Raw genomic sequence first — 45,749 nt, forward strand, 5'->3', positions numbered from 1 at the left:
CTCGGGGACGTTTTTTTCTTCCCCCCCCCCCCCCCCCCCCCCCCCCCCAAACCCCTCCCCTCCCCCCCCCCCCCCCCGCGGCCCCCCCCCCCCCCCCCCGCGTTGTATACGTGCGCCGCCGATGGCAAACGGGCAGGTATCGGACGGCGGTGGCGGTTGACGTCCGGGCGACAGGTGACGTTCGAGGGGCCCCGGCTAGCGCTTGACGCGAATCAGCTTCTTGTTGACGAACTCGTCCATGCCGTACCTGCCGAGTTCACGGCCGATCCCGGACCGCTTGATCCCTCCGAAGGGGAGCTCGGCGGCGGTGCCGGGGGCGTCGTTGATGTACACCATCCCGGCTTCCAGGCGGTCGGCGACTCGCAGTACGTGCTCCTCGTCGTCGCCCTGGACGACCGCGCCGAGGCCGTACGGGCTGTTGTTGGCGAGCGCGATCGCCTCTTCCTCGTCGGCCACTCGGTGGATGAGGGCGACGGGGCCGAACAGTTCCTCGTGGAAGGCGCGCATCCGGTCGGTCACCCCGGTGAGGACCGTCGGCTCGTACCAGGCGCCGGGGCGGTCGATGCGGCGGCCTCCGGTGAGGACCGTCGCGCCGTGTGCCACCGCGTCGTCGACCTGGGCGGCGAGCCCCTCGGCGGCGGCGACGGAGGAGAGCGGGCCCAGGAAGGTGGCGGGGTCGGTGGGGTCGCCGGGCTCGACCGCCCGTACCTCGGCGGTGAACTGCTCGACGAACGCGTCGTACTGCTCGTCGAGGACGATGATGCGTTTGGCGGCGTTGCAGGCCTGGCCCGCGTTGCCGAACCGGCCGACGAAGGCCTGCTGGACGGCGCGGGTCAGGTCGGCGCCGCCGAGCACGAGGAAGGGGTCGGAGCCGCCGAGCTCCAGTACGACCTTCTTCAGGTGCCTTCCGGCGATCTCGGCGACCGCGGCCCCCGCCCGCTCGGAGCCGGTCAGCGAGACGCCCTGCACCCGCGGGTCCGCGATGACGTCGGCCACCTGCTCGTCGGAGGCGAAGAGGTTGATGTAGGCGCCCTCGGGCAGGCCCGCGTCACGGAAGATCTGCTCCATGGCGAGCGCGGACGCGGGACACTGGGGGGCGTGCTTGAGCAGGATCGTGTTGCCCAGCATCAGATTGGGCGCCGCGAACCGGGCGACCTGGTAGTAGGGGTAGTTCCACGGCATGATTCCCAGGAGCGGCCCGACCGCCTCCTTGCGGACGACGGCGGTGCCGCCCGCGACGACGGCCAGCTCCTCGTCGGCCAGGAAGGCGGCGCCGTTGTCGGCGTAGTAGCGGTAGATCGACACGACGATGTCGATCTCGATCCCGGCCTGTGTGACGGGCTTGCCCATCTCCTGAGTGATCAGGGCGGCCAGGTCGTCCCTGCGTTCGGCGTGCAGATCGGCGACGCGGTGCAGCAGGGCGGCCCGGTCCTCGACGGGGCGCCCGCGCCAGTCGGTCTGCGCGGCGGCGGAGGCGGCCAGGGCCTGGGCGATCGATACGTCGGTGGCCTGTGGATAGTGCCGGACCGTTGCTCCGGTGGCCGGGTCGACGATGGCGTACTGAGTGGTGGTCATGGCGTGTACTCCCTTACGGCAGGGGGATGTTCTGGTCGACGACGACGTGGATGACGGCGGGCCTGCGCTCGCCCGTCACGGCCTTGAGCGCACGCTCGACGGCCCCGGCCGCCTGGTCGTCGGCGGTGACGGTCTCGCCGTGGGCGCCGAAGGCACGCGCGTAGGCGGCGAAGTCGGGGTTGGCCAGCTGGGTGCCGCTGATCCGGCCCGGATAGTGGCGTTCCTGGTGCTCGCGGATCGTTCCGTACTGCCGGTTGTCCATCAGGATCACGAGAAAGGCCGCACCGTACTGCACTGCCGTGGCGATCTCCTGACCATTCATCAGGAACTCGCCGTCGCCCGCGATGGCGACGGTCAGCCGGCCGGGGCTCTCCAGCGAGGCGGCGAGGGCGGCCGGGACGCTGTAGCCCATGGAGCCGTTGCGCATGCTGAGCTGACTTGGGAAGACCCGGGTCGGCAGATAACGCTGGGCCCAGATGCAGTGGTTGCCGGCGCCGAAGGTGTAGACGGCGTCGCCGGGGAGCCGTTCGACGAGTTCGGCGACGACGCTCGTCATGTGGGCGGTGCCCGGTGCGGTCGCCGGGAGCCCGGCGCCGGTGCGGGCCTCGGCGGGCAGCGCGGCGTGCCGCGCCTGCTCCTCGCGGGCCCCGGCGGTCCACTGCGTCCAGTCGGGGTGACCGGTCAGGTCGAGGCCGGCCAGGGCTTCGGTGAAGGTGTCGGGGGCTGCGAGTATCTGCCGGGTGAGGGCGCCGCTGCGACCGCGCAGGGTGGCGTCGATGTTGGCGACGACGGTGGTGGACGACGGGGACTGGCGCAGCGTGTAGCCGTCGCTGGGCACGTCGGTCAGTACGCCGCCGATACAGAGCAGCAGGTCGGCCTCCTCCACCCGGCGGGCCAGCGAGTCGAGTCGGCCGTATCCCAACTGGCCTGTGTTGACCGGTGAGTCGAAGGGCACCCGGTCGGAGGCCCGCCAGTCCTGGGCGACCGGAATGCGGTGGCGCTCGGCGAAGGCGGTGAGCCGGGCGGCGGCGCGAGGGGTCCAGCGGGGGCCGCCGGTGAGGATGAGCGGACGTTCGGCGCGGACGAACAGCTCACGCAGCGCGTCGAGTTCGGCGGGGGCGACGCCGCCGTCCGTCACCGGGACGACCGGGTGGAGCTCCGGCGGTGCGGGGCGGGTGATGATGTCCTCGGGCAGCCCGACGACGACCGGCCCGGGACGGCCCGAACGGGCGGCGAAGAAGGCCTCGGCGACCAGTTCGGAGGCGCGCTCCGGCTGGTCGAGGAGGAGGACCCGCTTGGCCTGCGTACCGAACCAGGCGCGCGGGTCGAAGTCCTGGAAGGCCTCGCGGTCGCGGTGGTCACTCGGGATCAGGCCGACGAACAGAACGAGCGGTGTGGCGTCCTGCCAGGCGGCGTGGACGGCCACATAGGCGTTGGCGGCGCCGGGGCCGCGGGTGACCATGGCGACGCCGGGCTCACCGGTGAGCTTTCCATGCGCCTCCGCCATGTAGGCGGCGCCGCCCTCGTGGCGGCAGACGACGGTGGTGATGTCGGAGTCGTGCAGTCCGTCGAGGAGGTCGAGGTAGCTCTCGCCGGGGACGGCGAAGACGCGCCGGACCCCGTGCAGGGCAAGGGACTCGACGATGGCGTGACCGGCGGAGCGGGGAGCGGCCGAGCGGCTACGGGGGCGCTCGGCGCCGGGGCGTGCGGAAGCGGGTGACGTGACGGTCACTGACGGGTCCTTCGAGGAGGGGACGGGAGGTGCGGCGCGGCTGCGGATACGGATGCGCTCGGCGGGTCCCGTCAGTATCGGAAGCCATCAACCATGCCGTCCAATACACAAATGGCAGCTTGACCATAACCATCGGGTATGAAGCCGGGAGACCCGTGTCGTGCCCCCGGGCGAGGGAACCTCCCGGGCGTCACGGGACCGGTCCGGGCCTTCGTTGGGACCTGCGGCCTATCTTCGGCCCATGATCAGAAACGGATTCATCGTCTCGGCAGTGGCCTGCGCCTCGATCGCCACGGCGGCCCTCGGGGCCCAAGCGACCGGGCCGTCGGACGGATGGAAGCGGGTCGGGACCGGCATCCAGGGCGGCGTGAGCGGCATGGCGCTGGCCGAGGGCGCACCCGTGGACCCCGACGGGGCCGATGCCGTCATCGTGCGGGACAACAAGGCGGACCGCGAGAGCCGGGTGGCCACCGTGCGGCTGAGGCCCGGCAGGGCACCCATCACCACCGAACTGCCCTGGCTCGGCGTACTGCCGAAGGATCTGGAGGCGCTCGACGCGGTGCCCGGCCTCGTCGGCCACTACATCGCCCTGGCTAGCAACGGCGACGCGTACCACATCGTTGTGGCGAACGGTCGCGCGACCGTTCAGGCCGGTCCCGTCACCGTGCCGGGCAGGCAAGACGGCGACAACTACGAGAGCTTCGCACTGCACCGCGACGAGTCGGGCAAGGTCTTCGCGGTGTGGGCCACCCGGGGCAGCGGCGAACGGAAGGCCGTCGTACGCGCGGCGTCGGCGACCATCGGCGCACGCGGTCTCGGCTTCGGCTCCCCCACCACTCGGCAGGAGTTCGCCGTACCGTATCCGAACGAGGACGAGGTGCGGCACATCAGTGACCTGAAGGTCCTGGCGGACGGGACCGTCCTGGTGTCGTCGGCGTCGGATCCCAATGTGGACGACGGACCGTTCAGCTCCGCGGTCTACGACGCCGGACGGCTCACCGTGAACGGCGCGCACGACGCCGTGCTGCGGCTGAGAACGGCCGACGAGCTCACCCCGCTCCGCCGTTTCACCAAGCAGGACGACCGCAAGATCGAAGCGATCGCGTTCCTGCCCGGTGGGCGGGCCGTCTGGGGCACGGACGACGAGAACCACGGCGGCTGGGTGAAGTTCGACCGCGTCACGCCGTAGCCGTCGCGTATCAGCACGCCTCGGCACGCGTGCGCTGTCGCTGCCGCGGAACCGTCAGGGCCGCGGGGGCGCCGGGATCACCACGTCCCCCTGTCCCACGAGAAAGTCCCGCAGCCGCACCGCCGTCGCGCGAATGGTGTCGGCCGCGAAGTGCCCCGGCAGCCAGGCCACATGGAGCGGTACCTGAAGCACCTCCCTGCGCCCGGCCCCTTCCGCCGTGATCCACAGCGCATGCGCCCCGTACCGCGGCAGATCCGTACTGACCCCGATCCCGTGCCCTGCCACCGCGAGTGCCTCCACGGTCGGGCCGTCCTCGCATTCGGTGAGCCGCTCGGGTGCGAGATGTGCCGCGCCGAGCGCGTTGTCGAGCACGGCGCGACTGACGCTCGAGCGCGAGTGGGCGAACAGCCGGTCGCCGCAGATCTCGGCGAGGCCGATCTCCGTGCGGCCCTCCTCGGCCCAGGGGTGGCCGGGGGCGACATGCGCCTTCAGCCCGGTGCCGCCGAGGTCGACGGTCTCGAAGCCCTCGACCATCGGCGTCGGGGACACGATGAAGTCCGCCTCGTCCAGGAGTTCGTCGTTGAGCGCGAAGTGGCCGGCCTGCCGGGTGATCAGCGGCGGATCGTCCGGGCCCGTCGTGGCGATGAACGGCGCGAGGAAGCCCCGGATGGTTGCCGCAGTCGCGGCGACCGTCAGCTGCGCGACCCGCCCGGAGCGGAGCCCCTCGACCGCGGCCTCCATCTGGCGGGTCTCCGCGATGACCCGACGGGCAAGGGGGACGAAGGCGCGTCCGGAGGCGGTCAGCACCAGCCGGTTGCCGCGCGGCTCGAAGAGCGTCATCCGGACCTCGCGCTCCAGCGTCTTGAGCTGACGGCTCAGTCCCGGCTGGGCGACATGGAGGGTGGCAGCGGCTGAAGTGATGGTCCCGGCCTCGACGACGGCGAGGAAATAGAGGAGGCGCCGGTAGTTCATCGGCCGATGATAGCGACGCCGGAAGATAACGAAACGATGACAGGTCCGGTCCAAATGCTGGGTACGGTTCATGCACTCGTCCCTTACGCGGCGTGATCCGATCACCACCGACGGCGAGCCTCGGACGCATCACCGGACGCCCCCGATGTCCGGTGTCCACTGACAGGTCCGGGAGGATCACGTGTCCCTGTCGCGCTCCGCGCGTACGGTGCTGGCCGCCGCCACCGTCGCCGCCTTCGCACTGCCGCTCGCCACCACGGCCGCCCACGCCCAGGAGTCCGGGGCAGCGGCCGCTGCCCCGTACGCCGGTCTGCCGTCCGGTACCAAGCAGGCCAAGACCCTGGTCATCGGTATCGACGGCGCCACCTTCGACGCCTTCTCGCGCGCCGACGTACCGCACATCGAGCAGCTGATGGCCAAGGGCCTGACCGCACGAGGCAACCTGTACGCCAACCCGATGGCCCCGACCGTCTCCGGTGCCGGCTGGTCGTCCGTCGCCACAGGCGTCTGGCCCGACAAGCACAACGTGAAGGACAACAACTTCACTGCCCCCGACTACGGCCAGTACCCGGACTACGCGACCCGGCTGGAGACCGCCGACCCGGCCACGTCCACCCTGGTCGTCGGCATCTGGAGCCCGATCCCGCAGATGACCGCGCAGGGCAAGCCCGTGAAGGGCGCGAAGGTCACGGCCGAGCTGACGGCCGGCGGCAGGGTGCGCAAGCTGACCGGTACGACGAAGAAGGACGGCTCGGTGCGCTTCAAGGCCACCGTGCCGCGGGATGTCGCCGAGGCCGTGCTGACCGTCACCGATGTGCGCTACCAGCACCTCCCGTACTACGGCGAGCTCGACCCGGTCCGCACCCTGGACCTCACCCGCCCCACCGGCCACCGGGGCTGCGGACGGGCCCCGGTCGGTGACTCCGGGGCCCGGCCGGTGTTCATGGCCTTCGTCATCGAGTCGTGGGAACAGCTCGCCCTCGTCTATGTCTCCGGCGATCTCGGTGACGCGTTCTCCATCGACGCGGGCCGGATCGGCTGGGTTCTCTCCGCCGTCGCGCTCGGCATGATCCCGGGTGCACTGGTCTGGGGTCCGGTCTCGGACCGGATCGGCCGGCGCGCGATGTGTTTGTGGAGCCTGTCCGCGTACGGAGTGATCGCGCTGGCCAGTGCCTTCTCGCCGAACTTCACGGTCCTGCTCGTCACCCGGGTGCTGTCGGGTCTGCTGAGCGGGCTGCGGCTCTGTGTGACCGTCACCCTGGTCGGCTCATCGGCGGCCCTGGCCGAGCAGCTGCCGACGGGTGCGGAGACGGTACGGGCGATGCGCGCCCTGGAACGGCTGCTCGGCGCCCGGGCGGACGCGGTCGTCGCGCTGAACACGGCTGCGGAGAACGCCCTGCTCTCGGTGGCCGCCGCGGCGGACTGCGGGCTTCCGCTGGTCGACGGCGACGGCTGCGGGCGGGTGCTACCGCTGCTGGAACAGTCGACGTTCACCCTGGCCGGGGTGGCCGCGGCACCGCTCGCGCTGGCGACCCCTTCGGGCGATGTGGTCGTGGTGGAGTCCGCGGGCGGACGCGTGGAGGACCTGGTGCGGCCGCTGGTTCCGGCGGCGGGCGGCTGGGCGGTGGCCGTCTGCTACGCGATGCCGGGCGAGGTCCTGGCCGGTTGTGTGGTGCCGGGCACGGTGAGCAGGGCGATCCGCGCGGGCACGGCGGCGCCCCGCGATCTGTTCGCACCCTGGTCGCTGCGGCGGCTGTGCCGGGGCCGGATCACGGCGGTGGAGCACCCGGCGGACGAGTACGGCTACGGGGCGCCGGAACCGTACAGCCGGCTCGCCGGCCCCGAGGCATCCCCGTGGCCCGCGCTGCCGTCGCGCCCGACGAGTGTGCTGGTCGCCGAGACGGAGGGGCTCGGCCGCCACTTCCGTCTGGAGGCGCACAACGAGGTGCTGCTGGCGCTGGCTGACGGGGCGCCGGTCGCCGCGGCCCCGGACCAGATCCTGATCCTGTCCGCCTCCGCCGACCGGCGCGTGCTGGACGTGGAACGGGCGGTGCCGGGCGTGGAGGTCGAAGTGGTGGTCATCCCCGCCGCGCCCGCCTGGCACACACCCGAGGGCCGTCGGCTGGCCCATGCGGGCGCGGTCGATCCGCACGGCGCACAGGAGGACTCATGGTGAACCGACCATCCGGCCGCGTGGTCCGCGAGGGCGCGCTCACCGTCGCGGAACTCGTCCAGCAGGGACGGCTCGCCGAAGTCCGGATGTCCGGGGCGAGCGGCCGGGACACCGAGGTGCGGTCGGTGCGCATCGTGGACCGTACGACGGCGCTCGACACCCTCGAACCGCACACGGCGGTCGTACTGACCGGCCGGGTGGCCGCCGCGGGCTGGACCGTGGAGATGGCGCTGCGCAAGGCGTGGGAGCACGCAGCGGCCTGTGTCGTGGTCACCGAGTCGGCGGGCCGGCCGGGTTCGGTGGGGGCGCTCGCCGACCGGCTCGGGGTGCCGCTGCTGGTGATCGACGAGGACGCGCTGGACGCCGCCGTCCGGATCGCCTCAGCCGTCGCCCGCCCGGACGCCGGGCGGACCGCACTGGTGGCACAGGCGGCCCGGGCGCTCGCCGACGCCGGACCGCACGCCGGGCGGGTACTGTCCGCGCTGCACGCGGTACTGCCGTCCACGGCGGTGGCGCTGACCGGGCCGACCGGTGAGGTGCTGGCGGGCCGACGGGCCGCGCTCTCGGCGGAGGGCGGTGCGCTCACCGTCCGGGTGGAGGTCCCGGACGGCGACGGCGGCTCGTTGGGCGTCCTGCTGGCCCGGTCGGGCTCGCGCGTCGCGGGGTGGGGAGAGACGGTCCGGGATGTGCTCCGCCTCGCGGTCGCTCCGCTCACGGCGTGGTGCGCGGTGCGCCGCCTGGACGACGAACGGACCGGCCACCGCGCGGAGTTGCTGCTGCACCGGCTACTGGAGGCGGATGCCGGGGCTACGGGCGACGACGGGCCCGGGGCGGGGCCGGGTGAGGACGAGCGTGCCGAGGCGGCGGCGCTGGGCTGGCCGGCCCGTGGCCCGCTCGTCGCGTACGCGCTGCGCCCCGTAGCGGGCCGGGCAGGGCCGGACCCCGGCCCTGCGCTGCGCGCGGTGTGGGCGGCGGCGGGTCCGGGAGGGCCGCTGGTCGCGTACAAGGGTTGCTGGGTGGCCTGGCAGTCGGTGACCCCGGCGGACGGCACGGACCCGCTCGACGACGCGGGCCGGCATCTGTCCGACGCCCTCTGTGCCCTGGCCGCCTATGTGCCGGTCGCGGGCGGCGTGGCGGGCACGGCGTCCTCGTTGTCCGCCCTCGGCCCGGTCCTCGCCGACGCGTGCGCGGCGGCCGGGGTCGCGGCCGCCGGGGATCCGGGCAGCGTGGTGCGCGGGGACCGGATGGGCGCGGCCCAGCTCCTGTCCGCCGTACCGACGGACTTGCTGCGCGGCCCTGCGGAGGTGGTGCTCGCCCCACTGATCGAGGCGGACCGGGACGGCACCCTGCTGCGTACGCTGGCGGTCGTCCTCGACGCGGGCGCGGCGCCGACGGCGGCGGCCGAGGTGCTCGGGGTGCACCGCAACACGGTGGCGGCCCGGCTGGAGCGTATCCGCGCACTGGGCTTCGATCCTGACGATGCGTCACAACGACTGGCGCTCCATCTGGCGTGCCGGGTACTGCTGTCCGGGGACGGCGAGCACTGAGCGGCTCACCGGCCGCCGTGCCTGCGGGGTTACCGGCTGCTGCGCAGGATCTCGCGCGCCGGCCGCTCCCGGGCCTCGGCCGGCTCGCCGTCGGTCGTCCGTCGCCTCTCCGCGTCCGCGTCCGCGAGCACGGTGGCGGATACCGGAGGCCGGGCGAGCAGGGCTGCGCGGCGCAGATGAGTCGCCGGGTGGGTCGCGTCGGCGCTGCGGCCCTCGGAACACCGGCGCGCCGCGGCACGCCGGCTCCCCCACCTGGCCCGTGCCGGCCTCGCGCAGCGGCAGGGATGCGGCCGAGACGGAGATCCGTCCGTCAGGCTCCGTAGACGGCCGCCGCATGCCCCGCCGTCAGCAGCCCTTGCCGCACGTCCTCGGCCACCGCCTCGGCGGACCGCTCCCCCACCGGGCCGAATCCGCCGCCGCCACCGCTCTCGCAGCGCAGCACATCACCCTCGCGCACGGTCAGCGCGTTGACCTTCAGCAGTGAACGCTCACCGTCACGACCCGGGTTGAGTGTCACCTGCGGCGGTGCACCGGCCGTACCGCCGAAGACGCCCCAGGCCGGGGTGACCGACCGCTCCCACCACAGGGAGAGCTGCTGGTCGGCGGCGAACCGGTACTGGCGCACCACACCGTTGCCCCCGCGCGTACGGCCCGCACCGGCGGAGTCGGGGCGCAGCGCGTACTCCTCGACGCGCACCGGGAAGAGGGTCTCCAGTACCTCGACCGGCATGTCGCGCAGCGAGCCGTTGACATTGTTGATCAGGCAGGACTCGCCGTCGGAGGCCTCCCAGGCGCCCCAGCCGCCGACCGTCGCCTCCTGGGAGACGAAGAGCTTTCCGCTGCGCGGGTCGGTGCCGGTGAACTGGACGATCATCGAGTCGCCGTAGCTTGCCGCCGCGGCGCGGTCCGGGACGGCCGGGGCGAGCGCCTTGACGACCAGGTCGATGACCAGACCGAGGTGCGAGTAGTAGTACTGGCAGGCGGCCGGTTCGACGGCGGCGAGCATGGTGCCGGGCCGGGTCAGTACGTCGAGCGGCTTGAACGAGCCGCCGTTCAGCGGGACTTCGCCGCTGACGAGCAGCTTGTAGCCGACCCTGCAGGCCGCGACGGTCTGCGCGGCACCGCAGTTGACGGGTCCGGTGGCCTGGTCTGCGCAGTCGGTGACATCCATCGTCATGCGGTCGCCGTCGATGGTGACGCGGACGGTGACATGCAGCGGTGTGCCGAGGTCGATGCCGTCGTTGTCGAGATGCCCCGTGGCCTCGTAGACACCGTCGGGGATCGCGGCGATCTCCTGGCGCTCCAGCCGTTCGGTCTGGGCGAAGATCGCGTCACGGGCGGCGAGCACGGTCTCCATGCCCCACCGTCCCACGATCTCCGCGAGCCGTCGCGCACCGGTGCGGGCGCAGGCGACCTGGGCGCGCATGTCGCCGAGGGTGGGGTGCGGGAAGCGAGATCAGATCATGGACGAGTACGCACGGTTCTCCGTTCTCTTAGATCTTCAACGGGCCCATGCGCAAGCCCTCCTGATGGATCGTCGTGGAGTCCATGGAACCGCCCGGATCCTTGGATCCCATGTCGATCCAGTGCGCTCCGGAGGCAGCGAAGCCGACGAGTTCGGCGTCGACGAAGATCGGCGCGTAGACGGTGACGTCGTTGAGATGCGTGCCGCCGATGTAGGAGTCGTTGAGCACCCGGACGTCGCCGGGCCGCCAGACCCCGGCGCCGTACATCTGCTCCGTGGCGCGGGTGCACTCCTCCAGGTTGCCCAGGAAGATGGGCAGGCCGGAGGACTGGCCGAGGACATGGTGGTCGCGGTCCAGGAGCGCGACGGCGCAGTCCTTGGCCTCGTAGATGGTCGGGGTGTACGAGGACCGGATCAGGGTGGTGTTCATGTCCTCGGCTGCCTGGAGCAGCGCGCAGCGGATGATCTCCGTGGTGATGGGGTCGACGGCGACCGGGGTGGTCGGGTCGATGGCGGCCTGGGCCGTACTGGTCATGCGACGCCTCCGAGCTTGATGACGAGGAATCCGTTGTCGTCCACGGTGACCGTGGCGTCCGGCGGGACGACGGTGGTGGAGGTGGCCTCGACGATGACGGCGGGGCCGGGGATGTGCCGCCCGGGGGCGAGGTGTTCACGGCGCAGCACCGCGGTGTCGTGCGCGGCGCCACCGAAGACGACCGGCTTGACGGGGACTTCGGGGGCTTCGCCCGGTGCTGCGGCGTACGGGACGGCGGCGAGTTCGGGGAGTCCGCCGAGCGCGGTGGTGCGCAGGGTGACGAACTCGACGGGCGCCTCGGGGGTCGCGTGGCCGTAGCGGCGTTCGTGGAGCCGGGCGAAGCGTTCGGCGACCGAGGTGAGGAAACCTTCGGCGGCGGGCTCGGCGGGGCCGGACAGCGGCACGGTCAGGGTGTAGTCCTGTCCTTCGTACCGCATGTCGACGGCGTGCTCGATACGGTGCCCGGCCGCCGGTACGCCCTGTTCGGCGAGGGCCTCGAAGCCCTCGGCCCGCAATCCGGCGAGGGCGTCCGCCATGGCCGCGCCGTCGAGGTCGGCGCCCGGGGTGAAGAACTGGAGCGTGAGGTCGCGGCGGACCTCGGTGCCGAGCATGCCCCAGGCGGAGAAAGCGCCGGGGAAGCGCGGTACGACGACCTCCTCGATGCCGAGTTCGCGGGCGATCTCCACGGCATGCATGGGTCCGGCGCCACCGAAGGCAAGAAGCACGAACTCACGCGGCTCCAGGCCGTGTTCGACGGTGAGGGTACGGATCGCCTGGGCCATCTTGGCGTTGGCGACGTCTCAGATGCCGCCGGCCAGCTCGATGGGGTCGAGGCCGAGGACGCCGGCGAGTTCCGCGACGGCGCGGTGGGCCGCTTCGGTGTCCAGGGTCATGTGCCCGCCGGCGAACCAGTCGGGGTCGACGCGGCCGAGGACGGTGTTGGCGTCGGTGACGGTGGCCTGGGTGCCGCCGCGCCCGTAGCAGGCGGGTCCGGGTACCGCACCCGCCGATTCGGGGCCGACGCGCAGTCCGCCCGCCTCGGCGTAGGCGATGGAGCCGCCGCCCGCACCGATGGTGTGCAGGTCGACGAGCGGCATGAGGACGGGAAAGCCGTCGGCTGTGCCCTCGTTGGAGACATTGGGCCGTTCGCCGAGCACGAGCGACACGTCGAAGGAGGTGCCGCCCATGTCGACGCAGATCGCGTTCGGCCTGCCCAGCAGCGCGGAGGCCGCGACGCCGCCCATGGTGCCGCCGATCGGTCCGGACAGCAGGGTCTGGAGGGGGTGGCGGCGGGCGAAGGAGGCGTTGACGACGCCGCCGGAGGACTGCATGACCTGTACGGGAACGGTCAGCCCGTGTGCGGCGAAGCGGTCCTCGATCCGGCCGAGGTAGCGGCGCACGACCGGACCGGTGTACGCCTCCAGGACGGCGGACGAGGTGCGTTCGTACTCACGCCATTCGCGCGCCACCTGGTGGGAGAGCACGATCATCACGTCGTCGCCGAGCTCCTCGGCGAGGATCTCGCCGGCCCGCAGTTCATGGGCGGGGTTGACGTAGGAGAACAGCAGCGCGACGGCGATGGCGTCGAAGCCCTCGTCGCGGGCGCGGCGGGCCGCGGCCCGTACGGCGTCCTCATCGAGCGGGACCAGCTCGGTGCCGCGCGAGTCGCTACACAGCCGCGTACCGGCCGCCGCCCACACCCCCGTCGCTCATCCGTCGCTTCTCATTCCACCGATCGAAGAGCCTCGGCCAGGATCTCCGCGCCCTCCTCCGCCTCCGGGATAGTCAGCGAGAGCGGCGGTGCGATCCGCAGCACGCTGGTGTTGTGGCCGCCGCCCTTGCCGATGAGCAGGCCGCCCTCCCTGGCTGCTTCGAGTACGGCGGCGGCCGCCTCCGGGTTCGCCTCGTCGGTGCCGGGCTTCACCAGCTCGATGCCGATCATCAGCCCCCGGCCGCGTACCTCCCGTACACACTCCGAGGCCGCGCCGATCGCACGCAGCCGCTCGATCAGCAGTCCGCCGACTCGCCGGGCGTTGCCCTGCAGATCGTGTTCGAGGAGGTAGGAGAGGTTGGCGAGGCCGGCCGCCATGGTGACCGGGGAGCCGCCGAAGGTCGAAATGGAGTTGGCGTCGAGGCAGTTCATGACGTCGGCGCGAGCCACGACACCGCCGATCGACATGCCGTTGCCGATGCCCTTGGCGAAGGTGAGGATGTCCGGCGGTCCGTTCTCGCCGTGCGCCTGCCAGCCCCAGAAGTGTTCGCCGGAGCGGCCCCAGCCGGTCTGCACCTCGTCGGAGATCCACAGGATGCCGTGGTGGTCGAGGACCCGGCGGAAGGCCGCGTACAGGCCGTCCGGCGGTGAGGTGAACCCGCCGACGCCCTGGATGGGTTCGGCGATCAGGGCGGCGGGCTCGCGGGTGTGGCCGAGCAGATCCTCCAGGTCGGCGACGCAGGCCGCGATGAACTCCGCGTCGCCGAGGTGCGCGTACGGCCCCCGGGTGCGCACGCCGCCGTGCACGTACAGCGTCTGCAGCGGCGACAGATTCGTGGGCGACCAGGCGCTGTTACCGGTGATGGAGACCGCGGAGAAGGATCTGCCGTGGTAGCTGTTGCGCATCGCGAGGATCTGGTTCGACCTGCGGTACGTGGTGGCGAGCAGCAGGGCAGTGTCGTTGGCCTCGGTACCGGAGGTGGTGAAGAAGACCCGGGCGTCCGGGATGCCGGAGAGCGTGGCGATGCGTTCGGCCAGCTCGACCATCGGCCGGTTGAGGTAGAGCGTGGAGGAGTGGATGATCCGCCCGGCCTGCTCGCTGACCGCCTTGGTCACCTCGGGCAGTGCGTGCGCGGTCATGGTCGTGAGGATGCCGCCGAAGAAGTCGAGGTAGCGCCTGCCGTCGGCGTCCCAGACATGGCGGCCCTCACCGTGGGTGATCTCCACGGGGTTCTTGTAGTAGAGCGCCAGCCAGTCGGGGGTGACGGCGAGATGGCGTTGGTGCAGGCTGCTCACGGCTCCACCAGTCCTTCGTACGCGTCGGGTCGGCGGTCCCGGTAGAACGCCCATTGCTGGCGGACCTCGTCGATGAGCCCGAAGTCGAGGTCGCGGACGAGGAGTTCCTCCTCCTTGTCGCTGGCGACCTCACCGACGAACTGGCCGCGCGGGTCGACGAAGTAGCTGGTTCCGTAGAAGTCGTTGTCGCCGTACTCCTCCTGGCCGACGCGGTTGATCGCGGCGACGAAGTACTCGTTGGCAACGGCGGACGCGGGCTGTTCCAGCTGCCAGAGATGACTGGAGAGGCCGCGCGAGGTGGCGGACGGGTTGTACACCAACTGAGCCCCGTTGAGGCCGAGTTGACGCCAGCCCTCCGGGAAGTGCCGGTCGTAACAGATATAGACACCGACCTTGCCTACGGCGGTGTCGAAGACGGGCCAGCCGACGTTTCCGGGCTTGAAGTAGTACTTCTCCCAGAACCCCTTGACCTGCGGGATGTGATGTTTGCGGTACTTGCCGAGATAAGAACCGTCGGCGTCGATGACGGCAGCGGTGTTGAAGTAGAAGCCGGACTGCTCGATCTCGAAGACCGGCACGACGATCACCATGCCGGTCTCGCGGGCGAGTTCCTGCATCCGCCGGACGGTCGGCCCGTCCGGGACGGCCTCGGCCCATCGGTAGTGCTCGGGTTCCTGCACCTGACAGAAGTAGGGGGCGTTGAACACCTCCTGGAAGCCGATGATCTTCGCGCCCCGGCGGGCGGCCTCGCGCGCATGCTCCTCATGCTTGGCGATCATGGATTCGGTGTCGCCGGTCCAGGTTGCCTGGACGAGTGCGGCGCGTACGACTTGGGACATGAGCTGCTCCTTCGACGCGGCGTCAGAGAGCCTCTACGCGTTTCTACGCCCGTAGACACGTGCGTAGAAGAGAACGTAAGCCCCGTCACACAGCGGGGCAAGACCATCGCCGTGAACCGGCGGAGTCGATCACGTTTCACACCCGTGCGGTCCACACGTTCATTCGCTTTCCGGCTCGGAGAGCGAATGCCTTGTTGGCAAAACTTGTCGACGAGGGGCCGCTCGCCGCGCCGGTCTGCGCGATTCCGCCGACGTCACTGCTCCCAACCGGGGAGCCGCCAGTCGAAGGGAACCAGATCCATCTGCCACCCCGGCGTTTCGGCCAATGTGCCGGCAGCCTCGGGCACCCGCAGAAGGCAGCGGTGGCACAGTAATTCACGTCGCTCGCCGGGGGTCAGCATCCTCTCCTCCGGGCTGAGGTTCTTGGGGTGATCCGGACTGAGGTCCTCGGAGCCGTCGATGTCGACGCGTCCCGCCGCATTGAGTCGCCGGGATGCCGGCGTCCGGTAGTCGAGGCGAAAATCGGTGGCCCACTGCGAATTGTGACCCCAGCCGTGCGACAGGTCGACTGTCGGCCGGTGGCGTCGCAGGTACGTCCAGTACAGCGGGGACCGGTCGGCCACGCCGCGCTGCGCATGGTTGGCTCCGGCGCGGATACGGACTCCGGCCCGGCTGAAGAGCAGCTGTCCGAGCATCAGGCCCGGCCAGACGACCTGGGTGATCCGAATCGGGGCGTGCGGGTCGTCGGCTTGCTCGACGTCGACGATTTCGTGGAGGAACGGGTCGAAGACGGTGTCGTCGAACGGTGTCATGCCCAGCGCGCTGAACAAGTCGAGGTACTCGTGCTGTGAGTGCACCGGCCCTTGGTCCAGCGGATCGTGCCTGTTGTCCCGCGGCCACTCGGGCATCTCGTCAGCAGGAGGCTGGAAGGCGAGGAGGAGCAGATCGCTGACGCGGCTGAGAGCGTAGAGCTCTTGCAGCAGGCACTCGCTCCCCTGAGGTCCCTCCCCGGACCACCAGGCCCCGTCTCCAGCTGCAGTCGCGAGCAAGGCACGGTAATCGCCCCGGGCCCGATCAAGCCACGGCGCTACGATCACGTCGTGGGCGTCCGCCCCGTCGTAGTCACACAAAGCCTTGTAAAGTTCACGGGCATCCACCTCATCAGCCATGCGCGGAGACTACTTGCGATCCGCGGAGGTGATGGACGGATTTTGCGGCATGCCCCCCTCAGCCGGCCGCCGGCGCGGCTAACGTCGCGGCATGGACAGCGAGATCACAACCACGGTCGGCAGACAGCTCTACTCCTTCGACGGCCGCGTGCTGGAGGTCTTCGGCGGCAGCGCCGTCCGCTTCCACGTGCGCCATATGTATCTCTGTGTCAAGGGCCCGGACCGCAAGGGGGCCAGGATCGTGGAGATCTGCCATGGCCGGCCGGAAGCACCGGGTGTGCGCCACATGTGGAAGTACTCCGCCGCGGAGTGGGGTGACCTGCCCGGCCTGGCCCGACTGCTGGACGTGGTGCAGGAGGCTATCGACTCCGCGGCGGACCGGTAAGCGGAGACCCTCTGCGTCACCGAGCGGACTACGTGGACCGTGCCATCACGTACGCCGTCAACGCCTTTCATCTCCCTTCCCGTTCGGGTGATGTGCGGCGTGCCGGGAGGATCTCGGAGCGGTCTGGGCAGTCTCCGGGAGACCGATCCTGAGAGGGGAAGTGGTGGGACTGTCACGCGAGTACGGGCGCGCCATCAGTGAGGGGCCGACGCCGGCCGATGCTGCGGGGGCGCTTGCCCTGCCCTGTCCGAGCGGCTGGTCCGCGCTGGCCTTCTCCGAGGAGCTGCGGCCGGGCGCTGTGCTCACCCGGCCTTTGGCGGGGCAGGACGTGGTGCTGTACAGGCTGGGTACCGGGGCGGTCCGCGCCATCCGTCCGTACTGTCCGCACCTCGGCGCCCATCTCGGTCTGGCGAAGGTCGACGGGGACGATCTCGTATGTCCCTTCCATTTCTTCGCGTTCGGCCCCGACGGCAGGTGCGTGCGCACGGGATACGACACAAAGCCGCCGAGGTCGCCGTTGACGCAGCTGCCGGTGCACGAGGTCAACGGTGCTGTCTTCGTCTGGCGGCATCACGACGGCCGGGCACCGGACTGGTTCATCCCCGACTGGCACGAGATCGGCCACCGGCCTGCCCGTAGCGCCGCCTGGGAGCTGGCCGGCAATGTTCAGGAAGTCATCGAGAACTCGGTGGACCTCGGGCATTTCGCCACCCTGCACGGCTGGGCCAAGGCCGAGATCGGCGGGCCTGTCGTCTACGACGATGCCGCGTTCCACGTGTCCATGCGGGCCCATGAGTCGGCGCCGCTGCTGGGTAACTTCGTCGTCGAGGTGGAGGTGGACGGCTACGGACTCGGTTGCCTGCACGCGGATGTGTACACGCCTCGGATCGGGCTTCGGATGTGCACGATGGTGATGCCGACGGCGATCGCGCCCAACCGGATGCAGTTCCGGCAGAGGAACCGCATCGCCTTCACGGAACCGGCCCGGCTGCCGGCCCCGCTCGCACGGGTGGTGAGCCGAACCGCCGCCCGGCTGCTGGACGGCGCCGTCTTCCGTTCCAGTTGCGAGTTCACCGCCGCCGACTTTCCGATCTGGAATCACAAGCAGTACCAGCAGCCGCCCCGGCTCGCTCCCGGTGACGGGCCGATCGGCCCGTTCCGGCGCTGGGCCCGGCGGTTCTATCCGTCACCGGGCGAGATCGGGGGGACGCGGCTCGACCACAGCGAGCGAAGCGACGGAGCTGAAGTGCCGTGACTGTTCCGGAACCGACCGTCCTCCGGATGTGGCAGCCATTCCGCTCTCACCGGCTGATCTCCGGGACGCTAGCCTGGCCAGGGCGCACCCACGATGCCCGCGACCCGCAGCGCATGGACGGCATCCCACTCCCGCGCCGGCGACACCGCACGAGCTGCGGCCAGCAGCTGCGGTACCAGCTGGTGCGGATCGCCCGCCGCGACCCTGGCCGCGTCCTGCGGGGTCCGTACGCGGATGAAGGCACCCGGCAACGCCTGCGCCTGCGGCCCTCGCCCCGCCCGGTCCAGCGCCACCACCGCATCGGCGATCTCCGCGGCCGACCACGCCACCGGCGGCTCCGGTCGGCGGTCACCGGCCGAGCCGCCAGGCCCTGGCCGGGACCGGCCGCCGACCAACCCCCACGCCCCGGGCAGGGACTCGTTCGACGACCGAGCCACCGCCGCCAGGGCCTGTCCGGCCGATCAGGGCCCATCCGGCGCCCCAGGGCCCGACAGGCCCTACCCGGCCAGCGGCACCACATCCGGCTCCGGGGCGCAGCGCGTGAGCAGTTCGTCCATCGAGAGTCCGAGCACCCCGGCCAGCGCCGCGACGGTGAAGAAGGCGGGGGTCGGGGCGCGGCCGGTCTCGATCTTGCGCAGCGTCTCGGCGGAGATTCCGGCGCTCGCCGCGATCTCGACCATGCTGCGCCCGCCACGCGCCTCGCGGAGCAGCGCTCCGAGGCGTTCGCCGCGGCGGCGCTCTTCCGGGGTCAGGGGCGTTCGTACCATGCCGTCATTCTAATACCGCTGCAACCGGTATAGTAATTGGCATGGTGCAACTCAAGACAGACACATCCATCGAAGCGATGCGCGAGACCGGCCGGGTCGTGGCGCAACTGCTGACGGCCGTACGGGAAGCAGCGGCGGTCGGCGTCTCTTTGCGCGAACTCGACGAGGTGGCCCGCGGGGTCCTCCGCGAGGCGGGTGCCGGGTCGCCGTTCCTGAACTACCGGCCGCATTTCGCCCCCACCCCGTTTCCCGCCGTGATCTGCGCATCGGTCAACGACGCGATCGTGCACGGCATCCCGACCGACCAGCGGCTGCGCGACGGCGATCTGGTGAGCATCGACGCGGGCGCGACGCTCGGCGGCTGGGCGGGCGATTCGGCGATCAGTTTCACCGTCGGGCGCGCCCGGCCGGCGGACACCCGGCTGATCGACACGGCGTTCGCGGCGCTGGAGGCGGGGATCGCGGCGGCGGTCGTCGGCAATCGGATCGGCGACATCGCGCATGCGATCGGCACGGTGTGCCGCAGGGCCGGTTACGGCATTCCGGAGGGGTTCGGCGGCCATGGTGTGGGCCGGTCGATGCACGAGGACCCGGCCGTCCCCAACGAGGGACGGCCGGGTCGCGGGATGCCGTTGCGGCACGGAATGGTGCTGGCGATCGAGCCGATGCTGATCGGCAGCGGCAAGGACTCTTTCCATCCGGACCGGGACGGCTGGACGTTGCGTACGTCCGACGGCAGCCGGGCGGCGCACGCCGAGCACACGGTGGCGATCACCGACGACGGTCCGCGCATTCTGACCGCGCTGTGATCAAAATCCTTTCGCGTTCGTCTAGTTGTTCTGGATGAACTGCTTGGCGAGGGCCTCACCGGCGGTGACGGCGGCGCTGTGGCTTTCGATCGGCGACACCCTGGAGTTCTTGAACAGGATGTAGGTGACGCCGGATTCGGCGCCGCCGGTCTCCGGGTCGGTGTCGATGCCGAGTGCCTTGGCGGTGGCGTACGAGGCCTCGCCGATGATCTTGTTGGGGCCGGTGTCGCCGACGACGGCGTACTCGACCTTGTTGTTGTAGATGACGGCGACGACGCCACCACCCTTGATTCCCGCGTTGTCGTAGTTCCAGATGCTGCTGCTGCTCGGCACGACGACGTACGGCAGTTTCTCGGCGTCCAGCGGCTGGTCGCCGGAGGTGTGGAACGCCGTGTCGTCCTGGAACCACGGGTCGGTGTTCGCGTTGCACGCGGTGGTGATCTGGCCGTCGCAGTCGATGTCCATGTCGGCTTTCCAGAACACGGCACCGTTCTTGCCGCAGACCGGTATATTCGCCGAAGTCTCCTCGTCCGTACGGTACTTGCCGTTGGAGATCTGCGAACACGAGGTGACCTCGGCCAGCAGATCGGCCGCGCTGACGGAGCCCTCCTTGACGCCGGCCCGGTCGGCGGCACCTGAATCCGCCCGGGTCGCGGCGGCAGTGGTGACGGCACCCGAGGCCGGGCGGGCCTGGGCGGCGGGCGTCAACGTGGTGGCCGCGAGCAGGGCGGCGCCGGAGGCAGCGGCGAGGGCGAGCGTTCGAGTACGCACAGTGGGGGTGCCCTTCCAATAGGAAACTTTCCTTACCGACGCGGCCAAGATGGACCTGAAGTCATGTCCCCGTCAAGACCGCAAGGCTGGTTCCTCGTGAAGACCACACGAGGAACCAGCCTTGCACGTAGATCTATTGACGCATCGTCATGGCCGCCCGCTCGGCTTCACGACCACGGCCGAGCCCCCACCCCGGCGCTCCTTCTCCGCAGCCGCCAGCCACCGTCCGTCCGGCAGCCGCTGCACACCTGTCGCCGCCCCGATCTCCGGGTTCAGCTTGAAGACATGCCCCAGCGACTCCAGTTCCGCCCGCACGGGACTGTTCCACAGCCCCGGTTCGAGCTCCGTCGTCGCCGAGTTGCGCTGGCTGGCGCGCGGCGCCGCGATGGCGTCGACCAGCGGCAGCCCCCGGTCGACCTTGCCGATGAGCGACTGCAGCACGGTCGTGATGATCGTGGCGCCACCCGGCGAGCCCAGGGCCAGCACCGGCTCACCGTGCTTCAGCACGATCGTCGGCGAGATGGACGAGCGCGGACGCTTGCCCGGGCCCGGCAGATTCGGGTCGTGGACCGCCGGACTGGCGGGCGCGAACGAGAAGTCGGTCAGCTCGTTGTTGAGCAGATAGCCGCGCCCCGGCACGGTGATGGCGCTGCCGCCGGTCTGCTCGATCGTCAGCGTGTACGCGACGACATTGCCCCACTTGTCGGCCGTCGTCAGATGTGTGGTGTTCTCCCCCTCGTACGTCGTCGGGGCGGCCGGGCCACCGGCCTTGCAGTCGGCCGGGTGGCCGGGGTCTCCCGGCGCGAGCGGGCTGGTGAGCACCGCATCATCCTTGATCAGGCATTCCCGCGAGTCGGCGAACCGCTGACTGAGGAGCCCCTGCGTCGGTACGTCCTCGAACGCGGGGTCGCCGACCCATCGCCCGCGGTCCGCGAACGCGATCCGGCTCGCCTCGATGTAGCGGTGCAGATACTGCGCCTCGCCCGCCTTCGAGAGGTCCGTGGATTCAAGGATGTTGAGCGCTTCGCCGACGCTCGTACCGCCGGACGAGGAGGGTGCCATGCCGTACACGTCGAGGCCGCGGTAGCCGACCTTCGTCGGAGCCTGCCGCAGCGCCCGGTAGGACCGCAGGTCCTTGGCTGTGAGGTCGCCGGGGCGCACGACCCGGGTGGCCTTCGGGTCCACGGGCGGGTTGCGTACGGTCCGTACGACGTCGTCGGCCAGCTCGCCCTTGTACAGCTCGTCGATGCCCTTGCGGCCTACCCGTTCGTACGTACGCGCCAGATCGGGGTTCTTGAAAACCGAGCCGACCACCGGCAGTTGACCGCCCGGCAGGAAGAGCTTGCTCGTCGCCGGGAAGTCGGCGAACCTGGCCTGATTCCCCTCGGTCTGCGAGCGGAACGTACTGTCGACGACGAAACCGTCCCTGGCGAGCCGCTCGGCCGGCTTCAGCACCTGCCGCAGCGACTTGCTGCCCCAGGTGTCGAGCGCGGTGTCCCACGTGGCCGGGGTACCGGGAGTGCCCACGCTCAGTCCACTGGTGACCGCGTCGGCGAAGGCGAGCGGCTTGCCGTGCTCCAGGAACAGCGAGGAGTCCGCGCTGCGCGGTGCGGTCTCCCGGCCGTCGATCGTCTCCACAGTGTGCTTCTTGGCGTTGTAATAGACGAAGTAGCCGCCACCGCCGAGACCTGACGAGTAGGGCTCGGTGACACCGAGCGCCGCCGCGGTCGCCACCGCGGCGTCCACCGCGTTGCCGCCCTTGCGGAGCACCTCGATACCCGCGGCCGAGGCATCCGCGTCGACGCTGGCGACCGCCCCTCCGTAACCCACCGCGACAGGCGACTTCGGCGGTGGTGCGGTCGGTGGTGCAGACGAGGACGGGGCGGCTGCCACAACCGTGACGACAGCGGCGAAAACAACCGGCAACGACACATTCCGCGCGACTGAACGTCGCATGGGCACCTCCAGTGAAGGATTGTCCGCCGCAGGGTAACGCCGCCCCGCCCACCTCGTCAGGACCTCCGTGAACCCGGGGCCGATCGCCCGCTGACATGCCCGCCCATGACTGACGACGTACGCAACATCGTGCTGGGCGTGATAGCCGCGGGTGTCAGCGCCGCGCTGGGCTGGATCGCCCGCACCTGTCTCTGGCGCCGCAGGCTCCGCCGCAAGCGGGCGTTCTTCTGGCTGCCGGGCAACTCCGAGTGCCTGCTCGTCGTCAACCGCGACGCGGGCGGCGACGGTGCCGTCCACCGCCACGACGTCTTCGCCCTGCTCGAACTCTCCGCGCTCATCAAGGACTGTTCGGCACACGCACAGATCCTGTCCCACGACATCGCGCAACAGGGCTTCGGCGAGCGCACCGAATTCTGTGTCGGCGGACCGGTCTCCAACCGGCGGATGGCCGCCCATCTTCATTCGCTGCTGCCCGGCGTGAAGGTGAACACCGATCCGGAGCCGGGCCCCGACCGGGGCGCCTTCCAGATCGGTTCGGAGCATTACCGGGCGGAGAAGGGTGTCGTTCGAACATGTGCTGCTGACGCGATTGACGGTCGGTCAGGGCGCCCGGCCGGTCCTTCTGTTCTGCGGACAGCAGGCGATCACCAACCAGGCGGCCTCCCGCTATCTGGCGCGCAATTACGAGAAGCTGGCCCGCAAGTACGGCAACAACACCTTCTGCCTGCTGCTGAAGGTGGTCAACTCGCAGGCGTACGGGCCCGATGTGGTGGAACTCGTCGCCGATGTGACACGGGCCGCGCAGACCCCGGTACCGGCACCGCGCAACTCGCACCGGGCGACGGGCGACGGGCGACGGGCGACGGGCCGAGCCTCTGTCGCGGAGGCAGGAAGGCGACAGTTAGACGGAGCAGCGCGCCGGCCCGATGACACCGTCGGTTCCGGTCACCTTCACCGCCGCTTTCCGGTCCGCGGTGCGGGCCTGCGCGGCCGTGCAGATCAGCTGCTGCCGGGCGACCTCGGAGAGTTCCGTGACGGTGGTGTTCACCCGGACCAACACTCCGTCCGGCTCCAGGGTCAGACTCAGCATGGCTCGAATGTGCGGAAGTTCGGTACGCAGGCCCGCCTCGGCCTCGGCCTGGGTGGGGCCGTCGAAGAGCATGGCGACCGCCTTGTCCGAGCCACGCCACACGTGCCCTGTGCCCGAGGAATCTCCTTCCGGCGTCAGTTCGACCGCCCTGACGACGGGCATCAGCCGGTTCGCGGACGACGAGGACACGAAGTAGAGCAGGGTGCCCTGGCTCCCCGGCGCCACATCCACGGTCGCCGGATCGCCGACCTCGACGACATCCGTCGCCTGTATCCCGCACCCGTTCGCCAGCAGCACGAGAGGCAGCAGGGCGCCGAAGGCGCTTACGCGTCTCACTGCCCCTCCTGCGGTAGTTCCACGGTCAGGACCGCGCCGCCCGCGGGCCCGTTGGCCGCGCGCACGGTGCCGCCGTGCAGCCGTACGTTCTCCTGGGTGATCGCCAGGCCGAGTCCGCTGCCCGCCGACCGGGTGCGGGCCGCGTCGGCCTTGTAGAACCGGTCGAAGATATGCGGCAGCACGGCGGGGTCGATACCCGGCCCGTTGTCCGCGACTTCGGTCACCAGCCAGTGGGCCGCGCCCCGCCTGTCGGTCCGCAGCCGTACGGTGACGGGCTGCGCACCGTGCCGCAGGGCGTTGCCGACCAGGTTGGCGACGACGATGTCGAAGCGGCGCGGATCGAGCATCGCCCGTATCCCGTCCGGCAGTTCGGTGCGGACCCGGTCCTCCCAGTGCCTGCCCTGCAGGGTCTTGCGGATCGTCTCGGCGACGTCGACCTCGTCGAGGTGAAGATCCGCTGCCTTCGCGTCGAAGCGGGAGATCTCCATCAGATCCTCCACGAGGGTGGCGAGCTTCCCGGTCTCGGCGCTGATCAGCCGGACGGCCGCCGCGGTGTCGGCGTTCAGCTGGGCGGCGTCCTCGTCGAGCACCTCGGTGACGGCGAGCATCCCGGCGAGCGGGGTGCGCAGCTCGTGCGAGACGTCCGAGGCGAAGCGTCTGGCCCGCGCCTCAGCCCGCTGTAGCTCCTCCACCGACTCCTGGAGCTTTGTCGACGACTCGTTGAACGTCCGGGCGAGTTCGGCGAGTTCGTCGGAGCCCTTGACCTCGATACGGGTGTCGAGCTCGCCCCGGCCGATGCCGGCGGCGGCCCGCCGCAGATCGCGTACCGGGCGCAGCACGCTGCGGGCGGCGAGCAGGGCGGGCACCAGCGCGATCAGGAGGGCGGGCAGGGCGCCGTCGCGGGCCGCGGTGACCATGGCGTTGACATTGGCCTCCTCGGTGGAGAGCCGCATCACGGCGTAGAGGACGAGCCCGGTGGGCTGGCGTCCGTCGCCCCGGTCGAAGGCTGCGGGCATTCCGATGGTCAGCCAGGGTTCGCCGTTCTTGACGACCCGTTGGAAGGAGCCGTGCGCATTTCCACGGGTGGCGTTGCGCAGTGCGGGCGTGATCACGCCGGAGGTGGGCTGGTTCGAGGACGAGACCCGGATCTTGCCGTACTCGGCGAAGACGATCCAGGGGTGCGGCTTGCCCTCCCCGGCGAGGGTCTGGCAGGTCCGCCGCAGCTGCTCCGCATCCGCCGGAAGGGTCACCGCCTGTTCGGCGATCCGGTCGCGGAACTGGGCGACGGCCGTGTCCTGCGCCTGTTGGAGGATGGCGGAGCGGGCCTCCCGGTAGGTCAGGGTCGCGGTGGTGACGACACTGATCGCCGCGACCAGGAGGAAGGCGCCTATGAGACGGGTCCGCAGTCCGAACCGCGCGGCGAAGAGCTTCATGCGAGCGGTCCGAAGCGGTAGCCGAAACCGCGGACGGTCTGGATGTAGCGCGGGCTGCCCGCCACGTCCTCGATCTTCTGCCTCAGTCGCCGCACACAGGCGTCGACCAGGCGCGCGTCTCCGTGGTAACTGTGCTCCCAGACGTATTCGAGGAGTTGCTGCCTGCTGAAGACCTGCTCGGGCGAGGCCGAGAGGTGGAGCAGCAGCTTCAGTTCCGAGGGAGCGAGCAGGATGCGCTGCCCCGCCTTGGCGACGGAGAGCCCGGCGCGGTCGACGGCCAGTTCGCCGTGGAATTCGATGCCGCCGCGCCCCGCGGGTTCGGCGAGCCTGCGCAGTACGGCGCGGATCCTGGCCTCTATCACTTCGGTACGGGCGGGCTTGACGATGTAGTCGTCGGCGCCGGCCTCCAGCCCGACGACCACGTCGAAGTCGTCACCGCGCGCCGTGAGCATGATGATCGGCAGCTGGCTGGTCTCCCGTATCAGGCGGCAGACCTGGACCCCGTTCATTCCGGGGAGCATCAGGTCGAGGAGCACCAGATCGGGGCGGAAATCGCCCAGCGCGGCGAGCCCCTCCTCACCTGTTTCGACGGCCCGCAGCTCATGACCGCGCCGCCGCAGCCCCAGCTCGACCCCTTCCCGTACGGAGGGGTCGTCTTCGATCAGCAACACGCGAGGCATGGCAGCAGTATCCCAGCGATCAAGGAATGGATTCGAACCGGTGTGACCGGAATGTGCGCCGGGGGCTCACGCCCGCCGCAGCCGCCCCCGGCCCGCCGCGATCACGGCACTGACCTCCCGCAGCCGCAGCGGCCGTGCCAGCAGCGCCACCGTGAGCAGAAGCACGACAGCGCCCGCCCCCACCGCGGCGAAGTCCCCCGACCCCTCGCAGGCGCGAGCGGCCAGGTATCCCAGCAGCCCGGCGGGCACACACGCCACCACCAGCCGGAGCTGCGCCCACAGCCCGGGCGAACGCATCAGTGAGGGCCGGGCGGCATCGCTGCCGGAAACCCTGCGGTGCAGTACATACGCGGTGACGCCGAATCCCGCGAACAGCGCCACCGAGTACGCCCCGGCCATCCCGGTCACGGCCCAGCGGACCGGCAGCAGCAGATACGCGGCAATCGAGAGCCCGGCGTTGAGCGCCGCGATCACCAGATTGAGGAGAAACGGGGTGCGGGTGTCACTCATCGCGTAGAACGCGCGGGAGAGCACGTACTGCCCGGAGTAGGCGATCAGCCCCGGCGCGAACGCCATCATCATCCCCGCCATCACGGCGATGTCCGCGTCGCCGGTGCGCCCGTATCCGTACACGGCCCCCATCACCCACGGTGCCAGCGCGAACAGCAGGGCGACCGCGGGGACCACGACCGCGGCCGAGGTGCGCAGGGCGTACGAGACATCGCGCCGGACACCCGTCAGGTCGTTGTCGGCCGCCGCCCGGCTCATCCGGGGCATCAGCGCGGTGACGAGCGAAACGGTCACGATGCCGTGCGGCACCACCCACAGCTGAAAGGCGTAGCTGTACGCGGTGTAGCCGACGCCGCCCGGCACATGCTGTTCCACGGCGTGCTGACCGGTGGCGGTGGAGAGCCGGGTGACCACCCAGTAGGCGATCTGGTTGGTAGCCACGAGCATGACGAGCCAGCCGGCCGCGCGCAGCGGCCGGGTGAGTCCACTGCCCCGCCAGTCGAACCGCGGCCGCCAGCGGAACTTCGCGGCGCGCAGCGCGGGCACCAGGGCGAGCGTCTGCACCGCGATCCCGGCGGTCGTCCCCCAGCCGAGCCACTGGGCCTGTGCCGGGGTCAACGTACCGTCGGAGCCTGCCGCGACGGCCAGATAGATCCCGAACACCGCAATGACCACCACGTTGTTGAGGACCGGGGTCCACATCATCGCGCCGAACCGGTCGCGGGCGTTGAGCACTTGCCCGAGGAGGGTGAACAGTCCGTAGAAGAGGATCTGTGGCAGGCAGTAGCGGGCCAGGGCGATGGTGAGATCGGCCTGTTCGCCGTGGTAGTCGGGGGCGTAGACCGAGACGATCCACGGGGCGCCGACGACCGTGAGCGCGGTGAGGGCGAGGAGCCCGATCGTGCAGATGGTGAGCAGCCGGTCGGTGTACGCGGCGCCGCCGTCGGCATGGTTCCTGGCGGCCCGCACCAGTTCGGGGACGAAGACGGCGTTGAGCGCGCCGCCGATGAGCAGTGTGTAGAGGATGTTGGGCACGGTGTTGGCGACGGTGTACCCGTCCGCCTGGAGTCCGGTGCCGAGCGCGGCGACGACGACCGCCGAGCGTACGAAGCCGGTCGCCCGGGAGACGATGGAGCCGGACGCCATGACGGCGCCGCTGCGCAGTACAGAGCCGGACTTGCGCTCTGCGGCCTTCGCGGAGGCCGCCTCGGTGGCCGTCATCGGCGCGCCAGGTACGCCTGGAACGCCCGGTACAGGGTGTTGTTGGCAGCTCCGCCCACCGATGTCTCCCACTCTCCGAGGGTCTCGACGACCTGGCCTCCGGTGCCGAGCTTCCAACGGAGCAGCCCGAAGGGGCGGTCGTCGGGGTCAAGGGTGGAGGGTACCCCGCGCATGTCGTGCGCATCGGCACCGAGTGCGTGGGCGTCGAGCATCATCTTCCACTGCAGCGCGTTGCTGGGGCGGACCTCGCGGCGGTGGTCGGCGGAGGCGCCGGTCTGGTACCAGACGCGCCGACCGGTGCTGATCATGGTGTGGGCGGCCAGGATCTCGCCCTGGTGGACGGCGAGGTAGAGCTTCATCCGGCCGGGGTGTTCGGCGTTGAGTGCGGCGTACTGCTGCTGGTAGTACGCGAGGGAGCGGCCGAGCCGGAAGCCGTCGCGCTCCTCGGTGATCCTCAGCAGGCGGTGGAATTCCGGCAGTTCGGCCGCGCCACCGATGACGATCCGCACTCCGGCCTTCTGGGCCTTGCGGACATTGCGGCGCCACTCCTGGTTGAGCCCTGACCAGAGCTCGTCGGGGGTCCGTCCGGCGAGCGGCACCTGGAAGACGTAGCGGGGCTGTGCGTCGGCGTCCTCGCCCGCGTCGCCGCCACATCGGCGCCAGCCGCGGGCCCGGAGCCGTTCGGCGACGGCCGTGCCCAACGGGTCGACCTCGGTCGCGAGTACGTCGCCGACCTTCCTGCCGGGTCCGGTGGCGGCTTTGAGACGGGCGGTGTCCCAGCGGCGGTACGCGGGTGAGGGGCCGATCCGTACGGCGAAGGCGCCGGCCTTCCGAAGGTGTGTCATGAGCGGCCGCAGCCAGCGGTCGATGTCGGGGTCGGCCCAGTCGGCCACCGGGCCCTCGGGCAGATAGGCGAAGTATTTGCGGGTTCCCGGGAATTGCCGGTAGAGCACCAGCGCGGCCCCGGTCAGTTCACCCAAGTCGCCGTGCCAGCCGACCATTTCGGAGGTCCATTGGTCCTTCACTCCGGCCCAGGACGGATACTGCAGAAAGCTTGCCTCCATGCGGGCGGACACGAAGGCCCGGTGCTCGGCGGCGGTCAGGCCACGTATCCGCGGTTCCTGTTCATGGCTGCGGTCTCCGGTCGCGAGCAGCGCTGACATGTTCGTGGCCCTCCCTGATCCGCCCCGCTGTCGGCTCCGCGGGGCTGCACAGGATGCTCACAGCGGTCCGTGACGGAGCCGAGCGGCGAATGTGACCGGACGATGACCGTTGCGCTGCGGTACATGTCACACATGGGATTTCCCGGCTTTCAGCCGATTTGTGGAACCTATCGTCGGGTGAATACCTCTCCACCGACGAGAAGCAATGCCTTGGAGGTTTTTCCGTTGTTCTCTGCACGCCGGCGCGTACGCCGTGCCGCCCCGCCCGTCCGCCCGGTCCGGCTCACCCTGATCGCCGGTACCGCGGTGCTCGGCGCCACGCTCACCGCCTGTTCCGGCGGCGCCGCGTCGGACTCGGGCAAGGGATCGGGGCACGCGGCCGGGAACGCGACAGCGCACGACACCAAGATCTCGGTGAACCTCCAGGGCGGCGGGGCCACCCCCGGTCAGCCGGTGAAGGTGACCCTCGACGCCGGAAAGCTGAAGACGGTCACGGTGAGCGCGGCCGAGGGGGACGCGCTCACCGGCCTGATATCCGCCGACGGCAGGACCTGGACGTCGGACCGGGTGGCCGCGCCCGGCACCACGTACAGCGTCGAGGCGAAGGACACCGAGGGCGGCAGTGACAAGGCCGGGTTCACCACCGCCGAGGCCGACAAGGTCAACAAGCTGACGCTGGCCCCCGGCAAGAACACCACGGTCGGCATCGCGCAGCCGCTGTCGGTCGTCTTCGACCACCCGGTGAAGGACAGGGCGGCAGTCGAGAAGGCACTGAAGGTCTCCACCTCGAACAACACCGAGGGCTCCTGGGGCTGGCTGCAGGACTACTCCGGCAAGGACCGCGTCGACTGGCGACCCAAGGGGTACTGGAAGTCCGGTACGAAGGTCACGCTCGACGCCGATCTCAACGGCATCGACTCGGGCCCGTCCGGCGGCTGGTTCGTCCGCGACTACAGGACCACCTTCACCATCGGCGCCGACCAGGCGGTCAAGGTCGACCTCGACCGCCACCGGCTGGCGCTGAAGCGGGACGGAAAGACCGTCATGGACGTGCCCATGTCGGCCGGCACCCCGGGCGGCGAGAAGGCGTCCTGGCGCGGCACGGCCGTGCTGATGGCCAAGGAGGGCACGATCAACATGCGCTCCGAGACAGTCGGCCTGGGCGATGCCTACGACAAGATGGTCGACTCGTCGATGCGGCTGACCTGGTCGGGGATGTACGCGCACGCCGCGCCGTGGAACGCCGCCTACTTCGGGGTGGCCAACCACAGTTCGGGCTGTGTCGGGATGAGCGACGCCAACGCCGCTTCGCTGTACCAGCAGGTGCGGGTCGGCGACCCGTTCGAGATCACCGGCGCGGACGCCAAGGGCACGGTCGCGGAGGGAAATGGGTACGGGGCATGGAATGTGACATGGCCCGACTGGCAGGCGAAGAGCGCGCTGCAGTGAGCCGCACAGCCGCGCCACACTGCTGACACCACATCCAACAATCGTTACCCTCACGTAACTTACCGGCGAGTTACCTCAAGTAAGGAGCCAGGGTTACCGTCGGGTCACTTTGCATCGACACGTGTGAGGAGTGACCCGTGGCACGCCTGTACCCGGCCCTGCGCACCGCCGCTTCCCTCGGAACAGTCACCGTCCTGATCGCCGGAGCCGCCCTCGGCGCGGCCTCGGCCGCCGCCGCCCGGCCCGCCGCCGCAGCCGTGGCGGCGGCCGCGCCGAGCCTGAAGTTCTACGACATCCCCGGCTCCGGCGGGATCACACTCAAGGGCAATGTGTTCACGCCCGCCGGTACGGAGCCCGGCGACAAGCACCCGCTGATCGTGCTGCCCACGAGCTGGGGCCTGCCGCAGGTCGAGTACCTTGCCCAGGCCCAGCAGCTCGCCGACTCCGGCTATGTGGTGGTCAGTTACACCTCACGGGGCTTCTGGCTCTCCGGCGGCAGGATCGAGGTCGCGGGCCCGCCCGACCTCGCGGACGCCTCCTCGGTCATCGACTGGGCCCTCGCCAACACCTCGTCCGACCCGGACCGCATCGGCATGGGCGGGGTCTCCTACGGCGCGGGCATCAGCCTCCTCGCCGCCGGGCACGACAAACGGATCAAAGCCGTGGTCGCTCTCAGCGGCTGGGCCGATCTCATCGGCTCCATCTACAGCGGCCGCACCCAGCACCTCCAGGCCGCCGCCCTCCTCGGCGGCATGGGCCTGCTCACCGGCCGCCCGAGCGACGAACTGAACCAGACGCTCACCGACTTCCTCGGCTCCGACCTCGCCAAGGAACAGGACATGATCGCCTGGGGGAAGAAGCGCTCCCCCGCCACCTACCTCGACGAGATCAACGCCAACGGCGCCGCCATCATGATGGGCAACGCCTGGGGCGACACGATCTTCCCGCCCAACCAGTACGCCTCGTTCTACGACAAGCTCAGCGGCCCCAAGCGCCTGGAGTTCCGCCCCGGCGACCACGCCACCGCAGAGGCCACCGGACTGCTCGGCCTGCCCAATGACACCTGGACCGACGCCCACCGCTGGTTCGACCGCTACCTCAAGGGCGAGCGCAACGGCATCGACCAGGAACTGCCGGTCCAGCTCAAGTCCCGCAACGACGGCGGCTACGAGGGCTATCCGGACTGGAAGTCGGTCGGCGCAGCCAAGGAGCGGATCTCGCTCGGCGGCACGCAGAAGATCTACGCGAACGCCGACTCGGGAGCGAACGGCGGCATCACCATGCTGTCCAACGCCCTCGACCAGTTCGTGAAGCTGCCGCCGCTGGCCTCGATCCCGCTGCTGCCCCGTACGTTCGCAGGCGTCTGGCAGTCCGAGAAGTATCCGTCGGAGCAGCACATCCGGGGCACGGCCAGGCTCCACACCACACTGACCAGCAACAAGGAGAGCGGCACCTTCGCCGCGTATCTCTACGACGAAGGGCCGCTCGGCCTCGGCAAGCTGGTCAGCAACGCCCCCTATACCTTCCACGGGCAGACGCCGGACCGGCCGTTCCCCGTGGACCTGGAGCTGTTCTCCACCGCCTACGACGTCCCGGCCGGTCACCGACTCACCCTGGTGATCGACACCGTCGACCCGCTGTACATCGAGCACAACCCGGCCGGCGCGCAGCTGACCTTCTCCTCGCCCCAGGCGGACCCGTCGTACGTGTCCGTTCCCTTGCGCGAGAAGTGATCACCGGCTGCTGCCGGGCGGGCACTGCTCCTCGGGGACCGCTTCGCAGCGGGTCCCGGCTACTGCACTCCCGGCAGCAGCGTTCCTGGTTCGGCCGGTGCGACCTCCACGGCCTTCGTCTTCGGATTGCGCCGCTCCTTCTTGGCCACCCAGGTCGCGAACCAGGAGAGCAGCATGCACATCCCGATGTAGATCGGCGAGATCACCATCACCACGGGGATGAAGGGAAGATCGTAGTCGAGGTTGGAGGCGATGAGCTTGCCCGCGTGGAGGAACTCCTCGTAGGTGATCAGATAGCCGAGTGAGGTGTCCTTGAGCGCCACCACCAGTTGGCTGATGATCGTGGGCAGCATGGCGCGCACCGCCTGCGGGGCCAGTACGAACGTGGTGACCTGCGTCTTGCGCATCCCCAGGGCGTACGCGGCCTCGCGCTGGCCGCGCTCAACCGAGTTGATTCCGGTGCGGAACACCTCGGCGAGCACCGAGCCGTTGTACAGGGTCAGACCGGTGACCAGCGCGGGCAGCGGCTGCACCTTCAGCGCCACGAAGATGAAGAAGATCATCACCAGTACGGGCATGGCCCGGAAGAACTCGACGAGAAGCGTCGAGACCCGTCGCACGACCCGGTGGTCGGAGAGCCGGCCGACGGCGAGCACCGCCCCGAGCACGAGGGAGAGCACGGCGGCGTACGCGAACGCCTTGAGGGTGTTGCCCAGTCCGCGCAGCAGCAGCTCCTGAATGCCCTTGTACTCGAAGGGCGTCCATTTGGCGCTGGTGAACTGTTCGGTGTCGAAGAGCAGATAGATGACCCAGCCGACCAGGGCGAGGATCAGGACCGTCGAGACGATCCCGTACAAGCGGTGGCGTTTACGGGTCACCGGGCCCGGGATGTCGTAGAGCGCGGTGGGGGACGGCGTGGTGTGGGTGGTCATCGGGCGACTCCCCAGCGCTTCTCCAGCACATTGAAGAGCGCACTGATGGACAGGGTGATGATCAGGTAGCCGACGGCGATCCAGACGAAGGTCCAGATGATGCTGTAACCCAGCTCGTTGAGGGTCTTGTAGGTGCCGAGCAGCTCGGTGACGCTGAAGGCCCCGGCGATCGCCGAGTTCTTGGCGAGGGCGATCAGCGTCGAGCCGATCGGCGGGATCACCGAACGGAACGCCTGCGGCAGCACGATGTTGTTCAGCGTCTGGCCGAACGTCATACCGAGGCTGCGGGCCGCCTCGCCCTGCCCCGTCGGCACGGTGTTGATACCGGAGCGCAGCACCTCGCAGATGAACGCGGAGGTGTAGCAGCCGAGCGCGAGGACCGCGAAGACCTTGAAGGGAAGCACCAGGCCGAAGCGCGGCAGTCCGAGCAGGACGGCGAAGAAGAGCAGCGTCAGCGGAGTGTTGCGCAGCACCGTCACCCAGACCGTGCCGAGCACCCGGAGCGAGCCGACGGGAGCCACCCGGCAGGAGGCCATGAAGAAGCCGAGTAGCAGGGCCAGGATCGAGGAGTAGACGGTCAGCTCGACCGTGCCGAGGAAGCCCTTGCCGTAGAACGAGAAATTCTGCGTGAGTACGTCCATGGTCGATGCCCGCCCTCTCAGGTCGCCGGGTAGCGGTCGATGGGCGGCGGAGTCGGCGCGGGCACCCCGGACAGACCGAGCGTGGCCTCGAACGCCCTCTTCCAGTTGCCGTTCTTCTCGTTCGCCTCCAGGGCGTCGTTGAGGGCGAACCGCAGCGCGTTGTCGCTGCGCGGGACGCCGATGCCGTACGGCTCCTCGGAGAACGGCTTGCCCACCACCTTCAGCTCCTTGGGCGCCTTGGCGGCGAAGCCCAGCAGGATCGCGTCGTCGGTGGTGACGGCGTCGACCTGGTACGTCAGCAGGTTGTCGACGCAGATCGAGTACGTGTCGTAGGCGACCAGGATCGCCTTCGGGTAGTCGGCGGCGATGCGCTGGTACGGGGTCGATCCGGCCGCCGAGCAGACCGTCCTGCCGGCCAGGTCCTGAGGGCCGTTGATGTCGTGTTCGTCGGTGCGGACGAGCAGCGACTGCCCGGCCATGAAGTAGGGCCCGGCGAAGCCGACGAGCTTCTTGCGCATGGCGTTGATGGTGTAGGTGCCGACGTAGTAGTCGATCTGGCCGTTCTGAAGCGCCGTCTCGCGGTTGGCGGAGGCGATGGTCTTGAAGCGGATCGTCTTCGGGTCGAAGCCGAGTGAGGCCGACATCATCTTGGCGATCTCGATGTCGAAGCCGGAGTAGACGCCGGTGGCCGGGTCCTTCTCGCCCAGGTAGGGCTGGTCCTCCTTGGCCCCGACCCGGAGGTATCCGCGCTTCTTCGCCTTCTTCCAGGTCGGTGATTCGGGCAGCCGGAAGCTGGTGTCGACCTTGTACACGGGCAGCTGCTCGGGCTTCGGGCCCTTCACCGGCGGGCTACCCTCCTTGCCGCAACCGGCGGCGAGCACGGCCAGCAGGAGACCGGCGCAGGCGGCCAGAACTCTTCTCGTACGCAACACGGAGCTCCCCGTCAGTGCTTGAGGATCTTGGACAGGAAGTCCTTGGCGCGGTCACTCTCGGGAGCGGTGAAGAACGCCTCGGGAGTGCGGTCCTCGACGACGCGGCCGTCGGCCATGAAGACCACGCGGTTGGCGGCTGAGCGGGCGAAGCCCATCTCGTGCGTGACGACGACCATGGTCATGCCGTCCCGGGCGAGCTGCTGCATGACCTCCAGCACCTCGTTGATCATCTCCGGGTCGAGTGCCGAGGTGGGCTCGTCGAAGAGCAGTGCCTTGGGGTCCATGGCGAGGGCGCGCGCGATGGCCACCCGCTGCTGCTGGCCGCCGGAGAGCTGGGCGGGGAACTTCTCTGCCTGCGAGGCGAGTCCGACCCGCTCCAGCAGTTCCCGGGAACGCCGGTCGGCGTCGTCCTTCTTCCGCTTGCGGACCTTGAGCTGGGCGAGCGACACATTGGCGAGCACGGTCTTGTGCGCGAACAGGTTGAACGACTGGAAGACCATGCCCACTTCGGCCCGGAGCTGGGCCAGCCCCTTCCCCTCCTCGGGAAGAGGTCTGCCGTCGATCGCGATGTGACCCGACTCGATCGTCTCCAGCCGGTTGATGGTCCGGCAGAGCGTTGATTTACCGGAGCCGGAGGGGCCGATGACCACCACCACCTCCCCGCGGCCGACGGTGAGATTGATGTCCCGCAATACGTGCAACTGCCCGTAGAACTTGTTGACGTCCCGCAGCTCGATCAACGGATCGACGGCCATACGCTGCCCCACCCACTTGTCGCTATGTCGAGGTCAGCGCAAACTATCCAGCGCGAAAAGGGGCTTCACCTCCGACACGCACAAATGGGGCATAAGGCATCCTATCTAGTTTTAGTGAAAGTCCTACCCCTCGGCCGACTCCGAGTACACCTGCGAGAGCTCGGGACTGCCCGCCATCGCCCAGTCCAGCCCGGCCTCGACCACATCGATCTCCCGCCCCGAGGTGAGCCGCACCACGGGCTGTCCGCTCGGCCAGATATTCCAGACCGCACCGGGGACGTTGCGCACCAGAACCGTGCCCAGGTACAGCCCCGCGTCGTTGCCCAGCCAGGGCAGCTCCTCGGGATCGTCGCGCCAGCGCGGCGGCAACTGGTCGAGAGCCGCCAACGAGGCCGGACTGTCATCGAGTTCGAGTCCCCGCTGCCCCGCCCGGACGCGCAGCAGCTCGCACTCGGCAAGGAGCTCGGCCACGCCCTCAGGATCAGCCGCGACGGCGGCCGCGAGCCCCGCCCCTCGCGTACCGTCGTGACGCTTACGCCAGTTGTCCAAGAAGGGGATGTTCATGATCGGTTCCCCTTTGGTGCGTTGCCGCTGAATACGGACCTGACCTGGGCGGCATCACACACAGGCGGCGTCGAGTAGCCAGCTCCAGTTAGTGTCAGTTCGCTCACGTTCACCATGATCATCTCCCACTCGGCTCCCACCGCGTCAACTTAGCGAAGTGCGAACATCAGCCCACCATGACACAAAACCGGCCCTGGGTCGCTGCACCTTGGGGGGTGTGGATGGCGGCCCGAGACCGGCAATGTGACCAACGACGGAAATCGTCTCTCGTTGGTCACCTATTCGAGTGAACGAACGTTCGAATCTACGCCAGTACTGGTAACTCTTCGGCATATACCAGGAGGCCGCAGGGCGGTTTCAGCCCGCCTTGCAGCGAATACGGCAATCATTCGTGATCAAAAAATACCGGAATAGCCGCTGACGTATGAACTTGCAGGTCACAACGCTTGTCGAGTGCCTGCCGCCCTGGATCCTCGAACACTGCCGCACCCTCGGCGACCGCATCCGCGACCGGCGCATGCTTCAAAACCTCACCCAGGAGCAGCTCGCCCATCGGACTGGCATCTCCCGCGACACGATCCAGCGCATCGAAGGCGGCAGGTCCGACGCGCGAATCAGCCACCTGTGGCGCATCGCCGCAGCCCTCGACACCACAGTCGCCGCGCTCCTCGGCGAGTAGCAGCCCGCGGGAGTGCCGAAGGCGCTCATTTCGCCGCCGGTGGCGGCCAGGAACTCGGCACCGAGGATGACGCCCAGTCCGGGCAGGCTGGTGATCACTTCGAAGGTGTGGTGGTCGCGGAACCGGACCGCTATGAGCTTGTCGAGCTCCGCGACCTGCTGGCTGAGGGCCATCACTTCCTTCGCCGGCGTGTGGACCATCTGGGCGGTCAGCTTCTCCCCGGGCAGACTGGTGTGCTGCCGGTGGGCGGCCTGCACAGCTGTCTCGGCGAGCTGATCAGCCCTGCGGACCTTGCGGTTGCGGAGCCAGGTCTCCAGCCGTTTTCTGCCGATCCGGCGGAGGGCGGCCGGAGTCTGGTGGCTGGTCAGCAGAGTGAGGGGGCCGGTGTTGGTGAGGTCCAGCTCACGCTCCAGGACGGGAACGATGCCTGTGAGCTGACTGCGGAGGCGATTGACTGTGCGGGTGCGGTCGGAGACCAGGTCCATGCGGCGGCCGGTCAGGATCTTGAGATCGGTTACGGTCTTGTCGATGGCGCGTAAGGGGTGCAGGTCGCGGCGGATGCGGACCTGGCCGGCGATGACGGCGGCGTCCTTGGCGTCGGTCTTGCCTTCGCCGCGGTAGCTCTCGGAGGCGCGGCGGATGGCCCGGCCGGAGATGTAGTGCACCGACTGTTCATGGTTGAGGAGTATCGCGATGGCCAGGGCGGCTCCGCCGTCGGCCAGATCGATGCCCCAGGTGACCTCGTCGCCCAGGGCCAGAACGTCGGCTGGGAGTTCGAGCAGTTCGGGTTCGTCGTTGGCGACGCGTCGCGACAGCAGCCGACGGCCGCTCTCGTCGATCGCGACGCAGTGATGGTGGGTCTTGCCTGCGTCGATGCCGGCCCAGATCGCGGCCATGGCGCCTCCGTGCGGTGTGCTGATGCCTCCCGACGGACGACCTCGCTGTCGATTCCCTACGTAGCGATCGTTCGCAATCCCTAATTGACAGACGAGTCGTCGTGGGGCGTCGGGCAGCCAATCGATGGAAGCCACAAGCGGCAGAAGTGCGAAGGGCTCGCCCAGTCCCGTGGAAGAACGCAGGGAAGTCTGATCGGATTCCCATATGCCGGAAGCGTGCACTTTGCCGGAACAGCAAGAGTAATTGCCCGCTTCAGTACGGGAGTTGCAGTCTGGTTCCGGCCAAGGCAATCGAATCCGAAAGGCTGCACAATGACTCCCCATGAAGGCGCCGGGCCCGCACCGGACTCTGGTGACCGCGCGCCGATCAACAACCGCGTCCACCACGTGGCATCTGGTGAACTGGACGGTTACGCCGCCATCAGCGGAGGCACGGTCGGCTCGAAGAAGCTCTGGATGGGTCTGGTGGAGAACCCGCCGCTGAGCTCGACGGACAACCACCATCACGGCGATTCGGAGGCTGGTATCTACGTGGTCAGTGGTCACCCCGTGTTCATCTACCACGACGGCACACAGGAGGTACGGCTCGCCGCCAACCCGGGCGATTTCTTCCTCGTCCCCCCGTTCGTCCCGCACCGAGAGGAGAACCCCGACCCGAATGAGCCCGCAGTCGTCGTGATCGCTCGGACCACCCAAGAGCCGATCAAGGTCTCCGTGCCCGCGCTGTATCAGCTCAAAGAGACAGACACGCAGTCGAGCCAGTCGACGTCGTAGGGATCGAATCGACGAGGTCACCCCTGGTTGGCAATGATCAAGCTCCGACCGGACGGGACACCCACTGTTTTGCGTGATCGAAAAATGACCGTGCAGGTCAGCGCCCCGAGAACGAGCTGGCGAGACGGTGGCCCGACGGCTCCGTGCTCCAGAACCGACTCCGCGGGCGGGCTGGGAGCGGGTGCCGGTTCGCCGCATGCGGTCTCCGCGCAGGGGTAGCTCGACCGTCCCGGCCTGGGCGGTCAATCGATGGCACGAACCGAGCAGTGGTCAAAGTTCAGTGGCACACGATCAAAAGTCCGGTGGCACAGGACACCGTCGGCCACGATGGTCAGGGCGACTCCCGATCCAATTGGCCCGTAATATCGAACACGTGAACGACTTGCCGCCCGGCCTGCCCCGCCTTCGCACCCTGGAAACGTGGCTCGCCATGTTCCCTCGACCGGGTCCGGCAGCAGATCGCCGCCGTCGAGCAGCAGGAACGAGCGCAGCAGCGGGGCAAGGAGCAGCAAGTCGAGGAACCGCGGGACCGGGAGCAGCCGAGCGAGAAGCCGCGCCGTCAGCCCACCCCGGACTGGGGCATCGTCGACGTCGGTGTCGGCCCCTGTTGGTCAGGCCGGTCTCGGCGAGGCAGCCGTCTATGAGGTGGCTGCGGTACTGGATGTGCCGTAGGCCGCGTCGGATGCGCTGGACGAGGTGTTCGGGGGTGCTGAAGGCGACGTTGGAGAGCCATCCGCGTCGAAGGGACCAGATCCTTTCGACGGGGTTGAGGTCGGGTGCGCAGGGTGGCAGGTAGTAGATGGTCAGCCAGTCCCGGGATGCGGCGAACTCCCGCAGGCCTGCGGCTTTGTGGACGTTGAGGTTGTCCCAGATGGGCACGATCGGGCCGCCGAGCTGCTGATGTGCGGCGATCAGCAGGTCCCGGTAGTCGCGCCAGGAGAAGCTCTTGCGTCCGTCGCGCCGGTCGTCGTCCGGGCGCGGCCGGTAGATCAGCTGGGACCGGTGGACAGGCTTGTAGCGGGTCAGCGCGGCAATGGACACCCGTCGGCGAGACCGGCCGCGGACCCGCACCACCGAGGTCCGGCCGCGCTGTGAACAGGCCTTCGCCTGCGGCGGCGTCATGGAGAATCCGGCTTCGTCCTCGAAGACGAGCCAGGCCCCACGGGCCGCCGCGAGCCTTCCGCGCACGGCCACACCTCCTTGCCCCACCCGGCCACCGCCTCGTCGCCCCGCTCCACGGCTCGTCGGGCAGGCACCTGGCAGGACCAGCCGTTGCGCACCAGCAGCTTGCGCACGCCCTGAATCGTGTAGGCCAGGTGGAAACGCCGCCCGATCACCGTCTTGACCCGCGCCGGCGTCCACCGCTGGTCCTCCCAGCCGTGCGCGGCCGGCCCCTTGGCCAGCTCCGCCTCCAGCTGCGCGAACTGTGCCTCGCTCAGCCTCGGCAGCGACACCGGCCCCCGCGACCGCAGAGCCCGCGGACCGCCCTCGTTCCACGTCCGCCGCCACCGCTGCACCGACCGGACACTGACCCGCAGGTCCTTTGCAATCACCGCACTCGCCTCACCCAGGGCGAACCGATCCGCAGCCTGGAGCCGCAACGCCTCGCGGAACTCCTGCCGGTCGGCGGACAACCCGCCCCCTTGTGGATACCTCACGCCCCGGTGATACCCCAGCAGGTGACCAGCCGTCAGCTTCTACGACACCACGAGTTCAACCTCGTTAATTGTTGGAATAGGACAATCTCTCGCTTTCGAATCGATCGACTCCTATCCCGATTTCCCTTCTGAACACTGACATGATCCCCATGAGGGCAAGTCAGGCACTATGTAGCATCTAAACAATTCAAGGAGGCTTGCATGACCCCCAACGGTCGTGTGCTGGTGACGGGCGTCGGCGCGATGACGCCACTGGGAGCCGATGCGCCGTCGTCGTGGTCGGGGCTGCTGGACGGTAAGTCGGGGGTGCGTTTCCTGGAGGAGGAGTGGGCCGCGGACCTGCCCGTGCACGTTGCGGCCGGGCTCACGGTGGACCCTGCCTCCCTGCTTCCGAGGGCCGAGGCCAGGAAGCTGGACCGCGGTGAGCAGGTCGCCATCCTCAGTGCGCGCGAAGCTTGGCAGGACGCCGGTGCTCCGCAGGTCGAGCCGGAACGATTCGCCGTCGTCATTGGTACTGGGACCGGTGGTGTCCTCACCACGCTGGGGCAGGACGACGTTTTCGAACGCGCCGGGATTCGCCGGCTGTCGCCGTTCGCGGTCCCCATGCTGATGCCCAACGGGCCGGCTGCTTGGGTGAGCATGGACCTGGGCGCGAAGGGAGGCGCCAGGACTCCGGTGAGTGCCTGTGCGTCCGGGGCAGAGGCCCTTGCCCTGGGGCAGGATCTGATCCGCAGCGGGCGGGCCGACGTGGTCGTCGCAGGTGGGGTGGAGGCATGCCTGCACCCCTTCACCATCGCGGCATTCGCCCAGATGAAGGCCTTGTCGACGCAGTCCGTGGACCCAGAGACCGTGTCCCGCCCGTTCGACGTCAAGCGGTCCGGGTTCGTTATGGGCGAGGGCGCGGGGATGATGGTGCTCGAACGCGCCGAGTTCGCCCGGGCCCGTGGAGCACGTGCCTACGGCACGCTGGCCGGCACTGCCGTGAGTTCGAGCGCGAGCCACATCACGGCCTCCGACGCGAAAGGCCAGGCCTTCGCCATGGAACTGGCACTGCGCGACGCCGGCATGGCCCCGGCGGACATCGGGGTCGTGCACGCCCACGCCACCTCGACGGAGTCCGGTGACCTGGCGGAGGCCGAGGCGATCGGCCGAGTGATCGGCAGCCACGCTGCGGTGACGGCGACGAAGTCGATGACAGGTCACATGATGGGCGCGTCCGGAACGGTTGGCGCCATGGCAGCTCTGTTCGCGCTCAAGGACGGCACGGTGCCGGCCACGCGCAACCTCGACGAACTCGACCCGCGCATGGAACTGGACGTGGTGCGCGGTGAGCGGCGCACCGGTCAGTGGTCTGCTGCGCTGGCCAACTCGTTCGGGTTCGGCGGACACAACGTCAGTCTCGTCTTCACGAAGTGACGACGAGACCTTGACCGCCACGCTGGGCGGCATGGGCCCCTCAGGCCCGGTTGCCGCCCACTCGTGATGTCGTGTCGTTGCTCAGGCCGGCCTGACCATCAGGCCGGTCACGACATCACGAGTTCAACCTCAGTAATGAGACCGATTGATGAACTGCCGCCAACGCCACCGATCAGTGACGCACGCAACGCACGCCAGAGCCCGGCCCATCGGAAGTGGACCGGGCTCCGGCGTGCGCGACGACTAGTAAGGGGTGGCAGCGAGGATATCCGAGCTGGTAGCTTCGCGATCATGTCCAGCCCCGAGTCCGACAGAGACTAGCCACCGGTCCACCGGTGGCTGATCCGCTGTCGAGTTGATCCCGTACGGCCGAGTACCGGTCGTGGGTTCACTGTCGCCGAGTTGCCGCCGCAGGACCACCGCCGTGTGGGCTGCGCTTTCCCGTATGCGCTCGTGACGCACTCGTGCGCAGATTCTCCGGCTCCGGCGCCTGCCGAGTTGTCGAGTCCCGTCCTTGAACACCCCGGACGTTCTTCCGTGTTGCCGCTCGTCATGACGGGCGGGCGCGGCCCACACCCCTGCCTGGTCCATCCATCAGCCGTCCATGGGGTTTCTTCATGCCATTTGCTGTCTACGCCCTCGGGCTCGCCGTCTTCGCCCAGGGCACATCCGAGTTCATGCTGTCCGGTCTGGTCTCGGACATCGCCGCCGACCTCCACGTATCCATTCCGGCCGCGGGGCTGCTCACCTCGGCCTTCGCGATCGGCATGGTCGTCGGGGCGCCGTTGATGGCGCTCTTCAGCCGGAACTGGCCGCGCCGCCGTGCCCTGTTGTTCTTCCTCTGTGTCTTCAGCGCCGTCCATGTCATCGGCGCACTCACCCCCAGCTATGGGGTGCTTCTCGCGACGCGGGTCGTCGGTGCGCTGGCGAATGCCGGTTTCTGGGCCGTGGCCCTGGTGACGGCGGTTTCCATGGTCGGACCCGGGGCCCGGGCGCGCGCCACGTCCGTGGTGGTCGGGGGCGTCACCATCGCCTGTGTGGCCGGGGTGCCCGCCGGTGCCGCGCTGGGCGGGCACTGGGGGTGGCGGTCGGCGTTCTGGGCCGTGGCCCTCGTCTCCGTGCCGGCCGTCGTCGTGATCGCCAGGACGATTCCGGGGGCACGGCCGGAGTCCACCCCCGCACCCGCACGCGACGAACTGAGGGCCCTGGCCCGTCCGCGGCTGTTGCTGACCCTGCTGACGAGCGCCCTCGTGCAAGGGGCGACGTTCTGCGCGTTCTCCTACTTCGAGCCGCTCGCCACCCATGTCACCGGACTCGGTGCCGCCTGGGTGCCCGCCCTGCTCGCACTGTTCGGCCTGGGCTCGTTCGTCGGGGTCACCGTCGCCGGCCGGATCATCGACACCCGGCCGGTCGCCCTCACCACGGCCGGTCTGTTCTCGCTCGCCGTCGGCTGGACCGGGTTCGCGCTGACCGCGCAAAGCCCGTTGGCGACGGTCGCGCTCGTCTTCGTCCAGGGCATGCTTGCGTTCGGCACCGGGACGGCGCTGATCTCGTGGGTGTTCCTGCTGGCGGCCGACGCACCGACCCTGTCCGGCTCGTTCGCCACGTCGGCGTTCAATGTGGGCGGCGCGCTCGGCCCCTGGTTCGGCGGGCTCGCGATCGACGCGGGGTTCGGCTTCCGTTCACCGCTGTGGGTGAGCGCACTTCTGATGGTCCTGGCGCTGGGCACCGCCGGGGCGTCACTGGGGATGCACCGGGCCGCCGACCGAAGTCGCGACGGAGTTCCTGCGGTCTGACCGGCCATGAAGAAGCCCCGCCCGGCGCTGAACGGGCGGGGCTGTCCTGGTCACAGCAAGCAGCCAGCAAGCGGGATAAGGACATCGACCACCGTATCGGCGACCACTGACAACGACGGCCGACGGCCGAGGCGTCAGAGGTCGAGGTCCACGACCACCGGGGCGTGGTCGGACGCGCCCTTGCCCTTGCGCTCCTCGCGGTCCACGTAGCTGTCCTTGACCGCCGCGGCGAAGGGCGCGTTGCCGTAGACGAGGTCGATCCGCATGCCCTTGTTCTTCGGGAAGCGCAGCTCCCGGTAGTCCCAGAAGGTGTAGGGGCGGTCGTACTTGAGCGGGCGCGGCATGACGTCGGAGAGGCCCTCCTGGCGCAGAGCGGCGAGGGCGGCGCGCTCGGCCGGAGTGACGTGGGTCGCGCCCTCGAACAGCGCCGGATCCCAGACGTCCTCGTCGGTCGGGGCCACATTGAAGTCGCCCAGGACCGCGAAGGGCTGCGAGCCGGCGGCGTCTGCGGCGACGGCCTTCTGCAGGGCCTCGAACCAGCGCAGCTTGTACGCGTAATGCGCGTGCTCGATCTCGCGGCCGTTGGGCACGTACACCGACCAGACACGGACCGGGCCACAGGTCGCCGAGATCGCCCGGGGCTCCTGCACCCCCTCGTATTCGGGACCCTCGGGCAGTCCCTGGACGACGTCGGACAGGCCGGCCCGGGAGACCAGCGCGACCCCGTTCCACCGGCCGGTGGCGTTGACCGCGGACTCGTAGCCGAGCTCGCGGAGCTCGTCCGCCGGGAACTGCTCGGCTGTGCACTTGGTCTCCTGGATGCACAGCACATCCGTGCCGGTGCTCTCCAGCCAGGCCAGCAGCCGCGGGAGCCGGGCGGTGATCGAATTGACGTTCCACGTGGCGATGCGCATGTACGTAAACCTAGCGGCTCCCACTGACAGTCGCCGGACCGGCGGCGGTCACAGGCCGGTCGAATCCCCGGGGGTCAGCCGGCCGTGGTCGGTGCCGCCGAGGCTACCGATCTGGGTGTCGTAGATCGGGCGGGCGAGATCGGTGAGCAGCGCGTCGTGGATGTCGATGGCGCGGCGCGGTTTGACCTCGCGTACGTAGTCGATGACCTCGGAGATCTTGTTCCAGGGGGCCATCACCGGGAGCATCAGGGTGTCGACCGGCTGGTCGGGGACGGTGAGCGCGTCGCCCGGGTGGAAGAGCGAGCCGTCCACCAGGAAGCCGATGTTGGTGATCCGCGGAATGTCCGGGTGGATCACCGCGTGCAGCTCGCCGTGCACCTGTACGTCGAAGCCCGCCGCGGAGAAGGTGTCGCCGTGGCCGACGGTGTGGACCCGGCCGGGGAAGGCCGCCGAGAGCTGGTCGGCGACGCTGCGAAGGGTCCAGATCTCGGCGGCCGGATTGGCCTCCATACCGGCGCGCAGCCGCCCCTCGTCGAAATGGTCGAGGTGCTCGTGCGTCACCAGCATCGCCTCGGCGCCGACGGCGGCGTCCTGCTCCGAGAAGCCGCCCGGGTCGATGACGAGCGTCCGCCCGTCCTTGTCCAGACGGATGCAGGAGTGCGTCTTCTTGGTCAGTGTGAGGTGCATGGGGTTCACGGTGTCCATGGCCTCATCCTGCTACGGGCGGGGCGTCGTTTCTTCCTGAATCACGGTCTGGGCGATCGAGAAGGCGGCGCTCGCGGCCGGTACGCCGCAGTACACGGCGGTCTGCATCAGCACCTCCTTGATCTCGGCCGGGGTGAGGCCGTTGCGCAGCGCGGCCCTGACATGGGCAGCCAGGCTCTCCAGATGGCCGGAGGTGACCAGCGCGGTGAGCGTGACACAGCTGCGGGTGCGGCGGTCCAGGCCCTCCCTGGTCCAGACCTCGCCCCAGGCGTAGCGCGTGACCAGCTCCTGGAAGTCGTCGGTGAAATCGCAGGAGGCGGCCATGGTCCGGTCCACGTGGGCGTCGCCCAGCACCTCGCGGCGCACCTTCATGCCGGGCTCGTACGGGTCGGCACGTCCGGTGGTCCCGGTCTCGGGCTGCGGTGTGGCTGCGGTGATCTCCGCGACGGGCAGCACCGGGGTGGACAGCTGCGGGGCGAAGGGCGGGACGGGGATGGCGGCGAGGGTGTCCTGCCAGGCCGTGGAGAAGTGGGTGAGGAGCAGATCGGTGACGGCTCCGGGCTGCTCGACCGGGGCGAGGTGGGAGGCGCCGGGGACGAGGGCGAGCCGGGCGTCCGGTATGCCCGCGACCAGAGTGCGGGCGTCGCCCGGTCCGGTGACCCGGTCCTCGGCGCCGACCAGTACGAGGGTCGGAACGGTGATGCGGCCGAGTTCGCCACGGATGTCGAAGGCGGCGAGGGCTTCGCAGGCGGCGATGTAACAGCCGGGGTCGGTGGTGCGGACCATCTGGACGGCCCACTCGACGATGGCCGGCTGGGCGGCGGCGAAGGCCGGGGTGAACCAGCGCTCCGGTGCGGTGCGGGCCATCGGCTCCAAGCCGTTGGTGCGGACGACCACCCCGCGCTGGCGGAACTCGTCGGCGCTGCCGAACCGGGGCGAGGCGGCGACCAGTGCCAGCGAGGCGACCCGGTGCGGGTGGCGCAGCGCGAGGTCGGCGCCGATCGCGCCGCCGATGGAGCAGCCCGCGTACCCGAAGCGCTGGACGCCGAGCCCGTCGAGAGTGGCGAGCAGCCGGTCGGAGAGTTCGGTGACGGCGGTCGCGGGGTGGGCGGGGGCGCCGCCGTGGCCGGGGAGGTCGAAGCGGAAGACTCTCCAGTGCTGGGTGAGCTCCGGTATCTGCCGGTCCCACATGTGCCATGTAGCACCGAGGAAGGTCCCCATGACGAGGACCGGGGCCTCTTCCGGCCCGTCAAAGCGGTATTGCAGGGTTTCGACGTTCTTCTCACTCACCCCCTCACGCTCCCACATCTCACATTCTCTTCGTGA

At 69.6% G+C, this 45,749-nt stretch carries 38 protein-coding genes and 5 pseudogenes; 13 read left to right on the forward strand and 30 right to left on the reverse strand.

Translation table 11 applies throughout. From position 1 onward, the window contains the following. Nucleotides 1-195 precede the first annotated feature (195 nt). Together ACZ7IB_RS38635 and ACZ7IB_RS38640 are read right to left on the reverse strand one after the other, a co-directional pair. Entirely contained in the window at nucleotides 196-1,575 is a 1,380-nt protein-coding gene (locus ACZ7IB_RS38635) for an NAD-dependent succinate-semialdehyde dehydrogenase (RefSeq protein WP_470919180.1), read from the reverse strand. A gap of 13 nt (nucleotides 1,576-1,588) precedes the next feature. Then, a complete protein-coding gene (locus ACZ7IB_RS38640; protein WP_470919181.1) occupies nucleotides 1,589-3,307 on the reverse strand; it encodes a thiamine pyrophosphate-dependent enzyme in 1,719 nt (572 codons plus the stop codon). A gap of 241 nt (nucleotides 3,308-3,548) precedes the next feature. Here ACZ7IB_RS38640 and ACZ7IB_RS38645 point away from each other — a divergent pair, with 241 nt between their 5' ends. Beyond that, a complete protein-coding gene (locus ACZ7IB_RS38645) occupies nucleotides 3,549-4,496 on the forward strand; it encodes a hypothetical protein (RefSeq protein ID WP_470919182.1) in 948 nt (315 codons plus the stop codon). A gap of 54 nt (nucleotides 4,497-4,550) precedes the next feature. On the opposite strand, the gene ACZ7IB_RS38650 is transcribed toward ACZ7IB_RS38645, so the two are convergent. Continuing rightward, complete coding sequence (locus ACZ7IB_RS38650) at nucleotides 4,551-5,468, reverse strand: LysR family transcriptional regulator (protein WP_470919184.1); 918 nt, start codon at nucleotides 5,466-5,468, stop codon at nucleotides 4,551-4,553. Between the two features lie 181 nt (nucleotides 5,469-5,649). On the opposite strand from ACZ7IB_RS38650, the gene ACZ7IB_RS38655 reads away from it, so the two are divergent. Together ACZ7IB_RS38655 and ACZ7IB_RS38660 are read left to right on the forward strand one after the other, a co-directional pair. Beyond that, nucleotides 5,650-7,644 (forward strand): S-methyl thiohydantoin desulfurase domain-containing protein, encoded by a 1,995-nt coding sequence (locus tag ACZ7IB_RS38655; protein WP_470919186.1) that lies wholly within the window; start codon nucleotides 5,650-5,652, stop codon nucleotides 7,642-7,644. Continuing rightward, nucleotides 7,638-9,188, forward strand: a complete 1,551-nt coding sequence (locus ACZ7IB_RS38660; RefSeq protein ID WP_470919187.1) for a helix-turn-helix domain-containing protein — start codon at nucleotides 7,638-7,640, stop codon at nucleotides 9,186-9,188. Before ACZ7IB_RS38655 ends, ACZ7IB_RS38660 begins: the two co-directional genes overlap by 7 nt. 310 nt (nucleotides 9,189-9,498) lie before the next feature. Here the strand turns inward: ACZ7IB_RS38660 and ACZ7IB_RS38665 are convergent, their stop codons facing one another. The 7 genes and pseudogenes from ACZ7IB_RS38665 to ACZ7IB_RS38695 form a co-directional block, all read right to left on the reverse strand. Further along, a complete protein-coding gene (locus tag ACZ7IB_RS38665; RefSeq protein ID WP_470919188.1) occupies nucleotides 9,499-10,614 on the reverse strand; it encodes a hydantoinase B/oxoprolinase family protein in 1,116 nt (371 codons plus the stop codon). 67 nt (nucleotides 10,615-10,681) lie between these two features. Next, entirely contained in the window at nucleotides 10,682-11,188 is a 507-nt protein-coding gene (locus tag ACZ7IB_RS38670) for a hydantoinase B/oxoprolinase family protein (protein WP_470919190.1), read from the reverse strand. Next, nucleotides 11,185-11,799 (reverse strand): hypothetical protein, encoded by a 615-nt coding sequence (locus tag ACZ7IB_RS38675; RefSeq protein ID WP_470919229.1) that lies wholly within the window; start codon nucleotides 11,797-11,799, stop codon nucleotides 11,185-11,187. Before ACZ7IB_RS38675 ends, ACZ7IB_RS38670 begins: the two co-directional genes overlap by 4 nt. Beyond that, nucleotides 11,788-12,888, reverse strand: a pseudogene (locus ACZ7IB_RS38680) (hydantoinase/oxoprolinase family protein); the annotation flags it as partial. The gene ACZ7IB_RS38675 and the pseudogene ACZ7IB_RS38680, both read right to left, overlap by 12 nt. Before the next feature lie 23 nt (nucleotides 12,889-12,911). After that, nucleotides 12,912-14,195, reverse strand: coding sequence for an aspartate aminotransferase family protein (locus tag ACZ7IB_RS38685; protein ID WP_470919191.1), 1,284 nt, complete (start codon nucleotides 14,193-14,195; stop codon nucleotides 12,912-12,914). Then, nucleotides 14,192-15,034 (reverse strand): nitrilase-related carbon-nitrogen hydrolase, encoded by an 843-nt coding sequence (locus tag ACZ7IB_RS38690; RefSeq protein WP_470919193.1) that lies wholly within the window; start codon nucleotides 15,032-15,034, stop codon nucleotides 14,192-14,194. The genes ACZ7IB_RS38685 and ACZ7IB_RS38690 overlap by 4 nt, the downstream gene beginning before the upstream one ends. A 254-nt stretch (nucleotides 15,035-15,288) precedes the next feature. Next, entirely contained in the window at nucleotides 15,289-16,203 is a 915-nt protein-coding gene (locus ACZ7IB_RS38695) for a hypothetical protein (RefSeq protein ID WP_470919195.1), read from the reverse strand. A gap of 91 nt (nucleotides 16,204-16,294) precedes the next feature. Here ACZ7IB_RS38695 and ACZ7IB_RS38700 point away from each other — a divergent pair, with 91 nt between their 5' ends. Both ACZ7IB_RS38700 and ACZ7IB_RS38705 read left to right on the forward strand, forming a co-directional pair. Beyond that, nucleotides 16,295-16,588: a hypothetical protein gene (locus ACZ7IB_RS38700; RefSeq protein ID WP_470919196.1), complete on the forward strand. Its 294-nt coding sequence runs from the start codon at nucleotides 16,295-16,297 to the stop codon at nucleotides 16,586-16,588. A 163-nt stretch (nucleotides 16,589-16,751) separates the two neighbouring features. Further along, nucleotides 16,752-17,843 (forward strand): Rieske 2Fe-2S domain-containing protein, encoded by a 1,092-nt coding sequence (locus tag ACZ7IB_RS38705; protein ID WP_470919197.1) that lies wholly within the window; start codon nucleotides 16,752-16,754, stop codon nucleotides 17,841-17,843. Between the two features lie 68 nt (nucleotides 17,844-17,911). Here ACZ7IB_RS38705 and ACZ7IB_RS38710 read toward each other — a convergent pair. Further along, nucleotides 17,912-18,172: pseudogene (locus ACZ7IB_RS38710) on the reverse strand (hypothetical protein); the annotation flags it as partial. A 168-nt stretch (nucleotides 18,173-18,340) separates the two neighbouring features. Further along, nucleotides 18,341-18,610, reverse strand: coding sequence for a helix-turn-helix domain-containing protein (locus ACZ7IB_RS38715; protein ID WP_470919199.1), 270 nt, complete (start codon nucleotides 18,608-18,610; stop codon nucleotides 18,341-18,343). 41 nt (nucleotides 18,611-18,651) lie between these two features. On the opposite strand from ACZ7IB_RS38715, the gene map reads away from it, so the two are divergent. Continuing rightward, on the forward strand, nucleotides 18,652-19,419 hold the full coding sequence (gene map, locus ACZ7IB_RS38720; RefSeq protein ID WP_470919200.1) for a type I methionyl aminopeptidase: 768 nt from the start codon (nucleotides 18,652-18,654) through the stop codon (nucleotides 19,417-19,419). A 21-nt stretch (nucleotides 19,420-19,440) separates the two neighbouring features. Here the strand turns inward: map and ACZ7IB_RS38725 are convergent, their stop codons facing one another. Together ACZ7IB_RS38725 and ggt are read right to left on the reverse strand one after the other, a co-directional pair. Beyond that, complete coding sequence (locus tag ACZ7IB_RS38725) at nucleotides 19,441-20,190, reverse strand: glycoside hydrolase family 75 protein (protein WP_470919202.1); 750 nt, start codon at nucleotides 20,188-20,190, stop codon at nucleotides 19,441-19,443. A gap of 147 nt (nucleotides 20,191-20,337) precedes the next feature. Next, on the reverse strand, nucleotides 20,338-22,146 hold the full coding sequence (gene ggt, locus ACZ7IB_RS38730; protein ID WP_470919203.1) for a gamma-glutamyltransferase: 1,809 nt from the start codon (nucleotides 22,144-22,146) through the stop codon (nucleotides 20,338-20,340). Nucleotides 22,147-22,251: 105 nt separating this feature from the next. Between ggt and ACZ7IB_RS38735 the strand changes: the two are divergent. Continuing rightward, a pseudogene (locus ACZ7IB_RS38735) lies at nucleotides 22,252-22,990 on the forward strand (hypothetical protein); the annotation flags it as partial. A 57-nt stretch (nucleotides 22,991-23,047) separates the two neighbouring features. Here ACZ7IB_RS38735 and ACZ7IB_RS38740 read toward each other — a convergent pair. From ACZ7IB_RS38740 to ACZ7IB_RS38760, 5 genes are all read right to left on the reverse strand, one after another. After that, a complete protein-coding gene (locus ACZ7IB_RS38740) occupies nucleotides 23,048-23,572 on the reverse strand; it encodes a hypothetical protein (RefSeq protein WP_470919230.1) in 525 nt (174 codons plus the stop codon). Further along, complete coding sequence (locus ACZ7IB_RS38745; RefSeq protein ID WP_470919204.1) at nucleotides 23,569-25,005, reverse strand: ATP-binding protein; 1,437 nt, start codon at nucleotides 25,003-25,005, stop codon at nucleotides 23,569-23,571. Before ACZ7IB_RS38745 ends, ACZ7IB_RS38740 begins: the two co-directional genes overlap by 4 nt. Then, the gene (locus ACZ7IB_RS38750) at nucleotides 25,002-25,685 is read right to left on the reverse strand and encodes a response regulator (protein WP_470919206.1); all 684 of its coding nucleotides are present in this window, start codon (nucleotides 25,683-25,685) and stop codon (nucleotides 25,002-25,004) included. Before ACZ7IB_RS38750 ends, ACZ7IB_RS38745 begins: the two co-directional genes overlap by 4 nt. A gap of 66 nt (nucleotides 25,686-25,751) precedes the next feature. Continuing rightward, complete coding sequence (gene murJ, locus ACZ7IB_RS38755; protein ID WP_470919208.1) at nucleotides 25,752-27,416, reverse strand: murein biosynthesis integral membrane protein MurJ; 1,665 nt, start codon at nucleotides 27,414-27,416, stop codon at nucleotides 25,752-25,754. Then, a complete protein-coding gene (locus ACZ7IB_RS38760) occupies nucleotides 27,413-28,579 on the reverse strand; it encodes a lipid II:glycine glycyltransferase FemX (RefSeq protein WP_470919210.1) in 1,167 nt (388 codons plus the stop codon). The genes murJ and ACZ7IB_RS38760 overlap by 4 nt, the downstream gene beginning before the upstream one ends. 225 nt (nucleotides 28,580-28,804) lie before the next feature. Between ACZ7IB_RS38760 and ACZ7IB_RS38765 the strand changes: the two genes are divergently transcribed. Both ACZ7IB_RS38765 and ACZ7IB_RS38770 read left to right on the forward strand, forming a co-directional pair. Next, on the forward strand, nucleotides 28,805-30,028 hold the full coding sequence (locus tag ACZ7IB_RS38765) for a L,D-transpeptidase (RefSeq protein WP_470919211.1): 1,224 nt from the start codon (nucleotides 28,805-28,807) through the stop codon (nucleotides 30,026-30,028). A gap of 137 nt (nucleotides 30,029-30,165) precedes the next feature. Beyond that, a complete protein-coding gene (locus ACZ7IB_RS38770) occupies nucleotides 30,166-31,761 on the forward strand; it encodes a CocE/NonD family hydrolase (protein ID WP_470919212.1) in 1,596 nt (531 codons plus the stop codon). Nucleotides 31,762-31,820: 59 nt separating this feature from the next. Here ACZ7IB_RS38770 and ACZ7IB_RS38775 read toward each other — a convergent pair whose 3' ends face one another. From ACZ7IB_RS38775 to ACZ7IB_RS38800, 6 genes are all read right to left on the reverse strand, one after another. Further along, nucleotides 31,821-32,693 (reverse strand): amino acid ABC transporter permease, encoded by an 873-nt coding sequence (locus ACZ7IB_RS38775; RefSeq protein ID WP_470919213.1) that lies wholly within the window; start codon nucleotides 32,691-32,693, stop codon nucleotides 31,821-31,823. Beyond that, nucleotides 32,690-33,334 carry an amino acid ABC transporter permease gene (locus ACZ7IB_RS38780; protein WP_470919215.1) on the reverse strand — a complete coding sequence of 215 codons (645 nt, stop codon included), beginning with the start codon at nucleotides 33,332-33,334 and terminating at the stop codon, nucleotides 32,690-32,692. The genes ACZ7IB_RS38775 and ACZ7IB_RS38780 overlap by 4 nt, the downstream gene beginning before the upstream one ends. 17 nt (nucleotides 33,335-33,351) lie before the next feature. Beyond that, a complete protein-coding gene (locus tag ACZ7IB_RS38785; protein ID WP_470919216.1) occupies nucleotides 33,352-34,263 on the reverse strand; it encodes a glutamate ABC transporter substrate-binding protein in 912 nt (303 codons plus the stop codon). Nucleotides 34,264-34,277: 14 nt separating this feature from the next. Further along, nucleotides 34,278-35,021 carry an amino acid ABC transporter ATP-binding protein gene (locus tag ACZ7IB_RS38790; RefSeq protein ID WP_470919232.1) on the reverse strand — a complete coding sequence of 248 codons (744 nt, stop codon included), beginning with the start codon at nucleotides 35,019-35,021 and terminating at the stop codon, nucleotides 34,278-34,280. 123 nt (nucleotides 35,022-35,144) lie between these two features. Next, nucleotides 35,145-35,585 (reverse strand): DUF6278 family protein, encoded by a 441-nt coding sequence (locus ACZ7IB_RS38795; RefSeq protein WP_470919217.1) that lies wholly within the window; start codon nucleotides 35,583-35,585, stop codon nucleotides 35,145-35,147. A gap of 385 nt (nucleotides 35,586-35,970) precedes the next feature. Next, a complete protein-coding gene (locus ACZ7IB_RS38800; RefSeq protein ID WP_470919236.1) occupies nucleotides 35,971-36,138 on the reverse strand; it encodes a hypothetical protein in 168 nt (55 codons plus the stop codon). Between ACZ7IB_RS38800 and ACZ7IB_RS38805 the strand changes: the two genes are divergently transcribed. Continuing rightward, nucleotides 36,103-36,264, forward strand: coding sequence for a helix-turn-helix domain-containing protein (locus ACZ7IB_RS38805; RefSeq protein WP_470919233.1), 162 nt, complete (start codon nucleotides 36,103-36,105; stop codon nucleotides 36,262-36,264). The genes ACZ7IB_RS38800 and ACZ7IB_RS38805 overlap by 36 nt on opposite strands. An 8-nt stretch (nucleotides 36,265-36,272) precedes the next feature. On the opposite strand, the pseudogene ACZ7IB_RS38810 reads toward ACZ7IB_RS38805, so the two are convergent. Then, nucleotides 36,273-37,160: pseudogene (locus ACZ7IB_RS38810) on the reverse strand (IS110 family transposase); the annotation flags it as partial. A gap of 312 nt (nucleotides 37,161-37,472) precedes the next feature. Here ACZ7IB_RS38810 and ACZ7IB_RS38815 point away from each other — a divergent pair. Beyond that, nucleotides 37,473-37,934 (forward strand): cupin domain-containing protein, encoded by a 462-nt coding sequence (locus ACZ7IB_RS38815; RefSeq protein ID WP_470919219.1) that lies wholly within the window; start codon nucleotides 37,473-37,475, stop codon nucleotides 37,932-37,934. 609 nt (nucleotides 37,935-38,543) lie between these two features. Here the strand turns inward: ACZ7IB_RS38815 and ACZ7IB_RS38820 are convergent. After that, a pseudogene (locus tag ACZ7IB_RS38820) lies at nucleotides 38,544-39,592 on the reverse strand (IS630 family transposase); the annotation flags it as partial. A gap of 201 nt (nucleotides 39,593-39,793) precedes the next feature. Here ACZ7IB_RS38820 and ACZ7IB_RS38825 point away from each other — a divergent pair. Together ACZ7IB_RS38825 and ACZ7IB_RS38830 are read left to right on the forward strand one after the other, a co-directional pair. Next, nucleotides 39,794-41,008 carry a beta-ketoacyl-[acyl-carrier-protein] synthase family protein gene (locus tag ACZ7IB_RS38825; protein ID WP_470919221.1) on the forward strand — a complete coding sequence of 405 codons (1,215 nt, stop codon included), beginning with the start codon at nucleotides 39,794-39,796 and terminating at the stop codon, nucleotides 41,006-41,008. Between the two features lie 617 nt (nucleotides 41,009-41,625). Further along, entirely contained in the window at nucleotides 41,626-42,804 is a 1,179-nt protein-coding gene (locus ACZ7IB_RS38830; RefSeq protein WP_470919223.1) for a Cmx/CmrA family chloramphenicol efflux MFS transporter, read from the forward strand. Between the two features lie 134 nt (nucleotides 42,805-42,938). Here the strand turns inward: ACZ7IB_RS38830 and ACZ7IB_RS38835 are convergent, their stop codons facing one another. The 3 genes from ACZ7IB_RS38835 to pcaDC are packed head-to-tail and all read right to left on the reverse strand — an operon-like array spanning nucleotide 42,939 to nucleotide 45,731. Further along, a complete protein-coding gene (locus ACZ7IB_RS38835; protein WP_470919225.1) occupies nucleotides 42,939-43,718 on the reverse strand; it encodes an exodeoxyribonuclease III in 780 nt (259 codons plus the stop codon). 48 nt (nucleotides 43,719-43,766) lie between these two features. Further along, the gene (locus tag ACZ7IB_RS38840; protein WP_470919227.1) at nucleotides 43,767-44,423 is read right to left on the reverse strand and encodes an MBL fold metallo-hydrolase; all 657 of its coding nucleotides are present in this window, start codon (nucleotides 44,421-44,423) and stop codon (nucleotides 43,767-43,769) included. Nucleotides 44,424-44,435: 12 nt separating this feature from the next. Further along, nucleotides 44,436-45,731, reverse strand: a complete 1,296-nt coding sequence (pcaDC, locus tag ACZ7IB_RS38845) for a bifunctional 3-oxoadipate enol-lactonase/4-carboxymuconolactone decarboxylase PcaDC (RefSeq protein WP_470919235.1) — start codon at nucleotides 45,729-45,731, stop codon at nucleotides 44,436-44,438. Nucleotides 45,732-45,749: the final 18 nt, after the last annotated feature.

Source organism: Streptomyces sp. NPDC037301 (assembly GCF_055602785.1).

Excerpts from the sequence above, each read along its gene's own strand:
- ACZ7IB_RS38635 (WP_470919180.1), bottom strand. The coding sequence starts at position 1,575 with ATGACCACCACTCAGTACGCCATCGTCGACCCGGCCACCGGAGCAACG.
- ACZ7IB_RS38645 (WP_470919182.1), top strand. The coding sequence starts at position 3,549 with ATGATCAGAAACGGATTCATCGTCTCGGCAGTGGCCTGCGCCTCGATC.
- ACZ7IB_RS38650 (WP_470919184.1), bottom strand. The coding sequence starts at position 5,468 with ATGAACTACCGGCGCCTCCTCTATTTCCTCGCCGTCGTCGAGGCCGGG.
- ACZ7IB_RS38660 (WP_470919187.1), top strand. The coding sequence starts at position 7,638 with ATGGTGAACCGACCATCCGGCCGCGTGGTCCGCGAGGGCGCGCTCACC.
- ACZ7IB_RS38665 (WP_470919188.1), bottom strand. The coding sequence starts at position 10,614 with ATGCGCGCCCAGGTCGCCTGCGCCCGCACCGGTGCGCGACGGCTCGCG.
- ACZ7IB_RS38670 (WP_470919190.1), bottom strand. The coding sequence starts at position 11,188 with ATGACCAGTACGGCCCAGGCCGCCATCGACCCGACCACCCCGGTCGCC.
- ACZ7IB_RS38675 (WP_470919229.1), bottom strand. The coding sequence starts at position 11,799 with ATGCTCGGCACCGAGGTCCGCCGCGACCTCACGCTCCAGTTCTTCACC.
- ACZ7IB_RS38690 (WP_470919193.1), bottom strand. The coding sequence starts at position 15,034 with ATGTCCCAAGTCGTACGCGCCGCACTCGTCCAGGCAACCTGGACCGGC.
- ACZ7IB_RS38695 (WP_470919195.1), bottom strand. The coding sequence starts at position 16,203 with ATGGCTGATGAGGTGGATGCCCGTGAACTTTACAAGGCTTTGTGTGAC.
- ACZ7IB_RS38700 (WP_470919196.1), top strand. The coding sequence starts at position 16,295 with ATGGACAGCGAGATCACAACCACGGTCGGCAGACAGCTCTACTCCTTC.
- ACZ7IB_RS38715 (WP_470919199.1), bottom strand. The coding sequence starts at position 18,610 with ATGGTACGAACGCCCCTGACCCCGGAAGAGCGCCGCCGCGGCGAACGC.
- map (WP_470919200.1), top strand. The coding sequence starts at position 18,652 with ATGGTGCAACTCAAGACAGACACATCCATCGAAGCGATGCGCGAGACC.
- ggt (WP_470919203.1), bottom strand. The coding sequence starts at position 22,146 with ATGCGACGTTCAGTCGCGCGGAATGTGTCGTTGCCGGTTGTTTTCGCC.
- ACZ7IB_RS38745 (WP_470919204.1), bottom strand. The coding sequence starts at position 25,005 with ATGAAGCTCTTCGCCGCGCGGTTCGGACTGCGGACCCGTCTCATAGGC.
- ACZ7IB_RS38750 (WP_470919206.1), bottom strand. The coding sequence starts at position 25,685 with ATGCCTCGCGTGTTGCTGATCGAAGACGACCCCTCCGTACGGGAAGGG.
- murJ (WP_470919208.1), bottom strand. The coding sequence starts at position 27,416 with ATGACGGCCACCGAGGCGGCCTCCGCGAAGGCCGCAGAGCGCAAGTCC.
- ACZ7IB_RS38760 (WP_470919210.1), bottom strand. The coding sequence starts at position 28,579 with ATGTCAGCGCTGCTCGCGACCGGAGACCGCAGCCATGAACAGGAACCG.
- ACZ7IB_RS38775 (WP_470919213.1), bottom strand. The coding sequence starts at position 32,693 with ATGACCACCCACACCACGCCGTCCCCCACCGCGCTCTACGACATCCCG.
- ACZ7IB_RS38780 (WP_470919215.1), bottom strand. The coding sequence starts at position 33,334 with ATGGACGTACTCACGCAGAATTTCTCGTTCTACGGCAAGGGCTTCCTC.
- ACZ7IB_RS38790 (WP_470919232.1), bottom strand. The coding sequence starts at position 35,021 with ATGGCCGTCGATCCGTTGATCGAGCTGCGGGACGTCAACAAGTTCTAC.
- ACZ7IB_RS38795 (WP_470919217.1), bottom strand. The coding sequence starts at position 35,585 with ATGAACATCCCCTTCTTGGACAACTGGCGTAAGCGTCACGACGGTACG.
- ACZ7IB_RS38805 (WP_470919233.1), top strand. The coding sequence starts at position 36,103 with ATGCTTCAAAACCTCACCCAGGAGCAGCTCGCCCATCGGACTGGCATC.
- ACZ7IB_RS38800 (WP_470919236.1), bottom strand. The coding sequence starts at position 36,138 with ATGGGCGAGCTGCTCCTGGGTGAGGTTTTGAAGCATGCGCCGGTCGCG.
- ACZ7IB_RS38815 (WP_470919219.1), top strand. The coding sequence starts at position 37,473 with ATGACTCCCCATGAAGGCGCCGGGCCCGCACCGGACTCTGGTGACCGC.
- ACZ7IB_RS38825 (WP_470919221.1), top strand. The coding sequence starts at position 39,794 with ATGACCCCCAACGGTCGTGTGCTGGTGACGGGCGTCGGCGCGATGACG.
- ACZ7IB_RS38830 (WP_470919223.1), top strand. The coding sequence starts at position 41,626 with ATGCCATTTGCTGTCTACGCCCTCGGGCTCGCCGTCTTCGCCCAGGGC.
- ACZ7IB_RS38835 (WP_470919225.1), bottom strand. The coding sequence starts at position 43,718 with ATGCGCATCGCCACGTGGAACGTCAATTCGATCACCGCCCGGCTCCCG.
- ACZ7IB_RS38840 (WP_470919227.1), bottom strand. The coding sequence starts at position 44,423 with ATGGACACCGTGAACCCCATGCACCTCACACTGACCAAGAAGACGCAC.
- pcaDC (WP_470919235.1), bottom strand. The coding sequence starts at position 45,731 with ATGTGGGAGCGTGAGGGGGTGAGTGAGAAGAACGTCGAAACCCTGCAA.